54 protein-coding genes, 1 tRNA gene and 2 pseudogenes are annotated in these 56,495 nt (G+C 67.0%); 28 read left to right on the forward strand and 29 right to left on the reverse strand.

The window, feature by feature from the left end:
- Window positions 1–38 precede the first annotated feature (38 nt).
- Window positions 39–1,103 (reverse strand): PheS-related mystery ligase SrmL, encoded by a 1,065-nt coding sequence (srmL, locus tag Pflav_RS00005; protein ID WP_173032666.1) that lies wholly within the window; start codon window positions 1,101–1,103, stop codon window positions 39–41.
- Window positions 1,104–1,308: 205 nt separating this feature from the next.
- Here srmL and Pflav_RS00010 point away from each other — a divergent pair, with 205 nt between their 5' ends.
- Complete coding sequence (locus Pflav_RS00010; RefSeq protein WP_197937762.1) at window positions 1,309–2,160, forward strand: nucleoside hydrolase; 852 nt, start codon at window positions 1,309–1,311, stop codon at window positions 2,158–2,160.
- Between the two features lie 4 nt (window positions 2,161–2,164).
- Here Pflav_RS00010 and Pflav_RS00015 read toward each other — a convergent pair whose 3' ends face one another.
- Both Pflav_RS00015 and Pflav_RS00020 read right to left on the reverse strand, forming a co-directional pair.
- Window positions 2,165–2,908: a methyltransferase domain-containing protein gene (locus Pflav_RS00015; RefSeq protein ID WP_173032671.1), complete on the reverse strand. Its 744-nt coding sequence runs from the start codon at window positions 2,906–2,908 to the stop codon at window positions 2,165–2,167.
- Complete coding sequence (locus Pflav_RS00020) at window positions 2,905–3,915, reverse strand: ABC transporter substrate-binding protein (protein WP_173032673.1); 1,011 nt, start codon at window positions 3,913–3,915, stop codon at window positions 2,905–2,907. The genes Pflav_RS00015 and Pflav_RS00020 overlap by 4 nt, the downstream gene beginning before the upstream one ends.
- A 601-nt stretch (window positions 3,916–4,516) precedes the next feature.
- Between Pflav_RS00020 and Pflav_RS00025 the strand changes: the two genes are divergently transcribed.
- Window positions 4,517–5,365 (forward strand): helix-turn-helix domain-containing protein, encoded by an 849-nt coding sequence (locus tag Pflav_RS00025; RefSeq protein ID WP_232070863.1) that lies wholly within the window; start codon window positions 4,517–4,519, stop codon window positions 5,363–5,365.
- Window positions 5,362–5,580, forward strand: coding sequence for a DUF397 domain-containing protein (locus Pflav_RS00030; protein WP_173032675.1), 219 nt, complete (start codon window positions 5,362–5,364; stop codon window positions 5,578–5,580). Before Pflav_RS00025 ends, Pflav_RS00030 begins: the two co-directional genes overlap by 4 nt.
- Window positions 5,581–5,643: 63 nt before the next feature.
- Here Pflav_RS00030 and Pflav_RS00035 read toward each other — a convergent pair whose 3' ends face one another.
- The 3 genes from Pflav_RS00035 to Pflav_RS00045 are packed head-to-tail and all read right to left on the reverse strand — an operon-like array spanning window position 5,644 to window position 7,624.
- A complete protein-coding gene (locus Pflav_RS00035; RefSeq protein WP_173032677.1) occupies window positions 5,644–5,970 on the reverse strand; it encodes a phospholipase in 327 nt (108 codons plus the stop codon).
- Window positions 5,967–7,331, reverse strand: coding sequence for a DUF4331 domain-containing protein (locus Pflav_RS00040; protein ID WP_173032679.1), 1,365 nt, complete (start codon window positions 7,329–7,331; stop codon window positions 5,967–5,969). The genes Pflav_RS00035 and Pflav_RS00040 overlap by 4 nt, the downstream gene beginning before the upstream one ends.
- 47 nt (window positions 7,332–7,378) lie before the next feature.
- A complete protein-coding gene (locus tag Pflav_RS00045) occupies window positions 7,379–7,624 on the reverse strand; it encodes a hypothetical protein (protein WP_232070864.1) in 246 nt (81 codons plus the stop codon).
- Window positions 7,625–8,051: 427 nt separating this feature from the next.
- Between Pflav_RS00045 and Pflav_RS00050 the strand changes: the two genes are divergently transcribed.
- The gene (locus Pflav_RS00050) at window positions 8,052–8,315 is read left to right on the forward strand and encodes a hypothetical protein (RefSeq protein ID WP_173032681.1); all 264 of its coding nucleotides are present in this window, start codon (window positions 8,052–8,054) and stop codon (window positions 8,313–8,315) included.
- Between the two features lie 49 nt (window positions 8,316–8,364).
- Window positions 8,365–9,323, forward strand: a pseudogene (locus Pflav_RS00055) (TIGR03557 family F420-dependent LLM class oxidoreductase).
- A gap of 49 nt (window positions 9,324–9,372) precedes the next feature.
- Here the strand turns inward: Pflav_RS00055 and Pflav_RS00060 are convergent.
- The 5 genes from Pflav_RS00060 to Pflav_RS00080 form a co-directional block, all read right to left on the reverse strand.
- A complete protein-coding gene (locus Pflav_RS00060) occupies window positions 9,373–9,579 on the reverse strand; it encodes a hypothetical protein (protein ID WP_173032683.1) in 207 nt (68 codons plus the stop codon).
- Window positions 9,580–9,752: 173 nt separating this feature from the next.
- The gene (locus tag Pflav_RS00065; RefSeq protein WP_173032685.1) at window positions 9,753–10,664 is read right to left on the reverse strand and encodes a diacylglycerol/lipid kinase family protein; all 912 of its coding nucleotides are present in this window, start codon (window positions 10,662–10,664) and stop codon (window positions 9,753–9,755) included.
- Window positions 10,665–10,753: 89 nt separating this feature from the next.
- Complete coding sequence (locus Pflav_RS00070) at window positions 10,754–11,623, reverse strand: ABC transporter permease (protein WP_173032687.1); 870 nt, start codon at window positions 11,621–11,623, stop codon at window positions 10,754–10,756.
- Window positions 11,610–12,542: an ABC transporter ATP-binding protein gene (locus Pflav_RS00075; protein ID WP_173032689.1), complete on the reverse strand. Its 933-nt coding sequence runs from the start codon at window positions 12,540–12,542 to the stop codon at window positions 11,610–11,612. The genes Pflav_RS00070 and Pflav_RS00075 overlap by 14 nt, the downstream gene beginning before the upstream one ends.
- Window positions 12,539–13,660, reverse strand: a complete 1,122-nt coding sequence (locus tag Pflav_RS00080) for a LolA family protein (RefSeq protein WP_173032691.1) — start codon at window positions 13,658–13,660, stop codon at window positions 12,539–12,541. Before Pflav_RS00080 ends, Pflav_RS00075 begins: the two co-directional genes overlap by 4 nt.
- 98 nt (window positions 13,661–13,758) lie before the next feature.
- Between Pflav_RS00080 and Pflav_RS00085 the strand changes: the two genes are divergently transcribed.
- Complete coding sequence (locus Pflav_RS00085) at window positions 13,759–14,415, forward strand: response regulator transcription factor (protein WP_173032693.1); 657 nt, start codon at window positions 13,759–13,761, stop codon at window positions 14,413–14,415.
- A gap of 41 nt (window positions 14,416–14,456) precedes the next feature.
- Window positions 14,457–15,806, forward strand: a complete 1,350-nt coding sequence (locus tag Pflav_RS00090; RefSeq protein WP_173042143.1) for a sensor histidine kinase — start codon at window positions 14,457–14,459, stop codon at window positions 15,804–15,806.
- Between the two features lie 64 nt (window positions 15,807–15,870).
- Here Pflav_RS00090 and Pflav_RS44470 read toward each other — a convergent pair whose 3' ends face one another.
- From Pflav_RS44470 to Pflav_RS00100, 3 genes are read right to left on the reverse strand one after another with little or no spacing between them, the layout of a single operon-like run.
- Window positions 15,871–16,125, reverse strand: a complete 255-nt coding sequence (locus Pflav_RS44470) for a fibronectin type III domain-containing protein (RefSeq protein ID WP_232070866.1) — start codon at window positions 16,123–16,125, stop codon at window positions 15,871–15,873.
- Window positions 16,122–17,282 (reverse strand): tetratricopeptide repeat protein, encoded by a 1,161-nt coding sequence (locus Pflav_RS00095; RefSeq protein WP_232070867.1) that lies wholly within the window; start codon window positions 17,280–17,282, stop codon window positions 16,122–16,124. The genes Pflav_RS44470 and Pflav_RS00095 overlap by 4 nt, the downstream gene beginning before the upstream one ends.
- A gap of 28 nt (window positions 17,283–17,310) precedes the next feature.
- On the reverse strand, window positions 17,311–17,775 hold the full coding sequence (locus tag Pflav_RS00100; RefSeq protein ID WP_173032695.1) for a MarR family winged helix-turn-helix transcriptional regulator: 465 nt from the start codon (window positions 17,773–17,775) through the stop codon (window positions 17,311–17,313).
- A 41-nt stretch (window positions 17,776–17,816) separates the two neighbouring features.
- On the opposite strand from Pflav_RS00100, the gene Pflav_RS00105 reads away from it, so the two are divergent.
- Window positions 17,817–18,338: a VOC family protein gene (locus tag Pflav_RS00105; protein WP_173032698.1), complete on the forward strand. Its 522-nt coding sequence runs from the start codon at window positions 17,817–17,819 to the stop codon at window positions 18,336–18,338.
- 9 nt (window positions 18,339–18,347) lie between these two features.
- Window positions 18,348–19,226: a hypothetical protein gene (locus tag Pflav_RS00110; protein ID WP_173032700.1), complete on the forward strand. Its 879-nt coding sequence runs from the start codon at window positions 18,348–18,350 to the stop codon at window positions 19,224–19,226.
- 72 nt (window positions 19,227–19,298) lie between these two features.
- On the opposite strand, the gene Pflav_RS00115 is transcribed toward Pflav_RS00110, so the two are convergent.
- From Pflav_RS00115 to Pflav_RS00125, 3 genes are all read right to left on the reverse strand, one after another.
- Entirely contained in the window at window positions 19,299–19,754 is a 456-nt protein-coding gene (locus Pflav_RS00115) for an RrF2 family transcriptional regulator (RefSeq protein WP_173042144.1), read from the reverse strand.
- A 7-nt stretch (window positions 19,755–19,761) separates the two neighbouring features.
- Window positions 19,762–20,697, reverse strand: coding sequence for a helix-turn-helix domain-containing protein (locus Pflav_RS00120; RefSeq protein ID WP_232070868.1), 936 nt, complete (start codon window positions 20,695–20,697; stop codon window positions 19,762–19,764).
- A gap of 482 nt (window positions 20,698–21,179) precedes the next feature.
- Entirely contained in the window at window positions 21,180–21,611 is a 432-nt protein-coding gene (locus tag Pflav_RS00125; protein WP_173032702.1) for an SsgA family sporulation/cell division regulator, read from the reverse strand.
- Window positions 21,612–21,960: 349 nt separating this feature from the next.
- Here Pflav_RS00125 and Pflav_RS00130 point away from each other — a divergent pair, with 349 nt between their 5' ends.
- Both Pflav_RS00130 and Pflav_RS00135 read left to right on the forward strand, forming a co-directional pair.
- A complete protein-coding gene (locus Pflav_RS00130; protein ID WP_173032704.1) occupies window positions 21,961–22,464 on the forward strand; it encodes a TIGR02611 family protein in 504 nt (167 codons plus the stop codon).
- A 109-nt stretch (window positions 22,465–22,573) separates the two neighbouring features.
- Window positions 22,574–22,648, forward strand: a tRNA-Val gene (locus Pflav_RS00135).
- Here the strand turns inward: Pflav_RS00135 and Pflav_RS48285 are convergent.
- Window positions 22,605–24,230, reverse strand: coding sequence for a recombinase family protein (locus Pflav_RS48285; protein WP_377310909.1), 1,626 nt, complete (start codon window positions 24,228–24,230; stop codon window positions 22,605–22,607). The genes Pflav_RS00135 and Pflav_RS48285 overlap by 44 nt on opposite strands.
- Here Pflav_RS48285 and Pflav_RS00155 point away from each other — a divergent pair.
- Window positions 24,117–24,602 carry a hypothetical protein gene (locus tag Pflav_RS00155; RefSeq protein WP_173032707.1) on the forward strand — a complete coding sequence of 162 codons (486 nt, stop codon included), beginning with the start codon at window positions 24,117–24,119 and terminating at the stop codon, window positions 24,600–24,602. The two genes, Pflav_RS48285 and Pflav_RS00155, sit on opposite strands and share 114 nt — an antisense overlap.
- An 846-nt stretch (window positions 24,603–25,448) precedes the next feature.
- Here the strand turns inward: Pflav_RS00155 and Pflav_RS00160 are convergent.
- The 3 genes from Pflav_RS00160 to Pflav_RS00170 all read right to left on the reverse strand — a co-directional run bounded on the left by Pflav_RS00160 (window position 25,449) and on the right by Pflav_RS00170 (window position 27,561).
- Window positions 25,449–26,324: a DMT family transporter gene (locus tag Pflav_RS00160; RefSeq protein WP_173032709.1), complete on the reverse strand. Its 876-nt coding sequence runs from the start codon at window positions 26,322–26,324 to the stop codon at window positions 25,449–25,451.
- Window positions 26,325–26,357: 33 nt separating this feature from the next.
- Complete coding sequence (locus tag Pflav_RS00165) at window positions 26,358–27,083, reverse strand: hypothetical protein (protein ID WP_173032711.1); 726 nt, start codon at window positions 27,081–27,083, stop codon at window positions 26,358–26,360.
- A gap of 154 nt (window positions 27,084–27,237) precedes the next feature.
- Entirely contained in the window at window positions 27,238–27,561 is a 324-nt protein-coding gene (locus Pflav_RS00170; protein WP_173032713.1) for a helix-turn-helix transcriptional regulator, read from the reverse strand.
- A 221-nt stretch (window positions 27,562–27,782) separates the two neighbouring features.
- Here Pflav_RS00170 and Pflav_RS00175 point away from each other — a divergent pair, with 221 nt between their 5' ends.
- From Pflav_RS00175 to Pflav_RS00185, 3 genes are all read left to right on the forward strand, one after another.
- Window positions 27,783–28,673, forward strand: coding sequence for a helix-turn-helix domain-containing protein (locus tag Pflav_RS00175; protein ID WP_173032715.1), 891 nt, complete (start codon window positions 27,783–27,785; stop codon window positions 28,671–28,673).
- Window positions 28,674–28,756: 83 nt separating this feature from the next.
- Complete coding sequence (locus Pflav_RS00180; protein ID WP_173032718.1) at window positions 28,757–29,599, forward strand: helix-turn-helix domain-containing protein; 843 nt, start codon at window positions 28,757–28,759, stop codon at window positions 29,597–29,599.
- Window positions 29,600–29,625: 26 nt separating this feature from the next.
- Entirely contained in the window at window positions 29,626–29,943 is a 318-nt protein-coding gene (locus Pflav_RS00185) for a hypothetical protein (RefSeq protein WP_173032720.1), read from the forward strand.
- A 268-nt stretch (window positions 29,944–30,211) separates the two neighbouring features.
- On the opposite strand, the gene Pflav_RS00190 is transcribed toward Pflav_RS00185, so the two are convergent.
- Window positions 30,212–30,928: a hypothetical protein gene (locus Pflav_RS00190; protein WP_232070870.1), complete on the reverse strand. Its 717-nt coding sequence runs from the start codon at window positions 30,926–30,928 to the stop codon at window positions 30,212–30,214.
- A 717-nt stretch (window positions 30,929–31,645) separates the two neighbouring features.
- On the opposite strand from Pflav_RS00190, the gene Pflav_RS00195 reads away from it, so the two are divergent.
- The 8 genes from Pflav_RS00195 (at window position 31,646) to Pflav_RS47050 (ending at window position 40,985) form a co-directional block, all read left to right on the forward strand.
- Entirely contained in the window at window positions 31,646–32,434 is a 789-nt protein-coding gene (locus Pflav_RS00195; protein WP_173032724.1) for a hypothetical protein, read from the forward strand.
- A 532-nt stretch (window positions 32,435–32,966) separates the two neighbouring features.
- On the forward strand, window positions 32,967–33,338 hold the full coding sequence (locus Pflav_RS44480; RefSeq protein WP_232070871.1) for a type I restriction-modification system subunit M N-terminal domain-containing protein: 372 nt from the start codon (window positions 32,967–32,969) through the stop codon (window positions 33,336–33,338).
- Window positions 33,293–34,576 (forward strand): type I restriction-modification system subunit M, encoded by a 1,284-nt coding sequence (locus Pflav_RS00200; protein WP_232070872.1) that lies wholly within the window; start codon window positions 33,293–33,295, stop codon window positions 34,574–34,576. Before Pflav_RS44480 ends, Pflav_RS00200 begins: the two co-directional genes overlap by 46 nt.
- The gene (locus tag Pflav_RS00205; protein WP_173032726.1) at window positions 34,563–35,372 is read left to right on the forward strand and encodes a hypothetical protein; all 810 of its coding nucleotides are present in this window, start codon (window positions 34,563–34,565) and stop codon (window positions 35,370–35,372) included. Before Pflav_RS00200 ends, Pflav_RS00205 begins: the two co-directional genes overlap by 14 nt.
- Window positions 35,369–36,595: a restriction endonuclease subunit S gene (locus Pflav_RS00210; protein WP_173032728.1), complete on the forward strand. Its 1,227-nt coding sequence runs from the start codon at window positions 35,369–35,371 to the stop codon at window positions 36,593–36,595. Before Pflav_RS00205 ends, Pflav_RS00210 begins: the two co-directional genes overlap by 4 nt.
- The gene (locus tag Pflav_RS00215; protein WP_232070873.1) at window positions 36,592–39,651 is read left to right on the forward strand and encodes a type I restriction endonuclease subunit R; all 3,060 of its coding nucleotides are present in this window, start codon (window positions 36,592–36,594) and stop codon (window positions 39,649–39,651) included. Before Pflav_RS00210 ends, Pflav_RS00215 begins: the two co-directional genes overlap by 4 nt.
- Window positions 39,652–39,963: 312 nt before the next feature.
- Complete coding sequence (locus Pflav_RS47045; RefSeq protein WP_269474595.1) at window positions 39,964–40,467, forward strand: ISAs1 family transposase; 504 nt, start codon at window positions 39,964–39,966, stop codon at window positions 40,465–40,467.
- Window positions 40,464–40,985, forward strand: a complete 522-nt coding sequence (locus Pflav_RS47050) for an ISAs1 family transposase (protein ID WP_269474596.1) — start codon at window positions 40,464–40,466, stop codon at window positions 40,983–40,985. Before Pflav_RS47045 ends, Pflav_RS47050 begins: the two co-directional genes overlap by 4 nt.
- Window positions 40,986–41,016: 31 nt before the next feature.
- Here Pflav_RS47050 and Pflav_RS00225 read toward each other — a convergent pair whose 3' ends face one another.
- The 3 genes and pseudogenes from Pflav_RS00225 to Pflav_RS00235 form a co-directional block, all read right to left on the reverse strand.
- On the reverse strand, window positions 41,017–41,343 hold the full coding sequence (locus Pflav_RS00225) for a hypothetical protein (RefSeq protein ID WP_173032730.1): 327 nt from the start codon (window positions 41,341–41,343) through the stop codon (window positions 41,017–41,019).
- 179 nt (window positions 41,344–41,522) lie between these two features.
- Window positions 41,523–41,738: a hypothetical protein gene (locus tag Pflav_RS00230; RefSeq protein ID WP_173032732.1), complete on the reverse strand. Its 216-nt coding sequence runs from the start codon at window positions 41,736–41,738 to the stop codon at window positions 41,523–41,525.
- 610 nt (window positions 41,739–42,348) lie between these two features.
- Window positions 42,349–42,732: pseudogene (locus Pflav_RS00235) on the reverse strand (dsDNA nuclease domain-containing protein); the annotation flags it as partial.
- 781 nt (window positions 42,733–43,513) lie between these two features.
- On the opposite strand from Pflav_RS00235, the gene Pflav_RS00240 reads away from it, so the two are divergent.
- From Pflav_RS00240 to Pflav_RS00250, 3 genes are all read left to right on the forward strand, one after another.
- Window positions 43,514–44,500 carry a hypothetical protein gene (locus Pflav_RS00240; RefSeq protein WP_173032734.1) on the forward strand — a complete coding sequence of 329 codons (987 nt, stop codon included), beginning with the start codon at window positions 43,514–43,516 and terminating at the stop codon, window positions 44,498–44,500.
- Complete coding sequence (locus tag Pflav_RS00245; RefSeq protein ID WP_173032736.1) at window positions 44,493–44,942, forward strand: hypothetical protein; 450 nt, start codon at window positions 44,493–44,495, stop codon at window positions 44,940–44,942. Before Pflav_RS00240 ends, Pflav_RS00245 begins: the two co-directional genes overlap by 8 nt.
- A 504-nt stretch (window positions 44,943–45,446) precedes the next feature.
- Window positions 45,447–46,460, forward strand: coding sequence for a hypothetical protein (locus Pflav_RS00250; RefSeq protein ID WP_173032738.1), 1,014 nt, complete (start codon window positions 45,447–45,449; stop codon window positions 46,458–46,460).
- A 286-nt stretch (window positions 46,461–46,746) separates the two neighbouring features.
- Here Pflav_RS00250 and Pflav_RS00255 read toward each other — a convergent pair whose 3' ends face one another.
- Together Pflav_RS00255 and Pflav_RS00260 are read right to left on the reverse strand one after the other, a co-directional pair.
- Complete coding sequence (locus Pflav_RS00255; RefSeq protein WP_173032740.1) at window positions 46,747–47,244, reverse strand: hypothetical protein; 498 nt, start codon at window positions 47,242–47,244, stop codon at window positions 46,747–46,749.
- 131 nt (window positions 47,245–47,375) lie between these two features.
- Window positions 47,376–47,606 (reverse strand): hypothetical protein, encoded by a 231-nt coding sequence (locus tag Pflav_RS00260; RefSeq protein ID WP_173032742.1) that lies wholly within the window; start codon window positions 47,604–47,606, stop codon window positions 47,376–47,378.
- Window positions 47,607–49,491: 1,885 nt separating this feature from the next.
- Between Pflav_RS00260 and Pflav_RS00265 the strand changes: the two genes are divergently transcribed.
- Window positions 49,492–50,949 carry a tetratricopeptide repeat protein gene (locus Pflav_RS00265; protein WP_173032744.1) on the forward strand — a complete coding sequence of 486 codons (1,458 nt, stop codon included), beginning with the start codon at window positions 49,492–49,494 and terminating at the stop codon, window positions 50,947–50,949.
- A 279-nt stretch (window positions 50,950–51,228) separates the two neighbouring features.
- On the opposite strand, the gene Pflav_RS00270 is transcribed toward Pflav_RS00265, so the two are convergent.
- Together Pflav_RS00270 and Pflav_RS00275 are read right to left on the reverse strand one after the other, a co-directional pair.
- Complete coding sequence (locus tag Pflav_RS00270) at window positions 51,229–53,514, reverse strand: NACHT domain-containing protein (RefSeq protein ID WP_173032746.1); 2,286 nt, start codon at window positions 53,512–53,514, stop codon at window positions 51,229–51,231.
- Between the two features lie 942 nt (window positions 53,515–54,456).
- On the reverse strand, window positions 54,457–54,639 hold the full coding sequence (locus Pflav_RS00275) for a hypothetical protein (RefSeq protein ID WP_173032748.1): 183 nt from the start codon (window positions 54,637–54,639) through the stop codon (window positions 54,457–54,459).
- Window positions 54,640–54,792: 153 nt separating this feature from the next.
- Here Pflav_RS00275 and Pflav_RS00280 point away from each other — a divergent pair, with 153 nt between their 5' ends.
- On the forward strand, window positions 54,793–56,367 hold the full coding sequence (locus tag Pflav_RS00280) for an IS1182 family transposase (protein ID WP_173032750.1): 1,575 nt from the start codon (window positions 54,793–54,795) through the stop codon (window positions 56,365–56,367).
- The last annotated feature ends 128 nt before the right edge of the window (window positions 56,368–56,495 follow it).

Below are 56,495 nucleotides of genomic sequence, written 5' to 3' on the forward strand. Positions count from 1 at the left end.
CCGGGCACCGTCCAGGCCGAGGCGGTGCAGCTCGTCGCTCAGGTCGCCCATTCGTACACCTCTCCCTCGTGCAGGCCGGCGTAGATCCGGTCCCGCAGCGCGTTTGCCTCGGCCGCGGTGAGCGTGCGGGTCAGGTCGCGCAGGACCACGCGGAGCAGCACGTTCTTCTGTCCCGGCCGCAGTCCCATTCTGGCCCGCGCGGAGTCGGGCAGCTCGGCGTACCCGGTCTCGGACCGCACGACGATCTCCTCGACCGCGGCGGCGTCCGGCCCGAGCAGGTCGCGCACCCGGTCGCCGAGCAGCTCGGCGTCGAGGTCTCCGGCGACCGCGAGGGAGAGGTCGCGGTGCGTCGGAGGCATGGTGGAGACCGGCCGGTACGGCGAGAGGTCGCCCATCTGCGCCGCCACCCTCGGGTCGGCGGAGCGGAGCAGCCGGATGTCGTCGACACCCTTGGCGAGCATCACGAGCCGGTCGAGGCCGAGCCCCATGGCCAGCCCGCTCGCGCCGCCGGTCACCTCGGGGTGGGCCAGCCCGCACTCGCCGATCTCCACATCGCCGACGTAGATCTCGCGTCCGGCGAGCGTGTACGGGTGCGTGTTGGGCTGCGTGCGCCACGGAAGGCCGGGCAGCACCGCCGCCACCACCAGGCCGATCATGTGCACGAGGTCGGCCTCGGTCAGTGGGGGCCCGGACCGGCGGATCCGCCACAGGTCGAGCTGGTGCGGCTCACCCACGTGCCGGTGGTCGATCACGTCCCGCCGGTAGCAGACGCCGGGCACGCTGAGCAGTACGTCCGGCAGCGCGTTGGCGTCCAGCAGGGCGGGGATGCGGGCGGTGGTGTGCGAGCGGAACATGCGCTCGCCGTCCAGGTAGCGGCTGTAGCGGCTGTCCCGGGTGACAGCCTCGGGCGAGTACCGCAGCCGGTCGTAGTTGTCGGTAACGGAAACGATGCGCGGGCCGGGGTCGCGGCGCACGGGGATCACCCAGGCACGGGCCAGCGCGTACTCGATGGCGGACACCACGTGCTGCATCGCGTGTTCGCCGGCTTCGGGGTCGGTCAGGTCGCGCAGGCTCAGTGCCGCGCTCAGCTCATCGGGAGTCATCGGTGGTCCTCGAAAAGAGATGGTGGAGGAAAGAAACGAGCCCCCCGGCGTGGCCGGGGGCTCGTCTCGCACCGTCTCCGTCAGCGCAGCCGCGGTCGCCCACCGGTCACCCGGGGGCGCGGAAATCGCGTCGCGGCGTACGTCACCCGTCGAGTGTGCCGCGCCCAGCCCCGGCCAGGCAAGCCGGTTGCGGCAGGATGTCGGCGTGACCGAGAAGATCCTGCTGGACACCGACATCGGTTCGGACATCGACGACGCGGTCTGCCTCGCGTACCTGCTCGCCCAGCCGAGCTGCGACCTCCTCGGCATCACCACGGTCACCGGCGAGGCGACGAAGCGCGCGATGCTGGCCTCCGCCCTGTGCCGGGTGGCCGGAGCGGACGTGCCGATCCGGCCGGGCACGGAGACCACGCTGTCCGGTACGCCGTCGCCGCAGGCGCTCGCCCACCAGGCCGACCGCGTCGTCGGCTGGCCGCACGAGACGGAGTTCGTGCCGGACGACGCGGTCGACTTCCTGGCCCGGACGATCCGCGAACACCGGGGCGAGGTCACGCTGCTGACGGTCGGCCCGCTCACCAACGCCGCCCTGCTCTTCGACCGCCATCCCGACGTCGCCGCGCTGCTGAAGGCGCTCGTCCTGATGGGTGGCCGCTACACGACCGAGGGCAAGCCGGAGTGGAACATCGGGTGCGACCCGGCCGCCGCCGCCCAGGTGTTCGCCGCGCCGGTGCCCCGCGTCCGCGCGCTGGGCCTCGACGTGACCCGCCAGGTGTACATGGACGCGGACGCCTTCAGTGCCCGCTGCACCGCGCCACTGCTGCGGCCGGTGCGCGACTTCGCCGCCGTGTGGTTCGCCGAGCGGGATGGCATCTACTTCCACGACCCGCTCGCGGCGGTCGCCATCTTCGACGACGAGGTCTGCGCTTTCACCCGTGGCGAGGTGACGGTCGCCGCGGACGGGGCGACCGTGTGGCAGCCCCGCCCGGACGGCCGGCACGAGGTGGCGACGGCAGTCGACCCGGCCCGCTTCTTCACCGACTACTTTGGAGTGTTCTGATCCGCTACCACGGCGGTGCGGGGCCGGACGTGGAGTACAGCGGATGGCCGCGCAGCACCAGCCCCGAGCTCGGTTCGCTGAGGAGCTGGCACAGGCGGTCGAGCTCGGCCGGTCCCAGGCCGGCCGCCAGGAAGTGGTGCCGGTGGCGGACCAGGTCCACCGCCATCAGCAGGGCGCCCGGGTCGCCGGCGGCCCAGACCGGTACGTGGATCTGGGTGTCCACTGTGACCAGACCGGCGGTGCGGGCGGCGGCGTGAGCGCGGACGGCCCACGTCGGGTCGGCGCCGAGGCCGGGCAGGATCTTCCGCGTGAGCAGCCGCAGGAATCGCTCGACCAGGTCGGCGTCGCGCGGGCTGGGCGCGTGCAGCACCGCCTCCTCCGGCCACACGTGCCAGTCCTCGACCACCAGCGTCCCGCCGGGGCCGAGCGCGGCGACCAGCCGGCGCAGCAACGCCTCCGGGCGTGGTACCCGCATGAGCAGCAGGCGCGCGCGGATCAGCCGGTACCGGCCGGGCGCCAGGACGGCGGGCGGGAGCGGGTCGCCGGGGGCGCTGACCACCTCGCCGTCCGGACCCACCCGGTCGCGGAGCCACACGGGTACCGCGCTGCCGGCCGGTCCCAGGTCCAGGCAGCGCGTACCGGTCAGGTGCGGCAGCCCGGCCAGCCGCGCGATGCTGAACGTGTCGAGCGCGGCGGCCAGGTACACCTCCCGGCGCACGTCCAGCTCGGCGGTGCTGGCCGCTCTCATCGGACCTGACCGCTGACGAAGTCGAACGCGACGAGGTCGGCGGTGGGCAGCTCGCCCGCGATGATGCTGGTACCGCGCAGGATGGCGATGGCGCGGGCCACCCGGGCGCCGTCGAAGGCACCGACCACGCCGTTGGCGCGGATGTACGGCTCCATCAGCGCCACCTCGGCCGCCGCTGTGGCGGGGTCGGTCGTGGGCACGTACTTGCGCAGGATCTGGCCGGTCTCCTCGGGGTGCTCGATCGAGTACACGAGGCCCTCCATGAGCGCGCCGGCGAAGCGCCGTACCAGGTCGGGGTCCTCGCGGATCACCTTTGTGGAGGCGATGAGCGCGTTGCCGTACAGGTCGGTGAGCACGTCCGAGTACGGGAGCACGACCGCCGTCCGGCCGCCCGCCGCCTTCTCGACCGCGGGCCGCGCCACCACGAACTGGCCGACGCCGTCGACCTGGCCGGTGGCGAGCAGCTTCGGCATCTGGGACGCTTCGACGCCGATCCACTTCACGGTGCTCGCGTCCACGCCGGCGAGCTTGGCGTACGCGGGGAATAGCAGCCACGGCGCGCCGCCCTGCACCCCGCCGATCGTTCGTCCGGCCAGGTCTCGGGGAGTGTTGACGCCGGTCGCGGCGAGCGCGGTGACGGAGTTGAGCGTGCGCTGCTGGATCGCCGCGATGGCGCGTACGTCCTCGCGGTACTTGCCGTTGCCAAGCACGATCATCACGGCGGAGAGGTCGTTGGCGGAGAACTGGGCGCGTCCCGAGGCGAGCAGCCCGAGGTTCTCCGTCGTGCCGGAGCCGGGCCGGATCTCCACCTCGATGCCGGCGGCGGCGAAGAAGCCCTTCTCCTTCGCCACCCACGCGTAGGACTCGCGGCCGAACGCCCCGACCGCGGTCAGGTAGGTCACCTTGTCTGGCGGCGCGCTTGCCGGCGCGTCACCGCCGCTGTCGCAGGCGCCCGCCGCTAGGAGCACCACGAGTGCGGCGGCGGAGACGCGCTTGACGAGGTTCACGTTTTCCTCCGGATGGGAAAGGGGCGGGCGCACCCGCGCATGCGGCGCCTATGCGGGAGGCACGCGGGTACGCCCGCCGGTCTCGCCCAGCGGTGCCGAATCGGTGCCGGTACACCGCTGGGGAGTCGTTTTAACGGGGGTGGATCGGGCCGCGTCTCGCACACGCGCCCCGTGACCGGGATCAAGGAATGCCTCCCGGCCGGTCATTTGCAAGATTTCACAGAGGCCTTTCCTGGCTGTGCCTTTTCGTGGTCGTACTGCAAGCTCGATCAAGGTGTCGCGCTCGCTCGGAAGTACATTCTCAACGGCGAATTGTTGGAGCAAGTACAGCAGCAAAAATGCGTTATGCCACCAGCCAGTGGTATCCATGGCCCAAGGCGTTTCCCCTGGCTCAGCCGGGCCGGAAGCCATTGGGGAAATGTCAAAAGAACAGTTTCCATGCCACCCCTGGCACCCGCTGACCACGCCGTGGTAAAACACTGTCCGGATACGGGCGGCTCGCACCCGTTCGCTTCCTCTTTCGCACGAGCCTTTCCACACCAGGCCCCGCCTACAGGTCCCTTTCGAGAGGTGGAAATTGCCAACCAAACGAGAACAGTTCGTGCAGACCATTCGCGCCCAGTGGCTCGGCCAGCGAATGCGCGAGCTACGCGAGGAGCGCGGCCTGACGCTCAAGTACATCGCCGCGTATCTCGGCGTGGAGTTCTCCACGCTCGCGCGCTACGAGCGGGCCGAGTGGCCGTTCCGGCGCGACCACGTGACCGCCCTGCTCGACGTCTACGGGGTGTACGAGGAGCGCGAGCGCGCCCAGCTCGTGCAGCTCGCCCAGGACGCCTGGCGGGTCAACCGTTGGGACGACGACTTCGAAGGCACCGTCTACGACCAGACGTTCGTGGACTACCCGTGGCTCGAGTCGCGGTCCGAGGAGATCTGTACGTACTCCACGATGGTGTTCCCCGGGCTGCTCCAGACGCGCGACTACGCGGAATCGGTGATCCGGTACACCGAGGGCGTGCAGGCCAACCAGCAGAAGATCGACCGCTGGGTGCGGCTGCGCATGGAGCGGCAGCTCATCCTCGACGAAAAGCCGCCGAAGCGCCTCGCCGCGCTCGTGGAGGAGTCCGTGCTGCACCGGCCGATCGGGGGCCGCTTGGTGCTTCGGGCCCAGCTCGAGCACCTCGCTCGGGCGGTGGAGCGGCCCCACGTCGAGATCCGCGTGATCCCTACCCGGATCGGGCTCCAGGCCGGGCTGAGCGGCAGCTTCACGCTCTTCAAGATGCAGCGGCCGTACCCGGAGGTGGCCTATGTGGAGCATCTGGGCGGGCGGCTGTTCATGGAGGCTTCGCGCGCACACCGGTACTCCAAGGCGTACGATGCCTTGCGGGAGGTCGCACTCAGCGCGCCTGAGTCGATGGCGCTCATCGCAACACTCGCAGAGGAGTTGTCATGAGCGAGTCACTGCCAGGAGTCGCCTGGCACGTCAGCACCCGCAGCGATGGTCTCGGCGGCAATTGTGTCGAGGCTGGTCCGCTCGCCGATGGCAGTGGACGGGTCGCGGTGCGGCACAGCAAGTCACCGGACGGCGCCACGATCGTCTACACCCGCGACGAGTGGGAGGCGTTCGTCGGCGGCGTGAAGGACGGGGAGTTCGACTTCACCGCCTGACGGGTCCGCACTGATTGGGGGCAGGCGAGCCTGCCCCCAATCTGGGTCCACCCACGCGTCAGCTCAGGGTTGGTGCCACCACTCGATTTCGGTGACCGCGGCACCCGCCACCACCACCGTGCCGGCGGGCTCGGTCGCCGTGCGCCAGATGACGTACGGGCCGGCCGGCAGCGCGGGAAACACCGCGGTGTAACGGACCCCGCTCGAGACGTGTCGTGCGCGTACGGCGACGTGTGTGCGTACCGCCGGGTCCTGGTCCTTCGGGCTGATTTCGATCTCGTGGCCGTGCCACTCCGGACCCGTCACGATGACGAGCGCGCCTGTGTTTCCGCCGATGTCGAGCATCACACTGCCCACACTGGACGGTCCGAGTAGGTGTTGGGTGCTCATGACGGGTTGTTGAAGCCGTCGTAGGGGACGCCGAGGTAGGGGAAGCGGGCCAGGAAGGGCGCGGTCACGTCGTCCGCGCTCAGCCCCTGCTCCAGGATCGCGACCGCGTCGTCTGGCTTGAACTCCTTGTCCACCAAGGCGAACGTCGCACCCGCCACCGCCCGCAGCGAGATGGAGACCACGTCGTCCCGCACCCGCCGCCCGTTCGGAAAGCCGGCCAGGTCTCCGCCGAGCACACCGAGCCGGTTCTCCTTCTTGCTCGGCTTGATGTCCGTGTTGAGCCGCAGCATGTCGGCCTGGATCTCGCCGGTGCTGTTGGTGAAGCCGTCGATGAGCCCGGCTGGGATGCCGGTCAGCAGCACGGCCACCAGGTCCGCCCGTGCCGTCTTCGCCTTGTTGAGCGCGTCCAGGTTGTCGAAGACGCCGGGGTACAGCACGGGCAGGAGCCGGGCGAGCTCGGGCTGCTCCACGAACTGGACGAAGTTCTTGTCCTCGGTCGGCGGAAGGCTGTTCCACAGGTCCTTTTTGGACATCGGCACGACAACTTCGTTGAAGAGCGGGTTGCCGAGCCGCGACACCTGCACGTTCGGCCCGACGTACACGTCGTCGCTGTTGTTTCCGTGCAGCACGCGCACCTGGCGCCGGCTCGCGGTGGTCCACACGCCGATCACCGGGCTGGACTTGCCGCGCAGGTCCTTGATGGGCACCTGGAGCGCGATGCTGTGCACGTTGACCTTGTCCGTGGCGTTGACCGCCTCGCCCGCCTCCTGAAAGGCCTTCTGGCCGAGCAGGTGCAGGTTCTGGAACGGGCGGAGCGTGCCCAGGTCGAAGATCGAGCCGAGGTCCACGAAGAAGCCCTCGGCCCGCTGGCCCGCGAAGACCTTCTCGCCGGTCTTCAGCTTGAAGGTGGCGTCCGCCGCGAGCCCCTTGTAGTCCGGGATGGACAGTGGCCCGACGTTCACCGGTGGGCAGGGCACGTTGCGGGCCAGCACCTTCGCGCCGCCGTTGCCGTCTACTTTGGTCACGCTGTAGAACTGCCGCCGGTTCCAGTTTTCGCTGTCCAGCGCCTCGATCGGGCCGGTGTTGTAGAGGAACGTGTTCTCGTCGTTCAGCTTCGTCTCAAAGCGGAACTGGTATGTCACATCCGCGTGGCCGTCGCCGTTGTTGTCGACGTGGATCTCGTACAGCACGTCGTCGCCGAACTCGAAGAAGTTGGGGCCGGCGGCGGGGGTCTGTAGCGGCACGTAGTTGGCGATCAGCGTGACCGTGTCGGGATGGTCGGGGCTGACGAACGCGTACAGGTCGGTGCTGTCCGCCACCGGATCCTTGGAGATTTCCGGGGCCTCACGATGAGAAGACATGCGGGAACCACCTAACAGGGCTCGGGGAAAGGGGAGAGGAGGCGCTACTACTTGCGGCGTGCGGCCGCCTTGGCCATGCGTGCGGCCAGGTCGCGGTCGTGCACCTCGATGCGCCGCTCTCCGGCGAAGACGTCCAACCGACCTGTCCTCAGGTCCTTGACCTGCACCACGATGGTCTCGCCGGATGCCGCTCCGGCCTCCTCGAACGCCTCGCTGAGGCTGGCCACGCTGACGACGGCCCCGCCGACTCCGACGGTGGCGGCGCCGAGCAGCACGTTGCGGCGGCTCAACATCGGCGTTCCCTTTGCCCGGTGGGCGTTTCTCACGGTCGTCCCTTCCAGAACGATGAACAGAGGACTTCCACCGGACGCCCGTCCTGCCGGCATCGGTGGATACGGATGGTGACGGGGAAGGGTTCAACACGGCCGTGATCGCGCAGTGCGGCCTAAACCGGTTAGCGAGGGCACCCCGACGCCGCGGGTCGAGAAATGCGACGACCGCCGACGCGGTGGTGCTGCGACGGCGGTCGGAAGACTTATCGATGGGAGCGCTCCGGCAAGAATAGAACTAAATCACTGTCCTGGGAAGCTTTCCCACCCATCGGACACGAGGTGAACTCGCCGAGTCCGATAATCCGGATTTTCCCGAAGGGCGGCGTTACCTTCGGGTTTCCGGCCACTCGTGGCTGGGCATGCACGGTGAACGGGAGGGGGCAACACCATGCGCAACAGGCTGATATTGCGGCTGGTGGTCCTGGCTATCGCGGTCCTCGCGATGGTCGGTCCGCCAGCGGCCGCCGCCGCGGCCGTCCAGGGTACGACGGCGCCCGCCGCGGCCGGACACGGCGACATGCTGTTCATCGGCGGTGCCGGCATCCTCATGCTGGTGGCGATCGGCGCGCTCGCCGCGGCGCAGAGCCGGGGGCGGGACGCGGCCGCCGCGCCGAAGAGGGGTCCAGACCCGGGCGACGACCCCTGGGTGTAGCCGGGGCGGCCTTCGGTATATGCGGGCGGGCGCCGGGTAAGTCATCCCTATGGTGGACGTTGGCTACACGCTGTTGTGTGAGCAGGCCGGACCCAAGGAGCTCGTCGACCACGCTCAGCGGGCCGAGGCGGTCGGGTTCGACTTCGAGGTCATATCCGACCACTACTACCCGTGGCTCGACAGCCAGGGCCACTCGCCATACGCGTGGTCGGTGCTCGGCGCGGTCGCGCACACCACCTCGCGGGTCGACCTTATGTCGTACTCGACCTGCCCGATCCGGCGTTACCACCCGGCCGTGGTGGCGCAGAAAGCCGCCACGGTCGGGCTGATGTCGGAGGGGCGGTTCACGCTCGGCGTGGGCGCCGGCGAAAACCTCAACGAGCATGTGGTCGGCGCCTGGCCGCACGTGCAGCAGCGGCACGACATGCTCGAAGAGGCGCTTCAGATCATCCGGTCGCTGCTCGACGGGGAGACGGTCACGTACTCGGGGAGTACTACGACGTGCCGGAGGCGTACGTGTGGGACCGGCCCGCGGCCGGCGTACCCATCGCGCTCGCCGCTTCCGGCCCGTCGTCCAGCGCACTCGCCGCCGAGTACGCGGACGGCCTCATCTCCGCCGACCCGGACGCCCGCGTCGTGGAACTCTTCGACGAGGCGGGCGGCGACGGCAAGCCGCGCTTCGGGCAGGTGGCGGTCTGCTGGGGCCCCGATGAGGCGGAGTGCCGCAAGCGGCTGGTCGACCAGTGGCGCTGGGCCCCGCAGAACTGGAAGGTCAAGGCGGAGCTGCCCGGGCCGGAGTCGTTCGCGTCGGCGAGCCAGTTCACCCGCGAGGAAGACCTGGCGCGCACGATTCCTTGCGGGCCGGACGTGGACAAGCACATCGAGGCGTTCAACCGGTACGTCGACGCCGGCTTCACGCACGTCGCGTTCGTACAGGTGGGCGGCGACAGCCAGGCCGAGTTCCTGGACTGGGCCGAGCGCGAGCTGATGCCCCGCCTGCACGGCTGAGTCAGGCCGAGCGCCCAATGAGGACGCTCGACCCGTACGGGGCGGCGGTCTAACTGCGACGGAACGCGTACCGCCGGGGCTGCGCGGAGCTCTGGCCACCGCGTTCGGCCTTGCCACGGGACGCGGAGGGCGCGGCGCCCTTGCCGGACCGGCCGGCCTTGCCGCCGTGCTTGCCCTCGGTGGTCTGGAACGCCGCCGCGACGCTCTGCGCGGCCAGCTCGTCGGGGTCGACGTGTACGGAGAATTCGCCAGGCATAAGGGATGTCTCCTTCCGGAAGAGGAGTCCCGGGCGCGCGAAACCGGCAGCGGATCTGCGCGAAACCACAGGGGGACGACGCCCGAGACGTAGGCGGGTGAACGCGGTCTCAGAAGAGGCGTCAGGAGATCATGCGGCTACGGTAATCCGGCCAGCCGCGGCGCGCGACCGAATTACGCGAGGTCGGGTCCGTCGTCCGGGTGGGGCACGCAGAGCCACAGCGCGTCGGACCGCATCTCCACGCACAGCGTGCGCCCGGGCGCGATCACGTCGCCGTCGAGCTCGCGGGGCTGCGCGCGGTTGCTGGTGACCTCCACGCTCCGCCCACGGAAGACCTCCATCCGCGGCACCCGCCGGCGGCGCCGGGCCACCGCCCAGGCCAGCGTGGCCCAGTGCGCGAGCGTGCGCGGGGTGAGCACCGCCACGTCGAACGCGCCGTCGTCCGGCTCGGCGTCGAGCAGCAGCCGCAGCCCGCCCTTGAGCCGGCCCACGTTCGCGACAAGCACCGTGCGGGCGCGGCGGCGGATCGGCGGGTTGTCGTCGATCCGGATGGAGACCCGCATGGGGCGGTCGCGGAGGTGGCGGAGCCCGCCGAAGAGGTACGCCACCCAGCCGATGCGCGCCTTCGTCGACTCAGAGGTGGCGGCGAGCATCTCCGCGTCGAAGCCCATGCCGGCCATCACCGCGAAGAACTCACCGTCGACCGCGCCCACGTCGATCCGGCGCCGCCCGCCGGCCAGCGCGGCCTCGATGCCACCGATCAGGTCGTGGGTGAGGCCGAGGTTGGCGGCGAGCAGGTTGCCGGTGCCGGTGGGCAGCACGGCCAGCGCGACCTCGGTGCCCGCGAGCTCGCTGACACAGGAGCGCACGGTGCCGTCGCCGCCGCACGCGAAGAGCACCTGCGCGCCGCCTTCGACCGCCTGCCGCGCCTGGCCCCGCCCGGGGTCCTCGCGGGTCGTCTCGTACCACGCCGGCGCCGGCCACCCGGCCTCGGCGAGCAGCGCGGTGACGGTCTGGCGCAGCTCGTCCAGGTCGAGGACCTTGGACGGATTGACCACCACGGCCGACGCGACTGTCACGCACATGAGTGTGCATGACCTGTCCCGCGTTGACGCGCGTACCCCGGCGCTTGGGGGACCCTCGGGGCGGCGGCTCGGGGGTCCCCCTGTCTACGTCAGGACGTCACGTCCCGGGTGCCGAACCGGGCCCAGGCCGCGCTCAGGAAAATCACGATGTACGCGGCCGCGGAGAGCAGCCCGTTGCGCAGCGGGTCCCATGCCACAGGGTCGCGGAGCAGGTCGCCGAAGCTGTTCCACCAGTGCGTCAGCAGGTACGGGTGGAGCCACTCGATCTGCGGGATCAGGCCCAGGATCCAGCTGATCATGTTGAACATCACGATGGCGATCGTGGCGCCCATCGGCTGCTCGGTGAGCGTCGAGACGAAGAGCCCCACAGCGCCGAGCGCGGCCAGGCACGCGGTCAGGTAGAGACAGATCGCCAGCAGCCGCAGCAGGCCCTCGCCCATCCCGATGGTCGTACCGGACAGCAGCGTGACGTCGCCGCCGCCGAAGAGCAGCAGCCCGGCCAGCACGCCGGTACCGGCCACCGTCACGGTCGCGATGAAGGTGCCGACCACGATGCCCACGTACTTCACGGCGAGCAGGCGGGTGCGGTGCACCGGCACGGTCAGCAGGTAGCGGAGCGTACCCACGTTGGCCTCGCCGGCGATCGCGTCGCCGGCGACGGCCGCCACGGCGATCGGCAGGAAGAGCTGGAGCTCGAGGGCGAGCGCCGCGAGCGCCACGAAGATCCCGTTGCCCGTGATCGATGACAGGAACTCCGGCCCGCCATCGCCGCTGCCGGACGAGGTCGGGTTCGACACCCGTACCGCGATCGCGACGATGATCGGAACCGAGGCCAGTACGGCGAGCCCCGCCTGGTTGCGCCGGCGCCGGGCGATCAGGCTCAGCTCCGAGCCGAGGAAGCGCAGCGGTGCGGTGAAGCCTCTCGTGGCCGGAACCGCCGCCACCTCAACCGCTGACATCGAAGCCCTCCCCGGTGAGCGCCACGAACTGCTCCTCCAGATCGGCGGCGACGACGGCGAAACCGCGCACGGGTACACCGTCGTGCACGAGCGCCGCCACCACCTTCTCCGGGGCGACCGGGCCGAGCAGGCCGGTCGCGCCGGCGCCGTCGTGGGTCACCTCGGTGAGGCCGAGCTCGCGCAGCACGCGGGCCGCGTCAGCCGGCCGGTCGGTGTGCACCTGGGCGTGCGGTGCCGCCTCCGCCCGCAGCTCCTCCAGAGTGGACTGTGCCACCAGGTTTCCCTGGTGCATGACGCCGACGTGACTGCACACCTGCTCCACTTCGGACAGCAGGTGGGTGGAGAGCAGCACCGTCGCGCCCTCGGCGGCGAGCGCGCCGATCAGCGCCCGTACCTCCCGCGTGCCCTGCGGGTCGAGCCCGTTTGTCGGCTCGTCCAGGATCAGCAGGTCGCGCGGGGCGAGCATGGCCCCGGCCAGCGCGAGCCGCTGCCGCATGCCCAGCGAGTACGCCCGGAAGCGCTTGCCAGCCGCCGCGCCCAGCCCCACCCGGTCGAGTGCGGCCCGAATGCGGGCCTCCGCGGTGGCCGCCGACGCCGTGCGGTCGGCCGCGTCGAGCCGCCGCAGGTTGTCCATCCCGGACAGGTACGGGTGGAAGCCGGGGCCCTCGACGAGCGCGCCCACCCGAGGTAGCACCGCCGCGGCGCCGCCGGGCATCCGCTCGCCGAGCAGGGCGTGGCCGCCGGTGGTTGGCCGGATCAGGCCGAGGAGCATGCGGATCGTGGTGGTCTTGCCCGACCCGTTCGGGCCGAGGAAACCGTAGACCGCCCCGCGGGGGACCGCCAGGTCGACGGCGTTGACCGCGACCTGGCGTCCGAACCGCTTTGTGAGTCCGCTGCTCTCGACCGCGAACGCGGTCACTTGTTCTCCAGTGCTACCTCGTACAACCTTTCGGGCGACACGAGGCCGGCGTAGATGTTGCCGCTGTCGGTGATCAGGGCGCTGAAAAGGCGGCCGCTGAGCAGGTGACCGCTGCCCCACGCGCCACTGACCGGGGTGAGCGCCTTGAACACCTGGGCCGCCTGACTGGCCTCCGCGCCCTCGGCCTGCTTGCCGTCACCCTTGACCACCATGACCGTCGTCCAGCCCGAACCGACGGTGCTAAGGCCCGCCTCCTCGGGGGTCTTCGCCCCGTCGCGGTGCCCCGGCAGGCCGGCGTCCGGCTTGTCCGCCTCCGGCGTACCCGTTTCCTCTTCGACCGCCGCGCCGGGCGGCGGGTTGAAGCGGAACTGCTCGTCGTCCGGCCGGGCGAAGTCGACCTGGGTGAACGCGATCTGGAACGCGGTCTGGTCGCTGCCCTTCGGGTAGACCTCCAGCCGCAGCGGCACGTGCTCGGTGGCGTCGATCGCGATACGGACCTGGCCCACCAGCGAGGTCTTGTCGCGCGGCGCGAGCACCAGCTCGTACGCGTCGCGCCCGGCGATCGTCGCGGACCGGCCGACGGACACCTCGGTCGACGGGTCGACCGCGGCGAGCGCCTTGTCGGCCGCCTCCTGCGGGGTGATCGGAAGGTCGTTGGGGAGCTGGTGAGCTTGTGCGTCGGCGTCACTGATCGTGCGGTGAGTGGCCTTGTTCGCCTTGCTCGACCACAGCCACACGTCCTTGCCGTTGCGGATCACGTCGGTCTCGCCGAGCGTGCCCATCAGCGCGACCCGGGTCTTGTCCGGCCCGGAGTACCAGACGCGCAGGGTGTTGGTATCGGTGAGCAGCGACGTGATGTCGGCCGTGCCGCTGCCACCGCCGCTCAGGTTGGGCAGCTTGGGCAGGCCGAGGTCGGCCGACTGCACGACCGTGCCGGACAGCCCGTCGAGCCGCGCCGTCTGAAGGTCGACGAGCAGCTGCTGCGCGGTACGCGGGGGAAGGCTCGGCTCGGCGGTCGCCGCGAGTGTGCCGACGGCGGCCCCTCCGCCGACCACCACCGCCACGGCGGCTGCCGGTACCAGCCACCGGAGCGCGGGTCGGGAGCTCATTACTGACATTGTTTCGCACCTCCTGGCACTCATCGTGCGCAACGGGCCCTGTGAGAGCGCTGAGAGTGGCTGTGGCCTTACACAGCCAGGATGGCACGCTTGTTGGCGTGCGGCTGCTGGTAGTGGAGGACGAGGCGCGGCTGGCGACGGCCTTGCAGCGCGGGCTCCAGGGTGAGGGCTTCGCGGTCGACGTGGCCGCCGACGGTCCGACCGGGCTGGAGATGGCCCGTCACGGTGGATACGACGCGATGATCCTGGATGTGATGTTGCCCGGTTTGTCGGGGTACCGAGTGGTGCGCCAGCTCCGGGCCGAGGAGCACTGGCTGCCGGTCCTCATGCTCTCCGCCAAGGACGGCGAGTATGACCAGGCCGACGGGCTCGACTGCGGCGCCGACGACTACCTGACCAAACCCTTCTCGTACGTGGTGCTGCTGGCCCGCCTCCGCGCGCTGCTGCGCCGGGGTGCGCCGCAGCGCCCGACCGTGCTCACCGTGGGCACGCTCTGCCTCGATCCGGCCGAGCGGCGGGTGACGCTCGACAGTGCCGAGATCACGCTGACCGCCCGGGAGTTCGCGCTGCTGGAGTACCTGATGCGCCGCGCCGGTGAGGTCGTCTCCAAGACCGAGCTGCTCGACCACGTGTGGGACGCGAGCATCGAGACCGCGCCGAATGCCGTCGAGGTGTACGTCGGGTACCTGCGCCGCAAGCTTGGCCGCGACGTGCTGGAGACGGTGCGGGGCGCGGGATACCGTTTGTCGGCATGAGAATGCGCTGGTGGCACCGCATCAGCCTGCGCGCCCGGCTGATGTTGATCGGTGTCGCCGGGCTGGCCGCTGGGCTCGCCGTCGGCGGCGTGGTGATGGTGTACGCGCTCGCCCTGGCCCTCCAGTCGACGGCGGACAACGAGGCACGGCAGAGCGCCGAGGGCGTGGCCGCGATGGTCGAGGCGGGCAGGACGCCCCAGCCGCTGCCGGTGATCGGCGACGTGCGGGTGCAGGTGGTCGACGACCAGCACCGGGTGCTCGCCGCCTCGATCGACGCCGACCGGCTGGTAGCGGTGCTCTACCCGGAGGAGATGCAGCGCGCCCGCAAGGGGGAGAAGCTCTTCATCCCCGGCGACCGGCTGGGCATCCCCGGGCCGGTGCGGGTGGTCGCGGAGCCGGCCGGTCCGAACACGGTGCTCGTGGCCAAGTCGATGGCCGACCTGGCGCAGAGCGTGCGGCTGCTGCGCAACATCCTGCTGCTCGCGTTCCCGGTACTGCTCGTCGCGCTCGCGGCGGTGGCCTGGCGGGTGATCGGCCTCACGCTGCGGCCGGTCGAGGCGCTGCGCACCGGGGCCGAGGAGATCACCGGCGGTGCTCGCCCCGGCCAGCTGCCGCTGCCCGACTCGCACGACGAGATCCACCGGCTGGCCGTCACGCTCAACGGCATGCTCGACCGGCTGGAGGCGGCCCGGGCCCGGCAGCGGGCGTTCGTGGCCGACGCGGCGCACGAGCTGCGCAGCCCGCTGACCAACATGCGTACCCAGCTGGAGGTGGCCCAGCGGCTGGGGGAGCGCACGGACTGGCCGGCGGTCGCCGACGACCTGCTGCTCGACACCGAGCGGCTCAGCCGCCTCGTCGACGACCTGCTGCTGCTCGCCCGCGCGGACGACGCCGGGACGCGCGCGCTGCGTACCGTGCCGGTGGAGCTGGGTGAGCTTGTCATGGCGCTCGCCGAGCGGTACCCGTCGCCGCCGGTCACGGCCGCCGTCCCCGAGGCTTCACTGTGGATCACCGGGGAGCCTGAGGCGCTCGCCCGGGTGATCGCCAACCTCGTCGACAACGCCGTACGCCACACCCGGACCACCGTCCGCGTGGAGGTGAGCGCCGATGGCCCGTACCACCTGGTGACCGTGACCGACGACGGACCCGGCATCCCCCACGCGGACCGCCAGCGGGTCTTCGACCGCTTCACCCGCCTGGACAACGCGCGGGCGCGCGACGCCGGCGGCGCCGGCCTGGGCCTGGCGATCGTGCGCGAGCTGGTCCGCCGGCACGGCGGCACGGTGCGGCTCGCGGACGCGAGCCCGGGGCCGGGCCTGCGCGCGGAGGTCCGCCTCCCGGCGGCATCCGTCCCCGACGACGCCGGGGTGCTTGTGAACCGCGCAGGGTGAGGCCGCGGGAGCGACGGTCCGGACCACCGCGGACGTCGCGGTAGCCCAGATCTTTGAATGGATCTCAGCCCTGTCGGGCGGTGCAGACGGGCTTGGCGCGACCGAGCGTGTTGCCGGAGTAGACCACCGCGATCTCGAAGCAGAAGTCGGTGCCCTGGTCGAGCCCGTGCACGACGTAGCTGGTGCTGCCCACCGGCAGGTCCTCGAACGGGCGCTGCTGCTGCCCCTTGGGCGCGCCGGAGACCCGCACCTTGCCCTGCGCCCCGAGTGGGTAGGCCCAGCGCAGCGTGATGCTCTCCCGGTCGTCCTTGAGCGTCACGCGGCTGGGCGGGGTGCCGGGGCGGGCGCGGGCCGGACCGGTGGGGCTGGCCGGGGAGCGGTCGTGGGCGGCGCGCTCGCCTGGGGGGCGGTGGTGTTCGGAGGCGGCGGCCAGCTCGCGGCCGGCGGGGCGGTCTCGTCGGGGTCCTGGCCCTGGTCGACCGCGGCGAGCCCCACCACGACCGCGACCGCACCGATCACGGCGGCCACCAGCGCGCCGGTGACCAGCGGCGCGGGCTGGTTGCGGCCGCGGCGCCGGCGCTGGCGTGGGACGTGCACGGGCAGCCTGCTCGCGGTCTCGTCCGGGGGCCAGGTCTCGGCGACGTCCGGCGGCACCGGCGACTGTGGCCGGTCGGGTGGGGCCTCGCCGGGGGCCGGGGGCAGGTCGAGCGGCGAGCCGTCGAGGTCCTGGAGGCCGGGGTACGCCTCGTCGTCCGCGGGCGCGGTCGTCAGCGCCGGGCCGCCGCAGTTGTGGTGCGGGTTGGCCGGCGCACGGGAGAGCGAGGTGATCTGGGCCACCAGCGGGTGGTCCGGCTCAAGATAGACGCGCGTCAGCTCGCGGGCGTGGGAGAGGTGCTGGTGCGCCTCGGTGAAGTGGCCGCAGTCGCGCTCCATCGCGCCGAGCCGGGCCAGCATCCGGATGCCGGCGGGGTGGGCGTCCCCGTACGCCTCGCGGGTCATGTCCCACGCCTCGGCCAGGCGGGCCCGTGCGATGTCGCACTCGCCCCGCGCGTACTCCACAGTGGCCAGATCGGCGTGCGCGGCCAGGACCTGCGGCGACTCCGGCCCTTCCTGCGCGGTGAGCCCTTCGATCACCGCGCCGTAGAGGGCGGCCGAGTCGGCGTGGTTGCCGATGCGGTGCAGCACAGAGGCGAGCGTGGCGGCGGCCCGGATCGCGCGCTCGTGGGAGGGGCCGTTGAGCCGGCTCTCCGCCTCGTACGCGAACGTGGCCCAGATCCGCGCGGAATGCGGCTCGCCCAGCCCCACAAGCACGCGCGAATAGAGGGTGGCAGCCTCGGCGAGAGCGGACGACGCATTGCCCGGATCTGTGTCCGCCGCCGTGAGCGCGTTATTGAGCAGTAACTGCGCCGCGGACAGATCGCCCGCCTCGAAGAGGTCGTACGCCCGCGCGGTCACTTCTGCCAGCCCTGTAGACATCTGCCTCATCGTGCTGGACCGGCGACGATCAGTACAAGGCCCTGCCTGGATCGAGATGGTCCAACATGGCCTCACTGATCTGTCGCAGCTGCACCACCTGCTCTGGGGTGAGCTGGTCGAACAGGTGCGTACGCACGCCCTCGACGTGGCCGTGCGCCGCGTCCGCGAGCACCTGGAAGCCCTGGTCGGTGAGCACTGCCAGCTGCCCCCGGCGGTCGGTGGGGCAGTCTTCGCGGCTCACCCACCCGTGCTCCTCCAGCCGCGCCACCGCGTGCGACAGCCGGCTGCGCGAGGACGAGGTCGCCTCGGCGAGGTCGCTCATCCGCAGCTTGCGCTCGGGTGCCTCGGAGAGGCGGACGAGGATCTCGTAGTACGCGTGCGGCATCCCGGCGTCGCGCTGGAGCTCGCGGTCGAGCGTGTCCCACAGGGCTCGGGACGCGTGCAGGAACGCGCGCCACGTGCGCTGCTCGTCCTCGTTCAGCCACCGGGTCATACGCTTGTTGAGCTTTCAATCATCGGCGTACCGTGTGTGTCATGGGTGTACATCGGCTCAACCATGCCGTCCTCTTCGTCCGCGACGTCAACCGTAGCGTCGCTTTCTACCGTGACGTCCTGGGCTTCCGCCCGATCGCGATGACCCCGGACGGCTTCAAGGGTGCCGCCTTCCTCCAGGCTCCCGACTCCACCAACGACCACGACCTCGGCCTCTTCGAGATCGGTGAGGGCGCCGGGCCGTCGCCCGCCGGCCGGAGCACGGTCGGCCTCTACCACCTCGCCTGGGAGGTCGACACGCTCGACGAGCTCGAGCGGGTCGCGGGCAAGCTGGCCGAGGCCGGAGCGCTGGTCGGAAGCTCAGATCACGGGACCACGAAGAGCCTCTATGGCAAAGATCCGGACGGACTGGAGTTCGAAGTCGTCTGGCTGATCCCGGCCGATTTGCTGGACCCCGCCGCCCTCGAGGCCCGCAAGCGGATCCGCCCGCTCGACCTCGCCCGCGAGAAGGAGCGGTACGGCGCGACAACTCGCGGTGGAGTGGGAATCTCCGTTTCCGCGTAACTTAGCTTCATGAATCCGATCGCCGGCGCTCTCCGCGAGCTGCTGGTGCGCTACCTCGACGCCTGGACTCCAGGCGCGGTGCACGGCGCGCGGGGCGCCACGTTCGCGTACGGCTGGTCTGACACCCCGGACGAGGCGACGGCCGAGGCCGCGCTGCGAGTGTTCGCCGAGTTCGCCGACCGCCTCCGCGGCCGCCGCCTAGCGGTGGTGCTGGTGGGGCCGGCTGTTGGATCGCTCGGCGCCCGGATGGACGCGGTGCAGGCCGAGCTGGGCACGCCACCGGAGCTGAGCGTCCACTTCGTAGAGGGACCGCTGGACGAGCGGCTGCCGGTCGCGCTCAAGGCCATCGGCGCCGCCGGCGCCCCGCTACTGGCCTTTCTGGACGGCGCCGGGCCCGCGTCACTGGCCGCCGCCGGCGCCGGCAAGCCCGCCGAGGTCCTGCTCGTCTCTGGTACCGGCTTAGCGCTGCCCTCCCCGCCGATGCCGCTCACCGCCCACGTGGAACTGGTCGCGGACGCCGGTGGTGATGCACGGCTGGTTACTTTTGCGACGGTGGCTGGCAAGGGGTTGGAGGCGTTCAAGAACGCGCTGTGGGCCGTGGATGAGTACGCCGGTGTCCGCTACCGCGACCCGCGCGACCCCGAGGGCCACCTGCTGGACATCTCGCTCAGCCCACACCCGGGTCCGCTGCGCCGCGAGCTGCTTGCCCATCTGCGCGCGGCCGGCCCGCGCACGGTGACGGAGCTGCGCCACTTTACGCTGACCCAGACGGTGTATCGCGCCTCGGACACGGTGCGAGTGCTTCACGCGCTGCTCGCCGCCGGCACGGTGACCCGCAGCCCTGACCGCGGCCGCCTAGGCGGCGACGTGCTGATCGCCATCCCCTAGCTCGGGCTCCGCTCCACGCGTCAGCGGGGCTCCCAGGCGTCTGGGTGGGTGGCTCGGGCTCCGCTCCACGCTTCAGCGGGGTTCCCATGCATCTGGGTGGGTGGTGAGCTTGCGAACGTGCGCGGGCATCTTGCCGCTGACCAGGTCGGTCAGGCTTACCTCGTCGACCACCTCGCGCACGGCGGCCCGCACCGCCACCCAGAGGCGGGGAAGGTTTTCCGCCGCGCCGACGTACTTGGTCTCCTCCGGCCGCAGGCCGCGCACCCCGGCCAGCGGGCCGTCGACCGCGCGCAGGATCGAGCCAATCGTGATGTCCCGCGGATGGTGCGCCAGCGTGTAACCGCCCTCGGCGCCGCGCTGCGCCCGCACGATCCCGGCGCGGCGTAGGTCGGCCAGGACCGCCTCCAGGAACTTGCGCGGCATGTCCTGCTCGGACGCGATCGTCTGGGCGGACATCAGTGACGGGTAGGCGGTGGCGAGGCTGAGCGCGGCTCGCACCGCGTAATCACCGCGGGCGGAGATTTGCACGCCTCCATCATGCCTGCACGAAGCCTGAAACGGGGTCGAGGGGTGAGCGCGGCGTGGGCACACGTGCCCAGCCGGTCGCGGCCTCGTCGTCGGTGGCGGCCTCGGCTCCCGGGCTGGCCGGGCCGGCGCTGGGGCCGGCCTCGGCGGTCGCGCCAGCGCGGAAGGCACCTGGGCTCTGGCCGACCTCGCGCTGGAAGAAGCGGCCGAAGTTGGTCGGCTCCGGGAAGCCGAGCCGCCGCCCGATCTCGGCGACCGGCAGGTCGGTGCCGGCGAGCAGCCGCTTCGCCTCGAGCGTGACCCGGTCGTCGATGACCTGCTTGGCGCTGCGGCCCGTCGCGGCGAGGCTGGCCCGGGTCAGCGTACGCACGCAGCAGCCGAGCCCGTCGGCGTAGTCCTCGACGCGGCGGGTGCGCGCGTATCCCCGTTCCAGGTCGTCGCGGAAGCGCGTGTACGTCTCCGTCTCGCTCTCGCCGCCGCGCCACGGGCCTTCGGGGCCATCGGCGGGGTTCGCGCCGTCGGCGTGCCATGCGCCTTCGGTGGGCTGCGGGCCGAGCAGCCGGATGCGGAGCAGGAGCGTGGCGAGCTGCTGCCGGAGCAGCTCCGGCGACAGCTCCCGCTCGCAGTCGACGACGAGCTGGCTGACCTCGTTGATGACCGCGTCCTCGTCTTCGCCGGCCAGCTGGCGGTGGGTGGGTCCGTCTTGGGGCAGGTCCGGGACCGCGACGGCGGGCGCGGCGACCAAGCTGCCGGCGCCGTCCGGGCTCGTCGGATCGGGCGTCGCCGGCCACGGGCCGGGCGTCCAGCACAGCAGCGTGGCGTCGAGCCCGGGCTGGCCACCCGGGCGGACCAGCTGGCCGGGACGCGCCCAGACGAGCGTGCCCGGTCGGCATGGGTACACCTCGAAGTCGACCTCGTGAGTGCCGTGCCCTTTGGACACCAGCATGAGCCGGTGATGGTCCAAGATGGACGCTCCGTATATGGCTATGTCACGCAGCGTGGCGGTGGCTATGCCGGCGGGACCCGGTCCAGCAGCGGACTGACCGAAACCGACCATCCTACCGACCGTAGCGGCAGCCGCCTGACCTCGCACGTCCTGGCGGCAAAGCTGCCGGTTGCTCGGCGGAGCGGGGTCCTTTGTGCCCCGGGACCCGCCCCGCCCCCATGAGGTGATGTCGCCTACTCGAACTCGGCCACGATCGCGGGGACGCGTTCGCCTTGAGGAGGTCCTTGTTGTGCACGTGCAAGGTCGGGTCTTTGCTGTTCACGTGGCGGGTCGGGTCTTTGCTGTTCACGTGGCGGGTCATGTCTTTGTCGTCCCCGTGCAAGGTCAGGTCTTTGTCGCTCCCTTGCCAGGTCAGCAAAGAGCGCCGCGCGGAGACGGCAGCTCCGCGCGGCGCTCGGGTTCTTCGGGCTTGTGTGGGCGCGTCAGCGCCCCGCTAGCAGGCGGTTTACCGCCGCGTCGACGTCGAGGTGATCGGTCTCGCGGCCGCGCGGCACCACGACGTAGGTCCGCCGCAGGAACCGCACCAGCACGCTGCGCGGCACCTCGAAGAGCGCGTTGCCGTCGGGCGACGAGAGCGCCAGCGCGACGAAGTCCCCGCGCGGCGTGGCCCAGGGCCACACCCGCACGTCGCCGATCCCGGCCGGCTCGTCCAGCCCCGTGACGAGCAGTTCGCGGGCGAAGGACCAGCTGACCGCTTCACCGCCCGCCGACTCGGCGTGGAACAGCACGTGGACCGCGTACGGATCGGCCGGGTCGTAGCGCAAGCTGGCCCGTACCGGCAGCGCCGTCGCATCCGGTGCGACGAGCCGCAGTGACGTCTCGACCTCTACGGTCGTCGGTCGGATGGCACTCATGGACGTTCTCCCCCCGGCACCGCTGCGGAACGCATTTGCTCCGCGTCTCCCATACTCAGTGGATACTCCTGATTACGCTCCGCCATACGCTGATCTCACCCAGTAGTGGGAAGACGGCCCCGATTTGCCACAAGATTGAACCGCTTTCGGATAGGATGTCCGGTTCTTTTTTCGTGGTGGTTGCCGCCCGGCGCCGGGTGTGGCTCAGACGTCGACTCACTCCGGTAACGTCCAGTGGTCCGGATGAGTGACGGGCGGGATGACACTGCGGAGGGGAAATGGCCTCAAAAGAGGCCATACTGGGTTCCGGTACGGGCGCCCAGCCGCGGTTTGCGGGGGGTGAACGGTGATGACGGGGACGGACGTGGTGGACGCCACAGGATCTGGCCGCCCTTCGGGCGACGACACGACAGAGGACGCCACCGCCAATGGCGAGGCCGGCGTCGACACGAGCGTTCTTAACAAGCCGAGCTGGCGCGAGCGCATGAGCACGACACTCGAGGTCATCCGCGCCAACCCCACCGGCCGCGTGGTACTGAAGGCCGCGGTGGCCCTGGCCGGCCTGCTGGTGGTCGCGATCGGCGCGCTGCTGATCCCGCTGCCCGGCCCCGGCTGGCTGGTCGTCCTAGGTGGAATCGGCATCTGGGCGATCGAGTTCTCCTGGGCACGACGCCTGCTCGCGTTCACCCGCCGCTACCTTCTTATGTGGACCAGATGGGTGATGCGCCGGTCCTGGACCTTCCGCATCGCGCTCGGCCTCGCCGGCATGGTCTTCGTCAGCGCGGTGGTGTGGACATCGGTCTACCTGAGCTTCGACATCAACCTGGTGACCGAGGTGCTCGACCGCCTCTGACGGCTGGCCCAGGCCTCCCGCGGGCCGGTGTGGGAGCGCCGCGCCGCGCCACGCGGGGGGCCCTGATGTGCGCGGCGGCGACTGGATCGGGTACAGTCGTGCGCGCTGAGGGCGATTAGCTCAGCGGGAGAGCGCTTCGTTCACACCGAAGAGGTCACTGGTTCGATCCCAGTATCGCCCACCACAGTTGGGAGCGTGCGAACCGCGTCTTGGCTGGTTGGGGCTGGTCCGTTGAGGGCCAGCCCTTCTTCGTTGCCGGCGAGTGGCAGTTTGAAGATCGGTTTGACCGTGTCGTCGGCGGTGATGGTGACCTCGTGGATGAGGGCCTCGAACATAGCCTTGCGGGTCGCGGGTGTGCCGTCTGTGAGGATCTGTCGGATTCGGGTACTGATCTTGGTGAGGTCGCCGGGTGTGATCGACTGGGGCGGCTGGTCCAGCTCGTACTCCAGTTGGGCCTTGCGGGCGCGTAGTTGCTTGGACTGCTCTTTCAGCTTGCTGAGCCGGGTTCGCACGTCGGGGTCATCGTCGTCGAGGGTGCCCTTCTCGAACGCGGTCAGGTACCGGTCGACCGCCGCAGCCGCCTCCCGCAGTTCCCGGGTGACCGCCGCGAGCTGGGCGCTCAGCTCGTGGGTGGAGGCGGCGTGTTGCGCCTGGAATTCGGCGACTGCTTTGGCGATGACATCGCTGTTGCTGGTCGTGTAGAAGTCCAGCAGCGCGGCGCTGATCGCTGCTTCGATCTCGTCGGCGTGGAAGCGGTGGATGTCGCAGCCTGCTTTGGTGCCGTAGCGGGCGCGGCTCCAGCAGGTGTAGTACCGGTAGACCCGGTACCGGCCGTGCGCGGCGGTACCCACATATCCGCGTCCGCATTGGGGGCAGCGGATGAGCCCGGTGAGCATGTATGCGGACGGGTTTGCGGCCCGGTGGCCGATCTCGGCCGACCGCTTGCCCAAGATACGTTCCGCGAGGTTGAACTGCTCGGCGGTGACGATCGCCTGGTGGGCGTCCTTGACGACGATGTCGCGGAAGCGTTTCTCACCGAGGTAGACCCGGTTGGTCAGGATCAGCTCGACGGTGTGTTGTGACCATGGCTTGTTCTTGCGGGTGCGTAGGCCCTCGTTGTTGAGCAGGCTGGCGATGGTCTGGGTGCCGAGCCGGTCTTTGGTGTAGAGGTCGAAGATGCGCTGGACGGTCGCCTGTTCGGCTGGGTCGGGGACGAGTTTGTCGAGGGCGCGGTCGATCATGTAGCCGATGGGGCGGGCGCCGCCGGTCCAGAGTCCTTTGGCGGCTTTGCGTTCCATGCCGCTGGTGACTCGGTCGATGATCGTTTCGCGTTCGAACTCGGCGAACACGCCGAGCATTTGGACCAGCATCCGGCCGACGGCGGTGGAGGTGTCGAATGGCTCGGTGGCGGAGCGGAACACGATGCCGGCGTCGTCGAGGTCGTCGAGCAGGGTGGTGAGGTCACGCAGCCGGCGGGAGAACCTGTCGACCCGGTAGACCAGCAGGATGTCGAACAGGCCACCGCGGGCGGCCCTCAGCGCCTTCTGTAGCTGCGGCCGGTCGGTGGTGGCGCCGGAGGCGTCTTCGGGGTAGACGGCGACGATTTGCCAGTCGCCGGGTTGTGAGGCGACGAAGGCCCGCAGCTTGGTTTCTTGGGCTTCGAGGCTGAACGGTTGGTGATCCTCGTCGGTGGAGCGGCGGACGTAGATCGCGACGCGGCGGGGACCGTCGTCGGCGTTCTGTTGGACCCGCCGGTTGGCACGCATTTTCTTGGCCATGGCTATCACCCCCATGATCATCTGTTTGTCGCCATCGACCGTCGCTCCATCTGCGACGGTGGTCAAGGTTCGGTGAAGCGCTTCACGAATATGCCAATGCCGGCCCACCTGCTGGCGGGCCGGCATTCGTGCACTCTTCTATTGGTCTGGGTCGTGTTGATGGTTGCGCCACCAATCGGCGATCATTGCGGCGATGGCGGCAACTGCCTGCTGTTCGTCCTCCTGAGTCATGGGGACCACGTCGGGCGGCAGTACCTGGATTTGTGTCGACCGTTTTCTCCTGCGTTTCGGCGGCTGACCGCCCTCGGCGGTCTTGGAGCCTTCAGCTACAGGCGCCTCCCGGCGGCGGAACGCTGCTGACAGCGTGGAGCCAGCGGTTGAGCGTTGATGGCGTCGTGCTTTGCATGGTTGACCTCCTCGGGTTGGAACGGAAAGTGCTGGCCGAGCAGGCCCGGCCAGGCTCTTCGTGCCTGTTCGGCTCAAGGGGTAGTTCGCGCAGCGCCCGGCAGTGCAGATGGTGGATCCGGCTTGGCCAGCGGCAGCGGATGCGTACGATGCGTATGTGTCGACATGTGTCGCACCCCCTTGGGTAGAGAAGGATTCCCGGTATGGGAGTCGCGACAGATCGATCTTGCGGACTGGATGCTAAATCTGCTGGTGGGGGCCCTGACAGCCACATCCTCGGGGACTCGTGCCGGGCCTCGTTTCCGTGACGCTCGAGACGAGCAACAAGTCGAGACCCTGCCTGAGCACACGAACGAGGATCTCCAAGTTGGCTGGCCTGTGTCTGAATGGTCAGATCAGGGGCTTGCGCGGGACGCCAGCGGCCAAGGCGTTGCCGGTCTGAGCAGCGAGTTCGCCGGGGCCTCGACAGGCATGGCGGGCATCGCGAGCTCCGACCAGGCGGACACGACATCAGCGGTACGCACCTACCCAGACCGCCGCTGTCAGCTCGTACGAACTCCTGCCCGACCTGTCACGACCTGACACTCCTGACCACGCTGGTAAGAGGGCAGCAGCCAACGACAGCCGTCGCGACGGGGAGCCGCATTGTGGCACGAGCACCTGTCACCACAGGGCCCTGTCAGGTTCGGTTAGGTCGGGTCAGGTCCGGCCCTTGACAGGGCACCACCGTGACAGGCCCTGACAGGACTCTGGGCGGTTCGTTCCGGCTGACAGATGACGTCTGAGCGGTGTAGAGGGAACTCAGGTCGGTGCCGGTTCGGCACGTCGTGCGGCGAGGATAGACCCGCCGATGATGGCGGCCAGACCGGCGATGGCCGTGACGGTGATGGGCTCGCCGAGGAATACGGCGCTGAAAGCGACCGCGAACGCTGGGGAGAGGTAAAACGCGAGTGCGGCTCGTGCGGGGCCTGTTTCGGCGATGAGCGTGTAGAACATCACGAGCGTGACGCCGGTGCAGATGACGCCGAGCACGGCGAGGGCGGCGACCGTGGACAGTTCGGGTGGCCGGGCCGGGAGGTTGAACAAGGCGGGGATCGTGAGCGCGGTCGTGGTGACGAGCATCGCGGAGGTGGCAACGCCGAGCGGCGGCGCGTCGGCATGCCGCTTGTGGATCATGATCGAGCCAGCGGCGTAGCCGATGGCAGCGATCGATACAAGCGTGCCGCCCAGGACTGCCTTGGGCCCGCCGTTGAGGTCGACTCCGAACAGCAGGAGCAGGCCGACAAGTCCGAGGGCGACGCCGATGACGCCGGCAGCGCCCTGTGGCCGTTCGTCGGGGGCGTATCGGACGGCGAGGAGTGCCACGAAGAGGGGCTGGGCGCCGATCAGGATGCCGGCGATGCCTGCCGGAACATAAGTCTGCCCGAACGTGAGCAGCAGTAGCGGGATCGTGGACTGCACGAGGGCTGTTTCGATGATCGCGCGGGGATGCTTCCACAGTTGGCGGAGTGCGTTTCGGTGGATCGCGAGTGGGGTGAGTAGGGCTGCGGCGAGCATGACCCGGCCCAGGACGACGACCACTGGCGACAGGTCTCGTAGGGCGACCTCGATGAGTGGGTAGACGGCGCCCCACAGCGCGGCGAGGACGAGCAGTTGAGCCCAGGCGCGGCGGGTCATTGACCGCAGGCTGGGTTGGGGTGGGGCACCCCATTAGTTAAGCAGCACCTGCCGGTGCAGATCACGGACGCTTTCGAGGTGTGCCCATGGCATCAGGTCGACGAGCAGTTCGCGCAGGCGCCTGCGGTTGCGTTCGGACTGGGTACGGCGTGCGAGGACGTCGGCCTGCGATGCGACGTGGCATGCCTCCTCGATCTGCCGGAGCTGGACGTGAACTTGGGCAAGGTCGATGAGGGTTCCGGACCGTTCCCTGACGAATGTGGACGGCAGGAGGTCGAGTGCTTCGTGTAGGGCGGTGACGGCTCCGGCGGGTTGCCGGAGCCGCATCAGGCAGCGCCCCTTGAGCCTCGCGGCGTGGCATTCGGCGTTGAAGAAGGCGAGCCAGCTCGGCGTGTTGTCGGCGGTGACGCCGTCGAAACGCCGCTCGGCCACCGCGAGCGCGGCGCTTCCTGGCCGCCGCTCCCCGCGTAGCCCATGTGCCTCGCCGACCGCCTCGTAGATCCACGAGGTCACCGCGGGTGGCACGTCCCGTGCGACCATTTCCTTCGCTGAATCGAGGACGCGCAAGGCGGCGCTGCCGTCGCCCGCGTGCAGGTGGACGTAGCTGATAACGCCGAGGGCGTACGCGTGCAATGCTCGGTCGTTGGTCTTCTCGGCCACGGACAAGGCAAGCCGGCAGTGGCCGAGCGCCTGCTCGTAGTTTTGTCCATCGATAGCGAGCCATCCCGCGAGCTGGGCGGCGTCGCCGACCGCCTGCATGAGGCGCCGCTGGGTGTGTTTGCTTGTGGTGCGGTCGCTGACTTGCAGCATCCGGCGCAGGTGTCCGGCCAGGTCGGTGGTGACGCGCCGGGAGCCGGACCGATAGTCCTTCTGACGGTAGATATCGGTCAGGGTCTCGAAGCCGTCAACCGTCTCAGAGGTGCAGTTCGCCGGCGCTGCACCGATAGAGGTAGGCGAGTTTGTTGAGCGTGTCAGGTGATGGAGTTCTGCCTCCCGGGCCCGGCCAGATCTCCCAATATGAGATCGTCTTGGCGGTCTTGGGTGTAGCGGGGTCCGGCCATTGGGCATTCCAGCGTTCCGCGACGTCGGCTTGGGTCAGGCCGTGCGCGAGTCGATACGCGACGCGGGAATTGACGCCGTCGCGCTCGCGCCAAAGGACCGCGATTTGGCGGTAGCTGCGACCGGCCGCGCGGAGCCGTTCGGCCTCGTGGCGGTAACTACGCAGGCTTCTGGCCACCACAACCCCTCACGATGCCGGCCGTCCATTACCCGTTGACCGTACCGGCCAATTGGCCGACGACGGAACCGTGTACCTGTTTGGTCCCCGCTTGGCGGGGAGCAACCAGCCATTGATTCCCCTTGGGATGGGGTCGATCAATGGTTGGTATTGGGTCGAAGCTGGTTTCGCGGAAATCGTGATCGCACATCCGCCTATCTGTAACCCAGTGGAGGTTAACGGTGCCGAGCCGGAAGGAGCAGAGCGTACCGTCGTTGCGGGCTCGGTTACTCGGCCAGCGGTTGCGGGCGCTGCGCGAGGATCGGGGTCTGACGTTGCGGTACGTGTCCGGGTATCTGGGCGTGGATTTCAATGCGGCCAGGTTGCTCGAATATGGGCAGTGGATGGCGCACTACACCCAGATTCTCTCGCTGCTGGATCTGTATGGCGTGTACGAGCACGGTGAGCGTGAGTTCCTGGTGCAGTTGGCGCGGGATGCGTTCCGGCTGCCGGCGTGGGAGGGCGACTTCAACGCGCCCGAGCTGGACGTGTCGACGTTGGACAGTCTGTGGCTGGAGTCGAGGGCGGAGCGGATCCGCTGCTACGACGCGGTGTTGGTGCCTGACCTGCTGCGTACACCTGAGTACGCGGAAGCGGTAGTCCAGCGCGTGTACGCACCGCGGGCGTCGGAGCCGGTGCTGGCCTGGCGTTCAGGGATGTGCGGCCGGCGGCAGCGCGAGGTGTTCGACCGTCAGCCGCCGGTTGAGATGCGGGCGATGGTTGCCGAGGCGGCGTTGCTGCGCTCGGTCGGTGCCCCGGACGCGGTGTGGCAGGCCCAGTTGGAGCACCTGGGCAACTGCGGTGACGGCGGGTCGGTGCAGCTGCGGGTGCTGCCCACGGCGGCGGGCTACGTGCCGGGGATGGATGGCTCGTTCACGGTATTCGACCTGCCTCAGGCGTTTGTTCCGGCGGTCGCTTGCAGCCCGCATCTGGACAGCGTCGCCGTGCACGAGGGTGACGCCGGCCAGTGGTATGCGGAGGCGTTCGACCGGTTGTGGGAAGCGGCGTTGCCAGGTGGGACGTCGGCTCGGCTGATCACCGGCCTGGTTGCCGATATGACAGCAGTTCGATGAATGGAAAGGGGAGGGTGCATCAAATGCCGAGCGCGCGAACACAGTTCGTTCCGTCGGTTCGGTCGCAGTTCCTGGGGAATCGGATGCGGCAGTTACGGGAGGACCGCGGACTGACCTTGAAGTACATCGCCTCCTACCTGGGCGTGGAATTCTCCACCCTGGCCCGCTATGAGCGGGCCGAGTGGCCGTTCCGCCGTGATCACGTGATCGCCCTGCTGGACGTGTACGGCGTCTACGACGACCCGGCCCGCAGCCTGCTGGTGGACCTGGCCCAGAACGCGTGGCGGATCAACCAGTGGACGCCAGCTACCGGCCCCGCAGAGGAGTCAGGCAACGGTGACGCGATGGTCGTCGATGCCTGGTGGGTGCAGCAGCGGGCCGAGGAGCTGTGGATTTACGCCAACCTGCTGGTGCCGGAGGTGGTGCAGGCCCGCGACTACGCCCAAGCGGTCATCGCCCACCGAGCGCAGAAGCAGCCGCTGGTCGACAAGCTCATTCGCCAGCTGACCGAGCGGCAACAGGCCCTCGAAGAAGACAAGAAGCCACCGACCCGTCTGGAGATTCTGATCGAGGAGCCGGCGCTGCACCGCCCGGTCGGCGGCCGGCTGGTGCTGCAGCAACAGTTGCAGCACCTGGCCCGGCTGGTCGAACAGCGGCCGCACATCAACGTCCGGGTGCTACCCACCCGGATCGGCTGGCACCCCGGCTTGGACGGCACCTTCACCGTCTGCCAGATGCAACGGCCGTACCCGCCGGTCGCCCTGGTACACCACCTCGACGGCCAACTGATCATCGAAGCCGACGCCGCCCAACGGTACAAGGACGCGTTCGACAAGCTCCGCGAGGTCTCGCTGAGCCCGTCCGAGTCGACCGCCCTGATCGCCACCCTCGCCGACCCCGAAGACACCAGCAGCCCAGCAGCCTGAACAACACCAGAGATTGGAGCTTCTTGATGCAGATGATCCCGTTCGACGCTGAGGCGTCCCGGACCGCGGTCACGGTTGGCGCGCAGCGGATCGCCGCCTACGCCGACAAGCACGCCATCGTGATCGACCCGTCCCAGTGCGAGGACCTGGCCGAGCTGCTGTTCGGCGACTACCGCGCCTTCCTGGCCGGCCTCACCCACGCCACCGGCACCCGCGACGCGGCATCCGCCAGCCCCGCCCCCAGGGGCATAGCGGATGACGCCCAGCCTGCCGCCCACCCGATCACGGTCCGGGTGGGCGGCAGGCAACCAGCGGGCGTACACCCGCCCCTCGTTGGTCCCTGACAGGAACCAAGGTCCCGACAACCGAACGAATCGACCACCAGCCCTCAACCCATAGGCGCTCGGGCCGGGTGCCGAGATCCGGAGGCGTAGGCGCCCGCCGACACCAGTCGGCGGGAGAATGAGTCGATCACCGTGGCCTAGGCGCAGCTTGCCCTCGTCGGTGACGATCTCGGTCATGTCGCCGCACCACAACACGTCCGGTGCCTGGCGGCGGCATTGCCCGTCGTGCGCGGATGCCGTGGCAGATAGCCTTCACGGTGGTCATCCGTCAAGCGATGTCCCAAGTGGCCCACGAGATCACCCAATCCCGTTTCAGCCGAGGCGGTGGCTCACCGCTGAGGATCGCGCCCATCACCTCTGCGGCCTCACGCATGCCCTGCTCGGCGTGCTGGTCGTGGATAGCTGGGCATTCGACGTAGATAACTTCCTTGATCAGGTGCGTTCGGACCGGGTGACTCGTTCGCTGACGGATCAAGGCGCGGATAGTCCGCCGAAGTTCGTCCTGTTGATCGCCTGGCACGTGGTGGATCTCGGCGAAGCCGCGCTGCTCCACAACAGTATCGGCCGCGATCTGCGCGACGAGGGCTAGACGGGAGTCCGGTGTCGGCTTGGGGAAGTGCCGGTCGATGAGGGTCAGACAGCGTCGGCAGGTGGGGGCGAAGGCGACTTCGCCGGACCTGCCGATGGCACCGCCATCGCCGCCGACCATGATCGCCCACACGCGTCCGCAGAGGGTGGTCGGTGACCATCGTGGTTCGGTTAGGGCCGCTCGGTCGTAGCCGGCGAGGGCGTCCGCGCGGTCGTACCGGTCGCTCGCGAAGTAGAAGTCCAGCACGGCTTCACGGCCGCTGCTTGGCTCGGGTGCGGGGGCTGTGAGGTGGATCGCCACGCCGCCGCTGGTGGTCGTGAGCAGCATCGCCATCCCGTTGATTTCGATAACGTTTGGGCCGTGCTGGTTGGAGGACATGGCATCATTCTCGCTCACCGCTGAATTGGCAGGGGCTCGCCGACTTGGTCGCTTACCCGGGCTTCGTTCATCGATGGGTGGAACGGGCTGTTGGCGTCTCAATGGCAGACCGGACCGCTAGGTCGAACCAGCCGGCGATGTGGCGCAGTGTTCGGGTCAGCTCCGGCAGCCGCCTTCTCGTGGGCGGCATTTCCGCTTCGGCCGTCAGGCCCGCTGACTTCCGGCGGCGGCCGCGGGTGCGCTTGATTGGCTTCTTCGCCGCCGATGCAGGCTCGCTTCGCCGACACCACCACGCCCGCGCTCTCCTCGACGTCAGACGCCTCGGGGTGCCGTGCGGGCTGCCATCGGCGAGAAGGGCCGCGCTTGGGCCGGGGACCGTCGTCTCGCGGACCCGCTCTAGCGGCGTGCGCTGTCCGTCGGGTGTGGTGACCAACCAGCTGTCGGGGTGCTCGGTGATATCGACAATCTCGCGGGCCTTCATCCCATGGCCATATGGCCTGTGCATGGCTCAGCATTGTGGCTGCTCGCGCGGTGGTGGCTACGCGAAACGCCCCGGTGAAACCGAGAGGCGTTACTAGGAAGGGAAGGGCGGCGCGTGCTAGGGGTAGTTGATGACTAGCCCGGAGGAAGGGACGAGTACTATCAGGCACCCGCCCCTTCGCCGCTGCCGGTATCGCTCCACAGGGTGTGTGTAGGTCGCAGTGAAATCCCAGCGTCCAGAGAGACGGTGAGCGTATGTCAGCAGCGTGGATTGACTTCAGCGACAAGAGTCGGCTGCAAGTGGACGCCGACCGTCACCCGTTGCAGCTATCGCCTGGCATCGGCGGCGCGCAGATTGAGCTGAGCCTGACGACCTTCCGCCTGTCGCCCGTGTTGGTTGACGAAGCCGCTGCTATGGCGGACCAGAGGGTGGCGCCGGCCGAGGAGCGGCTTCGCGTATCGGCGGCGTTGTACGTCAGCGTGCGCAACCCGCAGCAGGATCGGCGGTTCCTGTGCACGATGGAAAGTGATCACCTGGCGACCGCTGTGTCCCAGCCGGGCTCGATCCGGATGCGTGGCTTTGTCAGCGACCACCAGTTGCGCGTGGTCGAGGAACTGTGCGCGGGCAAGCGGCTCTGGCTGATACTCCTGCTTCGGGTGCTCCAAGTCGAAGGCAAGCCGGCACGGTTCGCGCAGCCGTATACGGAACTGGCCTTCGACATCGGTGCTGGCGAGTGGGCTGATCACTTGGAGCAGGTCGACGCGGGGACGTACATCGAGCTTCTGGTGCCGCTGACCGGCGGCGCCGACTACGCCGGGACCGCGCCTTGCGTAACTCGCGCTCGTACCGCACCGGGCCCTCCGTGCGGTACCGCTCGACGCCGGCGCGCGGGAAGGACGCCCTCGCTGACTCCGACGATCGCCAGCCGCTGGTACTCAAGTCCTTTGAACCGGTGCATGGTGCCGACGTGGATGTCACCGTCGCCCACCGGGCCTTCCTCGGTCAGCTCGGCGCAGGTCATGCCCGCCTTGGTGGTCAAGTAGTCCATCGCCCGCGGCAGCTTGACGCCAACGAAGCCGGTGCTGGCGCGTTCTGGGCGATCGACGACGTCGACGCCACCTACAGATTGCGCTCGATCCGGAGCCAGTCGCGTACGGCACCGAGCTACGGAGATCTCCGTCTGTCAGACAAACGGTCGAGTTCGGGCCCAACCACCCCAGCTATCGTCCCATAGACCTGCTTTCGGTTGACGCGATAGATACCGTAGGCAAGACAGCGCTCCAAGCCCGTTGATAGGTCAGGGCATTTTTCGCGCACGCCGGTGGTGTGTAGTGGCTCGATGGGTGCTCGGGAGTCGTTGGACCGGATCGGCGTCGGTGGGACGCGGTGCGATGCCAGCGACAGACCAGTAGATCAGGACCAGCTTTCAGCTGGCTGACCCAGTTCGACGGCAAACCACGCGCTCGCCAACGGTGACTAGTGGGTTACTGTGCGCTGCATCGCAGGTGGCATCGTGAAGGTTTCGGCGAGGCCACTCCCTTGTTGCGCCCGCGAGTTCTGGTAAGACTTCACCCTGTGACGACAGAACCGGCCTGGACCACTGCTGCTGAGGACCGCAAGAAGGAGCGGGAGCGAGCTGAACTTCACCGGGTGATCTGGAAGATCGCCAACGACCTGCGTGGAAGCGTGGATGGCTGGGACTTCAAGGCGTATGTGCTGGGGATGTTATTTTACCGATTCGTCTCCGAGAACCTAACAGCGTACCTCAACGAGGCCGAGCGCAGCGCAGGCAACGAGGACTTCGATTACCGCTATCTGTCCAACGCCGACGCCGAGCTCGGGCGCGAGGAGACGGTCAAGGAGAAGGGCTTCTTCATCCTGCCCAGGACCTCTTCGCGAACGTGCGTGAGCGGGCCAGCAAGGATGAGAACCTCAACGAGACTCTGACGCGCGTGTTCATGAACATCGAAGCCAGCGCGGTCGGCACTGCTTCCGAGGGCGACATCAAGGGCCTTTTCGCCGACCTCGACGTCAACAGCGGCAAGCTGGGCCCCACCGTAGCGAAGCGCAACGAGAGGTTGGTCAAGCTCCTCGACGCGATCGGATCGCTGAACTTCGGCAACGGCGAGTTCAACGAGAACACCATCGACCTGTTCGGTGATGCGTACGAGTACCTGATGCAGATGTACGCATCCTCGGCCGGCAAGTCTGGCGGGGAATACTACACACCGCAGGAGGTCTCCGAACTGCTCGCCAGGATCACGGTGGTCGGCAAGACCGAGGTGAACAAGGTCTACGACCCCGCCTGCGGCTCGGGTTCGCTGCTGCTGAAGTTCAAGAAGGTGCTGCCCAATGGGGTCCGGCAGGGCTACTTTGGTCAGGAGATCAACCTGACCACGTACAATCTGTGCCGGATCAACATGTTCCTGCACGACATCCCGTACGAGAAGTTCGACATCGCCCACGGCGACACGCTGATCGACCCGTACCACTGGGACGACGAGCCGTTCGAGGCGATCGTCTCCAACCCGCCCTACTCCACGCGCTGGGAAGGTGACTCGAACCCGCTACTGATCAACGACGAGCGGTACGCCCCCGCCGGTGTGCTGGCGCCGAAATCGAAAGCTGACCTGGCGTTCACGATGCACATGCTGTCGTGGTTGGCGGTCAACGGCACGGCCGCGATCGTCGAGTTTCCCGGTGTGCTCTACCGCGGCGGCGCGGAGCAGAAAATCCGCAAATACCTCATCGACAACAACTACGTCGACACGGTCATCCAGCTCCCACCGGACCTTTTCTTCGGGGTGACGGTCGCGACCTGCATCATCGTGCTGAAAAAGTCGAAGATCGACAATCGGGTGCTCTTCATCGACGCCTCGGCAGAGTTCACGCGTCAGGGCAATAAGAACAAGCTCGCCGCCGGCCACCAAGCCAAGATCCTGGAGGCCTTCACCCGCCGGGAGGCCGTCGACCACTTCGCGGCCCTGGTCGACTACGAAACCGTCCGCGAAAACAACTACAACATCGCGGTCAGCTCCTACGTTGCGGCTGAGGACGTCCGCGAAGCGGTCGATATCAAGGCGCTGAACGCCGAAATTGCCCGGATAGTCGCCCGCCAAGCTGAGCTGCGCACCCAAATCGACGCCATTGTCGGCGACCTGGAATCCGACGATGCGACTATCTGAACTGTTGTCCAAAGCCCCTGCCAACGAAGAGGCGCAGGTCGAACGCTTCCTCAATGCCCGGCTGGCCTGGGGCAAACACAAGACGATAGAGGTCGGCAAGGTCGCTATCAACTTCAAGTGCAAGACTTGCGACGACGTTCGGACGTTCATGTCGGGCGACAAGCTGTCTTGCCTCGGCGTTGGTGATCGTGTGGTGAGCATCGACGCGTGCCTCAAATGCCCAGTCTGCGAAGCGGCCATAGAAGCCTGGTTCCTCGTAGTGTCCAGGGATGAACTGGACGGACCGGCACCGACCGTGCGGTTGGAGCGCTATGTAGACAACCGGCGCGGCATGGCGAGTCGGGTCGGAGTCGGCGCCGGTGACTTCGATGATCTGCTGGAGCGTGCGCAGCTCGCCTACGAGGTACAGCTCGGCGCGGGATCCATGGTCTACCTCCGTAAGATCTTCGAGGCGATCACCAATCAGGTCGCCGATATCGCAGGCATACCCACCACCGGCAACAACGGCGGTCGTAAGCCGTTCCGCAACCTCCTGCAAGAGGTCGATGAGCAGCACCACATCATTCCGTTAGCATTCTCCAGCGACGGATATAAATTGTTCAGAGAGCTGAGCGAAATCGTCCACGGAGATTCAAGTGACGAAGTGGCCCTGCAGAAGTATCACCCCTGCCGAAGATTGGTCATCGGAATCATCCAGAATGTCGCCAGCGATCAGGAGATGAAGCGGGCGATCGACGCACTCGGATGGAATATTGACAGGGTGAACGTGTCTCCGAGTGGGGTGATGGCGCCATGAGCGAGATCGATCGGCTGCTCGCCGAGCACTGCCCGGATGGTGTTGAGGTCATGATGCTCGGCGATATCGGAACCTTTGTCCGCGGACGTCGCTTTACCAAAGCTGACATGGTCGATGAAGGAATCCCCTGTATCCACTACGGGGAGATCTACACACAATATGGCGTGTTCGCGCGCACCACCATCTCGTATGTGAGGGAGGGTCTGCGCAATCAGCTGCGCTACGCCCAGCCGGGGGACGTGATCGTCGCTGGCGTCGGGGAGACGGTTGAGGATGTCGGCAAGGCCGTGGCTTGGCTCGGCGAAGGAGAGATCGCGATCCACGATGACTCGTTTCTGTTCCGGAGCGAGCTCAATCCGACCTACGTCGCCTACTACTTCCAGACCAGCGCCTTCCACGCCGAGAAGGAGCAGCATGTCGCCCGTGCCAAGGTGAAGAGGCTCTCTAGTAGCGGTCTGAGTAGGGTCACCATCCCGGTTCCTCCACCTGAGGTTCAGAGCGAAATCGTACGGATCCTCGACAAGATGACTGATCTGCAAGCTGATCTGCAAGCTGAGCTGCAAGCCCGCTTCCGCCAGTACGAGCACTACCGCCACCAACTCCTCACATTTACTGGAACAGAGGGAGTCAGGTGGGCGACGTTGAACGAGGTGTGCACGTCGGCGTTCAGTGGTGGGACCCCTCTTGCCACGAACCGAGACTTCTACGACGGCGACATCCCCTGGCTTCGAACCCAGGAGGTCAACTACGCCGATATCTACGACACTGCGGTGAAGATTACGCGTGAAGGTTTGGAGAACTCGTCGGCCAAGTGGGTTCGTCCGAACAGCGTGATTGTCGCGATCTCTGGTGCCGGGGTTACGAGAGGACGCGCCGCCGTGAACAGAATCCCGCTTACAACCAACCAGCACTGCTGCAACCTGGAGATCGACGAGAGTCTAGCAAACCATCGGTACGTCTACTACTGGTTACTGGAGCACTATGAGGACCTTCGGTCTCGCGGCAACGGCAACCGGTCGGACTTGAACGTCGGAATCATCAAGGGCTATCCGATCGCACTCCCATCCCTTGAAGAGCAGGAACGGATTGTCCGGCTCTTGGACAAGTTCGACGCTTTAGTTGGCAACCTATCAGTTGGCCTGCCAGCGGAGATCGGCGCTCGACGGAAGCAGTATGAGTACTACCGGGACAAATTGCTGACGTTCGAGGAGCGGGTGGCGTGAGCCAGGGCGGCGGTGTGGAGGCACCGAATTCGGCCCTGCGGTACGAGCCGATCGCGGTGAGCGACGAAGCGACGGTGGTCGCGACGTACGAACCGGACGGCGGCAGCGATCAGGGTTACCAGTCCGAGGCTCAGCTTGAGGCTGAGTTCATTGAGCTGTTGGGACAACAGGCGTACGAGCGACTTCACATCACGTCGGCGGCTGACCTGGAGGTAAACCTCCGTCGTCAGCTGGAGCTGTTGAACAATGTGGTCTTCAGTGACGACGAGTGGAAATGGTTCTTCGCCAAAAAGATTGCCTCGAAGAATGAGGGCATCGTCGAGAAGACGGCGCGCATTCAGGAGGATCCGATCCAGGTCCTCGCGCGTGACGACGGCACGAGCAAGAACATCAAGCTGATCGACAAGTCGAACATCCATGCCAATCGACTCCAGGTGATCAACCAGTACGAGACGGTCGGTGAGGGTGCCGGGACGGCTCGCAAGCACCGCTATGACGTGACGATCCTGGTCAACGGGCTGCCGCTGGTGCATATGGAGCTGAAGCGGCGCGGGGTGCCCTTGAAGGAGGCGTTCAACCAGATCACCCGCTACCAGCGGGAGTCGTTCTGGGCCGATGCCGGGCTGTTCGAGTACATCCAGCTCTTCGTGATCTCCAACGGCACGCACACCAAGTACTACGCGAACACGACTCGTGCCCGGAAGGTGGCTGAGTCCGAGGGTGGCAAGCGTAAGCGGAAGCAGACATCGAATTCGTTCGAGTTCACCTCGTGGTGGACCGACGCAGAAAATCGGCGCATCGGCGACCTCACTGCGTTCACGCGGACATTCTTCTCCAAGCACACGCTGCTTAACGTGTTGACGAAGTACTCTGTCTTCGACGTCTCTCGTACCTTGCTGGTGATGCGGCCTTACCAGATCGTGGCGGCTGAGCGGATCCTGCGGCGAGTGGTGTCCTCGGCGAAGGCGACCGGGCCGAAGGCGGGCGGCTACATCTGGCATACCACCGGGTCGGGAAAGACGCTGACATCCTTTAAGACCGCGCAGCTCGCGTCTAAGATCGACGGTGTCGACAAGGTTCTCTTCGTAGTGGACCGCAAGGACCTCGACTACCAGACGATGCTGGAGTACAACCGCTTCGAGAAAGACTCGGTCAACGGGTCACGCTCGACCGCCGAGCTCAAGCGGCAACTCCAAGACCAGAACGCCTCAATCATCGTCACCACGATCCAGAAGCTGTCGCGGTTCATCGAGCAGAACAAAGGCCACGAGATCACCAACGGTCACGTGGTGTTGATCTTCGACGAGTGCCACCGGAGCCAGTTCGGGGACATGGGGACTGCGGTGCGCAAGGCGTTCCGCCGCTCCCACCTCTTCGGGTTCACCGGCACCCCAATCTTCCCGCTGAACGCCGGCGGGGCGACAAAGGACACTACCGAGAAGATCTTCGGCGGCCGACTACACAGCTACACGATCCTGGACGCGATCAACGACGGAAATGTGTTGCCCTTCCGCGTCTCCTTCCAAAATACCGTGCGGGCAGCGGACGACGTCGAAGACAAGAAGGTTGCCGGGATCGACACCGAAGAAGTGCTGCGCAATCCCGAGCGAATTCGAAAGATCGTGGCGTATGTCCTCGACCACTTCGATACCAAGACCATGCGCACCCAAGGGTACAGCCTGGGTGAGAAGCGGGTACGTGGCTTTAACTCAATGCTTGCGACCGCGTCAATCCCTGCGTTGAAGATCTATTATGACGAGTTCGCCCTTCAGCAGACCGAGCGTGCGGCTGCGGACCCGTCCTACCAGCCGCTGAAGATCGCCACGATCTTCAGCTACGCGGTCAACGAAGACGAGCAGATCGGCGGCATTATCGAAGACGAGGCGATGGACGCGGACCAGCTCGAGGCCTCCTCCCGCGACTTCCTCGAACGCGCGATTAGCGACTACAACGCCGCCTTTGGGACGACGTACGACACCTCAGCGGCGAAGTTTGAGAACTACTACAAGGACCTCGCGCGTCGAGTGAAGGATCGTGAGGTCGACCTGGTCATCGTGGTCAATATGTTCCTGACCGGGTTCGACGCAACCACCCTGAATACGCTGTGGGTGGACAAGAACCTCAAGTCCCACGGTCTCATCCAAGCATTCTCCCGCACCAACCGGATCCTCAACTCGGTCAAGGCCTACGGCAACATCGTATGCTTCCGCAATCTGGAGAAGGCCGTCGACGATGCCCTTGTGCTCTTCGGCAACTCCGAGGCCAACGGAGTGGTGCTGCTCAAGCCGTACACCCACTACCACGCCGCGTACGTCAGCCTGGTCGAGCAACTCCTAGAGCAATGCCCACCCGGGACCGAGCCATTCGGGGAGGCTCAGGAGAAGGCGTTCGTCGTGCTCTTCGGCCGGATCCTCAGACTGCGCAACATCCTGACCTCCTTCGACGAGTTCGCTCACGACGAATCGCTGCCACCGAGGCAACTGCAGAACTACACGAGCGTCTACAATGCACTGTGGGAATGGCACCGCAAGCGGGACACCGGCGAGAAGGAGTCGATCCTCGACGATGTCGTCTTCGAGATCGAGCTCATCAAGCAGGTCGAGGTCAACTTCGACTACATCCTGATGCTGATACAGAGGTGGCGCGACGAGGGCCAGGCCAATATGGGCGAGGACGGCAGGATGCCGCTGCGTGCCATCGAGGACGCCATTGATGCCAGTCCATCGCTGCGAAACAAGAAGGACCTGATCATGGACTTTGTCGACTCCATGTCGGTCACCGGCGAGGTCAACGACGACTGGCGCGTCTTCGTCACCCAACGACGAGAAGCTGAACTCGCCGAGATCGTCGACGCCGAGCGCCTTCGGCCCGAGCAGACGAAGTCGTTTATTGAAGCGGCCTTCCGCGACGGCGCGATCGCAACCAACGGAACAGCGATCACCCAGGTCCTGCCGCCGGTCTCGCGCTTCGCGAAGGACAACAACCTCGGCGCTAAAAAGGAGCGCGTCATCGCGAAGCTGACCGAATACTTCGAGCGCTTCTCCAAGTTGGCCTGAAAAGCACCGCCTACCTGGCCCACCAGGGTCTCGGCATAGTCGCGGGATGTCCGGCTTGACGGGGTTGGTGTAGACGCGCCTTTGCTGGTGTAGCAGGGCGGGTATGACCGGTTCGGAAGATCATCGCGGTTCTCGAAGCCTTGTTGATCTGTCCGAAGTGGAGTAATGCCCGCGCTGCCATCATCGCTGATCTCGTCCTTGTCGTTGGCCCCGGCTGGCCCGGTGCCTGAAACCGCCGCTGGGCTTCCCGCGGCACTGGCGGACCTGCCGGATCCTCGCGCCCGCCGCGGTATCCGGCATCGGTTGACGGTCGTGGTGACCGCGGCGGTCTGCGCAGTGTTGGCCGGCTACCGCTCATACGCGGCGATCGCCGAGTGGGTCAACGATGCGCCAGCACCGACCGCAGTTGCGCTGGGCATCGACCCTGACCGGCGGCCGTCCGAAGCGATGATCCGCAGGCTACTGCAGGCCCTGGACCCAGACCTGCTCACCGCGGCGATCGGCGGCTGGCTCGCCACTCGGGCCGCCGCAGCGCAACCTACGGCGAAGCGCGCGATCGCGGTCGACGGCAAGACCCTGCGCGGCTCACGCACCACCGACACAGCGGCCCGGCATGTGATGGCGGCCTGTGACCAAGGAACCGGCATCGTGCTGGCAAGCACCGACGTCAACGGCAAGACCAACGAAATCACCCGCTTCCAGCCGCTACTCGACCAGCTCGACGATCTACGCGACACCGTCGTCACCGTCACGCGCTGCACTGCCAGCGCGAGCACGTCGCCTACCTCACCGAACGCGGCGCGCACTGGATCCTGACCGTCAAGGGCAACCAGCCCAGCCTGCACGCCCAGCTTGCTGCCCTGCCCTGGCGCGCCGTCCCGGACGCCGTCCGCGACACCGACCGCGGCCACGGCCGCCGTGAGATCCGCACCCTCAAAACCCTGACCATCTCCACCGGCATCGGCTTCCCGCACGCCGCCCAAGCACTACAGATCCGCCGCCGGCGGCGCCGCCTCGACCAGCCGCGACGCTTCGCCACCGAAACGGTCTACGCCATCACCAGCCTGTACGTGCACCAGGCCAAACCCGCCCAACTCGCCGCCTGGATCCGCGGCCACTGGAGCATCGAGAACAAAATCCACTGGGTGCGGGACGTCACCTACGACGAAGACCGATCCCAAATCCGCATCGGCACCGGACCGCAAGTCATGGCAGCCCTACGCAACGCCGCCATCGGCGCGCTCCGCGCCGCCGGCATCACCAACATCGCCGCAGCAACCCGCCACCACGCCCGCGACAGCAACCGCCCACTACAGCTGCTCGGCATCATCTGACGCCTCTTGCCGCAGCCTGGGGGCTTCCCGGTCAAGTGTCGGCGTGCTCAGTGTGGGGGACCGGGGAAGACGGACGGCGCCGCCGCGGGCGCAGCCGGCTACTGACCCAGTGCACGGCGCCAATGGTCATGAGGAGGACGGCCGGCCAGGTCAGATGCACCCAGCCGCCGCCGAGCAGCAACGCGGCACCGAGCAGGGCCTGGCCGCCACCCTCCACTAGCACCAGCCGGCCGTCCATGCCAGTGAAATCACGGGCCGCTGTACCGCGGCGAAGCAGCAGCGTCGCGCCGCGCCACAGGCCGAGCCCTCCGAACACCAGGAACATCCAGCCCGCCACTATCGTCAACCAGCTGGGCATCCCCGACTCCCACATCGTCTTTGTCGCTGTATTGATCGACTGTAGGTCAGAGAAGTCGAAGCGAGAACCCGAAGGCGGCGGCCGCCGTGACGGAGCCCAGCCGGGCACACTCCCGCCGGCTCAGCCGCGTCGCAGCACCGGAGCCCACATCTGCGCAAACCAAACCAACCTGACCGGCGTCACGACTTTGCCGGGGCCCTGCCTGGCCCACCAGCGAGCGTGGCGTCGGCCGGGGCGAAGAGGTTTGCGGCGATCGCGCGGTGGATGGCGGGTAGCAGGAGGTCTTCGCGGAGGTAGATGGCGCCGGGGTGGTCGGGCGTAGTGGGTTGGCCGCGGGTGTTGCGCGGTCCGTGGCAGCCGTAGTAGATGCGGTCCTCGCGTCGGGTGCCGCTCATGCGGCGTCCGCATTGCTGGTGGCGCGCCCTCCCCAACGACCGCAACGTCGCAGCGGAGACGCGGTGCACATTGTCGAGCACGACGGTGACGCTCAGCCCTTCGTCGCAGAACAGGGCAGAGAGCAGCGTGAGTAATTCCAGACCGCTTGCCGCCGGCAGCGTCGCGCGCCGGACGTCAACCCGACTAGGAATCGAGCGACCAGCTCGCGGGCCAGGGACGACGTCAACGCCGGGCCGGTTAGTTCCCCGACGTCGAAGTACGCGGCGCGGTTGGGGAAGGGTGAAGCATCGCCGCGTAAGAGGCCCAGGCGGTCTTACTCGCCCCCGACACCCCCACCACCAGCCGCACTTTGTCCGGCGCTTGCAGGTCTAGCTCGATGTTCTGCCGTCGATAGTCCACGGGGGTTGCGGAAAGTCCTGGAGCTGCACGACGACTTGCTCAAGAAACTCACGCACCTGGGCCTGCGTTACCGCGTGGCCGCCGTCCCAGAGGGCTAGGTACTGGGCGAGCTCGGCGAGCTTGAGCGCTAGGGTCTCCGGTCTCAGGCTCGGGAAGGGAATCGACCCCCGCCTGCGCGACACACGCCCGTATCGCAGCGGCAAGGTTGGGTCATGGCGCTGGCAGTTGTAACCCGGCGTGCGTGTCGGGACCGCCGGGCCACAGGACGGCGACATCCGCCGGCCACATCGGCTGCGCCAGCCGGGCCTGCAATTCGGGCCCAGGTTGGATGTTGCTGACGACAACGAACCAGGCTGCACCCGGTCGCCGACCCTCGGCGTGCTCCTGGCGTAGGGCAGCAAAGCGCGGTAGCACCCCGTTCAGGTCGCTGAACCAAAGTGGACGCTCGCGCGTCTTTACCTGCACATACACCCGGGACGCGGCACGGATAAGCTCAACATCCTCATCGTGCTCCACTACGAGTGTGTCGGTGCCGGTCAACTCCATCGCTAACATGCACGCCACTGCGTACAGGTGCTGGTAGCTGAAGCCACGGTGGGTCGCCCTCGATCCGCGTCAACTGTGCGGAGTGCCGGACCAATTCCTGTGGCCTTTGGCGGGTGCTCCATGGCAACCAGCCTGGCTAGTCAGTTGCCGAGGGAGTAGGAGCCTCTGCCGATCGGGGGCGCGCGGGCGCGATCTTCACCGCTGGCAGGCATCGCCACTTCGGACCTGCACCGGCCCAGGGGTGATCGGTTTCCGTAGGGTAGGCGGTCGTCGAGTCGCCGGCGGGCGAGGTGGGGGCTTTCGGCCACGAGACCACCTCCGATGATCTGTCGAACCAGGTTTGTGTCGGCAAGGCTGAGTTGGGCGACGTGGACGTCGATCTTGGTGGATGGCGGCGTGGTACGGGCCGTACGTCATCACTTCGAAATTTCGGCGGCTGGGTTGGCCTGCGGCGGCGGTCGGTTGCCGCTGGTGCTGCCAGAAGGGCTTACCTTGTAGTGACACGGATGGCGCGTCGAGCGCGGACCATCTGGATGATCTCGCCGTTGGTCTGGCAGTGGCAGGCGCGCCGTGCCCGGCGGCCGTCCGTCATGGCGGAGCCAGGTCCGAAGAGGGTGTCGTACTCCAGCTGCCGGATCGCGAAACGGCGATTACGACACCGCGTGATCGTCGGCGTATTTCGTATCCGCGAGTTTGACACCACCTTGCCGAGCAGTCGTGAGCGTGACCGGCGATCAGCTCCTCTTCGGTTCGTTGACGACGTCGATACCATCGGTGTCGAACGCGGGACGTATGCACCTCCTGCCCGTCACCTCCGGAGGTGCCCACGGTGGCCGTACCCATCGTCCCGGTTGTGACCGTCATCGCGACCAGCGCTGCCGGAACCGCTGGCCTGCTTGCAGGAGCTGCCGGCGGCATAGATTTTCGACGAGCTCACGCCCGGAAACGTGAACATGAGGCACTTCACGCAGGTCGCTACGCCGAGCATCTCGCCGAAGTCGAACGTGCGAACGCGGCGCTGCATACACTCGGCCATACGCTGCGACGGGCCAAGCATGACGTCCGTGACAGGATCGGCGACTTCCTCGCTCGGGTCAACGTCCCCGCCCGCTCGGACGGCTATCCGATCGTTGACGGCGTCACCTTCACCAACGAGCATGCTCTCGCGGCAGCGAACCGTGACGTCGATGTGAGCCCCTGGGTCTGCGGTGCCGCCAGCGCCGCCGCAGCCGGTACCGCAACACCGATGGTCCTGCGCGCCGCCGCGCAGCAGTGGGGAACGGCCAGCACGGGCGCACCGATCATCGGCCTGCACGGTGCCGCACGTCAGGCGGCAACCGATGCACTCTTCGGAGGCGGTAGCCGGGCCTCCGGCGGCTACGGCCGTGCCGTCGGCGCCAAGATGCTGAAAGCCTCCGCGATCGGCCCGGGACTCTTCGTGGTCGGCATTACGCTGATGACCCAAGGGATCAGGCAGCTCGAGGCTGCCGATGATCTCCGGCAAGTCGTCGAGCTCAAGATCAAGAAACTGAACCGGCGCGACGAAGTCCTACGCGGCGTACAAGGCTGGGCGCAGGAAAAACACGACACCATCACCCGTGCGATCGACGACGCCACAGACGCCCTCGACATCCTGGAATCCGAACCGTACGACGAAAGCGTGCACTTCCCGCGTTTCCAGGAAGCGCTGATGTTGACCACAACGGTGCGGCTCCTCGTCGAGATAGCCATTGCCGAGTCGGACACCATCGTCGGCGATGACACCGATGAGCTCGCCTTCACTTACCGTGACGACAAGGAGACACCGGATGCCTGAACAGAACCGTCTTGGCGCGGCCCGCCGCCCAGCAAAGACCGTCACCGTCACCGCTGCCCCGGCCGAGAAACTCAGCGCAGCCGAAGCAGTCACCGCGCTCACCCAGCTCGTAAACGCGGTCGCCGACGTCATCAAAGTCCGCCAAATCGAACGAACGAACCGGGAAAGAATCCAAGCCGACCGCGACGAAGAAGGCGCGCGCGTCGAAGCAACGACCACGATCATGCGTGACTTCTTCGACCGGTTCTACAGCGAACGCCGCGACGTGTACTCCCACCTGTTCGACAACCTCGACCACGCACGTGCCGCCGGCGACATCCAAGCGATGCAAACCGCGGTCACCGGCATCGTCGAGTTCTCCCGCACCTCCCCGTTCGCGATGATCGGCGACGGCAGCACGCTGCGAACCATGATGAGCGACGGCACCGTATTCGAGGTATGAGCTCTTGGACCATCGGGCCGAGCGCGCACCGCACTCGACCCCGCACAGGCGGGCTTCGCCGTGGCCTGGCCCTCGACGTCACTCGGTCGTGAAATGGAACCGGCCACGAAGAAACCGCCACTGGCGTGAAACCCGGGCCGCCATCACGCTGACAATCCCTGACCGAAATCCATCTCTCGCCATCTTCTAACCGCCAGAGATAGCGAGAACCTACAACCGCGCGGCGGCGGCAGTGGAGCAGTGGTGCGACCCACCCTGGCGCAACCGTCTCCCGCCGCTCTTGTTATGTTCTCCAGACCAGAATTCCGCGCAACCAACCCCATTCACGCCTGCGCATCTCACTGCGAACTGGCCTCCGGCACGCAATCGCCTCCTCATGACTTTGACGAGAAACGCTAGGCCGATCCTCCCAGGCAATCGTTGTGTATTGACAGAAATAGCGAGAGGGTCTAGCTTACATCTACCGCGTGATCTTTCCTTGCTGGTGTGCGATAACATATGCAGATGCTCCCCATCAAGGTACTTCCCACAGTCTTGCGCTTTATCGATGACATCGACGCCACGGTCGCCGGAAGATTGATGCGAAAGAAGCCGTGGGATGAGGTCTCTCTTACAAGCCTGCTTTGCGATCTCCTAGATGACGAAACTTCTGACGACTATAAGCGGTCATATTCTTTGAAGGAATTTCAGGCAGACCTGGAACTCGCCATGCCGCTCGCTAAGTTTGATTGCAGTCTTAGGACTCACGAATATCCCACAAGCCTTGAGCGTTGGGTAACCCAGTCGGACGTCGGAATGATATTAACCTACATCGATCACTTCCTGCCTTACCGATCTTGGACGATTCCTTGGCTTCTCCAGGCAAAGCGCGTTTACCCAAACAAACGTACGGGCCTCTTTGACGAATCTTCCGCGTTTAAAGCCAAGAATCCAGATCAGCACAATCGGATGGCTGCCTTGAACAAGAGGCTGGGGTACGGGGCGGTCAAGTATCTCCTTTACTGCCCCCGTCCGCAGGTTCTTGATCAACTCACGGCGGTGAAGTTGGCTCATTTGAGGGACGTTGCCTTGAGCGATCAGATCTTCGATTACGCTCCCGGCCTCGCGCTTCATCAGGATATGGCGAGCGGTGGCGATACGCTCGCGGCCGGAGTCTTCGTTGCGAATCTCGAGTCTGTACCCGCGACACTCCGAGCGACCCACGAGAGCATATTCCACAGCACAATACCGCTATCATGGTTCTTGACGTTCCAATTCGCCAACGGAAATCAGTACCGTGAAGGTTGGCGTCCACTGGAACTACTTGGTGTAGACACCCATGCCATTGACGACGACTCTGCTATCGAATTCGCTGGGCGGCTCGCCTCGGGTGATGTTGAGGCTGTAAGGGAGATTGCGGTAATGACTGGACGCCAGGGGGAGGTTGACCCAATCCCGATACTTCCAGCGCACACGCTTCGCATCAGCATGGCGGTTGGAGACCAAGCCGACCCTGAGCGCCGTGTTATTGGTGGGTAGCTAATCTACTCGTGCTTTGTCCCCGCCAACATCGCCAAGAGTGTGTGCATGTATCGGTCGCTGTCATTAGCGCCCTTGGGCATCATCAACGCGGCTTGTCGTTACCTGTGCTGATCTTGAATCTCCTTCTTGAAGGACCAGCGCCTGATAGACGTAGGAACAGTGGCGGCACCTGCCGAACGGAGGTCAACTTTGGCGATCTCAATGTCCTGGTGTGGGGTTATTCCGATGATGGAGATGTGCTCGATTTGAACATTGTATATTCCCTCGCCTCCATCTCTGTCGTTCATTTCCGCCGAAACGGTTCCAGACACGAGACCAATCGGATCGGAGTACTCCCCCACCCCGGTTCGACCAGCTTGAATTCAAACGACGCGGACAGCGACGAGGCATGAGGATTATCGGTCAAGAAACGAAAAACCTTGAAGTCCTCGCAGCCGCCAACTTGGAAGCTTCCGTACTCACCGACAACGTCCCACAGGGCCTGCTTGGTGTAGTCCTGGAAGACGTCGATAGAGTATGTTTCTAGTGCTTCAGGCTTACCAGCCTCGAAGTGGTTAAGGAGATCTTCGACTTTGTGAAAAGCGGTGATGGCGCACTCCGCATCCTCGGCCTCTCGTAACAGATTCGGGGCGAGAGCCTTGGACTTATCGTAGAAGGCTGCATCTTCGGTGACAAAGTAGACTTCGTTGAATGCTGCTGCCCTGACGACCAATCGCCAGAGGAGCGAATCCTTGTATTGTTGGCTGACGCGAGAGTTGGGAGACTCCATCGCGAGGACCATCTTTCCTGCTCTAACGTGGTCCTCGTCGCTTGCTTTGATTTCGACGGCTAGGTCGTCGAGTTCATCGAGTCGGCCCTGAAACGCCTTACGGACGTCATCCGCGCTGACACGTGAAACGTCGATGGCCTCGCCTAGGATTTGGCGAATTTCGCCGAGCCCTTGACTGACCTTCTTGTGCGCAACTTCGTATTTTCGACCAGATGAAGTTGGACTTCGTGTCGAACAATATCTGGCAACAGGAGAGTTAAATTGTTGCGGCGAAGCGCAAACAGCAGGGACGCAGCAAGACCGTGCCGCAGCATCGGCATGCGATCCCATTGATTTGTGTCCAGTATGACGACAGCGTCGGCGTAGATCTCCACGGGAACCATCTAAGCGAAACCTCCGCCTTTCCGCCAGGTAGCTGAGCAACCCGCGTCTGCAAAGGCCGTGGGCCACAAGCGGTACCCGCGCTCGCGACAACCTGCGCCATTGCGGGGTCCTACGGTCGCTGCCAAGATCATGCACTCGCGTGCGATCCCGCGCTCCGGGCGCCCGACTGGTCACGAGTGAGCGGATGTCGGGCGACAGCGCTGGCGGCCACGACGACCTTGCGAGGAGTATCGGGCGCATCGCTGCCCACGCTGCGGCCTCCGTTGAGGCTCAGGCTGTCATCGACGTGTTCGTGGTGTCGACCGTTGCTGGCGTAAGCCGGATCAGTGGTTCCACTCCCGCATTCTCGACGGGGTCGGTGAGTCGATCAAGGCACACCCACCTAGCCACGATCCGCGCGGCAGCCAGCGGGCTGGGGATCGCCGGCACGTTGCCGTCCGTGGGCAGGCGTGCCGGTACGGACCGTGGGTGATCCGTGGGTGATCGATGGTTCTGGCACTGGGCGTCAGGACGCGGCATGACATAGCATTCTGGCATGGCGCTGCGCCGTACAGGGCAGCAAAAGCAGCACCGACCGGTGCTGCTTGGTATCAGGCGAAAGTGCCCAGTTTATTCTCTTAATCCGCTGGTTCATCGCGCTGCCGCCGCCTGCGAACCGCGGTGATGGCCACATCGGGCCCCTGAACAGGGAAAACGCGGTTCTTATCCTGCCATGTATGGTCCAATGGTTGTCACAATAAGAACCACCCTCGGCGTTTGAGCGTGGCCGTGCCCGTCGGAGGCAAAGGCGGCCGCAGCTTTGCCTCCGGCCAACGGGCTACCTTGCGGTTCGTCGCGGCGCGTGGTTCTCGCCGTTGGCAGGAAAGGTTGGTCAGGCAGCAGCGCACTCTACTGCAGGCTGGCGCTGGAGACGGCCCGAGCAGCAGCCCCGCCGACTTGGGTCAAGCCCGTCGCTGATGGGCCCGCAGACGAACGTTGACACGGTCAGCGTCACTCCATACGGGAGCAAGCTCATCGGGGGGCAGTTGACGTAAGACGGTTATCGGGCAAGATGCCATAGTGAGCGACTGTCCACTTGTACCGAGACCGTCGTGCCAGGGTCCGCGCGGGCGGTCTTCCGCTCTACCGGTTGGCTTGGCTCGTCCCCAGGTAATTGTTGGCTGCACACTCGGACGGCATGGCCGTCACGGCCCGATGCGCGCACGCCAGCCAGAGCCGAGACTGGCCGACTCGCCAGGACGGCTGGGAGTCGGCCAAGCGTCGTCGCGAGCTCCTAACGCACCGTAAGAGTCCCTATGTGCTGGCGTACGCCTACCGCTTGTGCTTCAGGAGGTCGGTCGGGCTCGCAGCGTTACGGCGAGCAGCGCACACCTTTCCGCCGGCCGGACTTGAACCTGTACGAACTGCCGGCAAGATCGGCCGTCCCCAGCAGCGCAGGACGAGCTTGCCGACAAGCACCGCAGCGACCTCGCGAGCGTGGCCATCTACATGGCCGCTCGGCTCGGCGTCTTATCACCGAAACCTGTACCGCCGTCCGCCCCGGCCCCGTGGGTGGCGCATCAACCAGAACTGAGCCAGCACCGGCAGGGCGAAGCTCAGCTCTCGCAGAGCCGCGTATGCGCACTCGGGTCCCAGCCACCATCCGGCGGCGGCCAACGCCAGCAGCACCGCGCCAGCGGTCCAAACGAACGCATCTACCGGATGGGGGAGCCTTCGCATGGTCATCCTCCAACTTGGAGCGACCCGCTCGCGCGCAGCCGAACATGGCGGGCGATGTCGATTCACCACTTCAAAGTGTTGGCATCTTGACAGACAGCAGGCTGGCTGGTGGGCCGGTCTTAGGTTGGTCCCGGTGTGGCTGAAAGGGGGCCGCGGATGTCTGGGGCCGAGCAGTTGATAGCCGCGCTGACCCGTCGTATCCGTGCGTTTGAGCTGGGTGAGCGGGGCGCGGTTCTCGATCGGATGGCATTAGTCGAGGTCGACGCCTTGTTCGAGCACGTTACGGATGCTGAAGACGGTGTTCCGTTCGACGCGGTGCGCGTGGTGGCGTGGCTCTACTGGTATCGCTATCAGGCGCAGCCTGACGAGAACAGCGACTTGGAGGCGGCTCTCAGGCTATTTTCTCCTATGGCTGATGTGGACCCTCGGACGGTGCCCGTGGTGGTGCGGCAGTACCTGGCCAGTGTTGCTGATCGTAGCTCGGACCTGGAGCAACGGGCTCGGACGGCCGTTGACCAGCTGCAGCGGGCCATGAACAGTGACGACATCGAGGCATTGAATCAGTCCATCGCGCTGTTGGCTGACACCGTAACCGTCTCACCGGCCGATTCGGACGGCCGCGCCGCGTTGCTGTCGATGCTGGGTGTCGCGTTGCGAGTTCGGTTCGAACGCACTGGGGCCGAGGCGGACATTGACAGGGCGGTGCGGGTCGGCCGGGAGGCGGCTGCAGCCACAAGCAGCGGTCACACTGACCGACGGGGCTACCCGTCGAACCTTGGCGGCACACTGCAGACTCGGTTCGGACACAGTGCGGACCTTGCGGACCTCGACGAGGCGACACGGGTCAGCCAGGAGGCAACTGCCACCATCCCTGACGAGCACCCCGACCGCGCTGCCATGTTGACCAACCTCGGCCTCGCATTGAGGACCCGGTTTGCGCGAATCGGGGACGTCGTGGATCTCGACGAGGCGATACGGGTCGGGCAGCGGGCGATGGCTGCGATGCCCGATGACCAGCCCGACCGCCCGGCGATGCTGTTGAACCTAGGCGGCTCCCTGGATATGCGGTTCGAATGCACCGGTGCCATCGTCGACCTTGATGAGGCGATCAGGCTTTGCCGCGAGGCTGTGGCCGCCATGCCGGGCATCCACCCGGACCGCGGTACGCACCTGTCAAGCTTGGGCACCGCGCTGCAGAGGCGATTCGCTCGTACCGGAGCCGACGCGGACCTCGACGAGGCGATACGGGTCGGCCGGCAGGCAGTCGCTGCGACCTCTGCCGGCCGTCCGCGTCGCGCCGCGCATCTGTCCAACCTCGCAATCGCGCTGCGGAGCCGGTTCACGCGGACCGGCGCCGACGCCGATCTCGATGAGGCGATACGGGTCGGCCGCGAGGCGTTAGCCGTCACGCCCGACGACCACCCGCCCGGCGAACCACCTGCTCCGCTGCGTCCGCCGCCCGAGCCCGCTCCGATGGACCTCGACGTCCGCCTCCCGGCTTACGTACTGCGATGTCGTGCTCGCACAACCAGCGCAGGACAGTGCCGACTGCCACGCTGTACTCAACGGCGATCGTCTTCGCTGATAGCTTCTCAAGCTCGTACAAGCGCTTGAGAGTCGGCTTATTGGGAATAGGGTGCACCGTGTAGGCACTCTACGCGATACCTCTGACGATGCCAGGATCGTTCAGAGCGGATCATGATCTACATGCTTCGCCCGTTATACGGGTGCGCCGGGGAGCCGGACGCCCCTACCTCGACGCGGTTCGACCGGGATCGCGTCCTACGTGGCCATCCGGCCCGATCGACTTTGCCGTACGACGCCAGCCGGCGCATTCCCCTGAGGACGAAGGCGGCCCCTTTGGGTATTGGGCAGAGGGTTACGTCGAAATAGTTAGCCCGAGGAGAGGACGCCTCGGTGTAGCACAGTTGGGTGGTCCCAGTGCAGGGTGGCCGTGCACGGTGCGGTGTCGGTGCGGTGCACCGACACCACGATGGTTTTCGCCTGGCGTGGGGCCGCGCCAGGCGGGTCGAGTCGGCTTGCGGCGGCGCGGACCTCTCCCGATCGCATCAGCCGGCCATCAATGGTCATTTGCCACTCGAAGACGGCGTCGGCGCAGCCATCCGGCCGGACGAGGCTGAACTCGCCATCCACGTCGCGAAACTGCAGTACCCGCTGCCTGCTCGGGGAGGTGAAGGTGGTGCTGGCTCGGCCGCCAGGGCCGACCTGCCACCGGTAGCCGGCGATGTAGATGATGCAGTCTCCAGCGCCTTGGCCAATTAGACCGCCGCCGGTGGGGCCACAGGCCTGGATGACTTTGGGGCGGTCTCCCGAGTGGTAGACGGGAGTATTCCGTGCCGCGAACGCCATGAACAGCACGAACAACGCCGCTACCGTCACCACGCAGAGGCGCACCCGGTGCCGGTGCCACTCTGATTGGTGCGCATCCGCCTTCTTCTGGCGTTCTGTCCCTAGGGCGCGCGCGACGGACAGCTGACTTGCCCCGCCGGCCAGAGACTCCTGCAGGAGTAGGTGCCGGAACTGGTAGCGCGCACCCGACTGGCGCAGCACTCCCCTGCGGTGAGCGTCGTCGAGGAAGCTAGCCATGTGGAACGGCAACCGGCCGGTAACGCGCAGCCAGACCCGGGCAACAAGGAACGAGCCCCAGGCGTGGTCGAGTGTGGTGGCCAGGGCGTAGGCCACCCCGAATACACCGACGACGAGTCCTGCGTACACGAATCCTAGGCCCAGCAAAGCCGCCAGCAGCAGGCCGAGCGCGACGCCGAAGGCGCTGCCGTCCCGTAGGCCTCGGCGTATTGCGCGTTTTCGCTCTGCAGACAGGGCCGACTGGGGGGTCGTCTCCTCCGTCGCGTGGATGCCCTGCGGCGGCCCGCCCGTCATAGCCATCATCACAGCAGCGACGAGACCCGAGCCGGCGGCTATGCTCAGCCCGGCAGCGGGTCCGGCAACGGACACGAACAGCAGCGCCGTCACCAGGACCACCAGGAAAACCGGCGAAGCAATCAAAACGTTACGGATGGGTCGGGCCAGCTCCCACCAACCCACGTCCTGCACGCCGTGCTCCTGCATGTGCCGGGCGAGGAACGTCAACCACCGCTGGGACTGCTCTGGGCGGTAGTCAACGCCAGTGGCCCGCAGCCGGTCAGGCGTGACGCGTTGCGCCCGGGCCGCGTAGACCGCAGGGACGAAGGACGCCACCAGCCGAGCCTCCACAGCGCGGCGTTCGGCGGTCTGCGCATCGTCAAGCAGGTCGTCATCCAGGTGCCCGGGGTCGTCCGGGATGTGCTGCACCCCGTCCGCTGTGGCGTCATCAGAGGTGAGCGACTGGGTGCGTACGTCCGTAGTGTCTGTGGTGGCCACCTGCCTTTCCAGCGGCATAAGCAGATCGGTGGGATCTGCCGTAGACGGGACCTGGTAGGTGCTGCGGGCCAGTGCCACCATCAGCGGGGTGGACAGCGCCTGCGCCAGTGGCCCATCCGGATGTGCCCGCAGGTGGGCGAACACCGGCTCCCACCGAGGGTCCGGCGTAGGCTGGGATAGGTAGGTGATGGCGTCCTCGACATCTACCGGCTCCAACTCAACCACTGCCGCTAGGGACAGCACGCGGCTGCGGCGTACGGCTTGCTCGTACTCGCCGGTGCGGCAGGTAACAACCAGCGGCCGTTCAGCCGAAGCGAACTGGTCGAGGTAGTCCATTGCCCGAGCGATGGCATCAGCTGGCAGCTCGTCGAGGCCATCGAGAATCGGCAGGATCCTGCGGTGTTCCACCAGACGTTGTGCTAGGGCCGGCGGGTCGCCGTAGGGGGCCAGCACGTCACTGTAGACCTCGGCCAGCTGGCGGGATACGAAGTCGTCCACCCGCTCAGTGGTGTTCCATGCGTTGATTGGCAGAAGCACCGGCAACGGCTCATCGGCGGCGGGACGGCGGATCAGGCTGAGGGTAAGCAACACCGCGAACACGGTCTTGCCTGCACCGGGCGCGCCGAGGACCATCAGCTGTCGGTGTGGCAGTCTTCGGAAAGCCTCCACGATCTCCTGATTCAGCGCATCGGTCTTCCCGCGCAGCGGCAACTGACGCCATGTACCCCCAAGCGGGTCATTGAGCACCACCTGGCGGCTGGCGGCCTGCTGCCCTGTCGACGACCAGCGAATTCGCACCGGCGTGGGCCGGGTAACCCCCGCCGCGCCGCCTCCTCGGCCCAATCTCCCTCAATCCGGACCGCGAGATCCGCGACCGCCTGCTCGACCTGGTCATCGCTGGCAACGGCCCACTGCGAACTCCGAGTGGCCTTTTCTAGGGTCACCCCGACGGCAACGACAGCGACGGGCAGCGCTAAGACATTCGACCAGCTCGCCCAGCGCTGAAACTCCTCGGAGTTACCGAAGATATCGGCGGCGAGCGCATTCACCAGTACCCAGCCGCAGACCCCGTACGCGATCAGGACCCGCCCGTTCCGCCGTACCCAGCCTCGCCACCGTTTCCTCACGACATTCATCATGGCTGACACGACCACAGCGCTACAAACGCCACCTACCATTGAAATCCCTGCGTCAGCCGGGGTGCCGCCGACCCGCGGAAACTCGGTGCCGCCAAGGTCAGAACCGTCACGTTCTGCTGGAGCGCAACCGGTCGAGCCGGGTTCCCACTCGCGGCGTACGGGTCGGTCGTTGATCGTGGCTTCAAACGTGGGTGCGTCGTCAAACAGTTAGAGTCGCCGGCCTTGGACCAACGCCAGGAACGCTAGGCGGCCCGAGCGGCGATGTTGTCTGGCCAGATCAGCAAGATCCGCTGCGCTCCAGCCTGCGGGAAAGCAGCGCGTCGTGCAGCCGGCGGGCATTTCCCCGACGGCGACACGCCGGCACACCATCATCTCAGTGAGCGCGAATGTCATCCCAAACCGCGGGATCGACGAGAACAGCTGGTGAACGCGACATCTTCACCGACTACGTCGTCAAGATCGCTAGTCTGGCGACGACAGCAGCATGACCACCGGCAGCCACCCCAATGCCCGGCATGGCCAGATACGCCGACAACCGTCGATCTACCTGTTCAGGTCCAAGTAGGTGATCACACCCTACTGGCTACGTCCCCATTCGACGTCACACGATCACCACAGGATTTCCCGACCACGCCGCTCCCGGACGCCGCGAAACGCCGCAGTCTGCGGGTGGCGGGTTGTTGACCGCAAGCGCGGTCAACTGCGGAACGCCGTAGGCTTCGAGTTGCCCACGCAGGGCCAGAACGATGACCACGAACGAGGCGACCGTCAGGTAGCTGCCCAAGGGAATCGGCGTGGCGACCCGCGGCTGCCGCAGCCGGTTGGGCGGTGAGGGCGAGGGTGTGTCCGAGCAGGACGACGCCGGCGGCTAGGAGACTCCTGAATAATGCGCGTGGCGGTTCACGAGGCTTGATCGGGTTTGGTCGATAGTTGGTGGGTGCAGGGTAGATCCGATCCGGGCCGTGAGTTGTTGGACACGGCGGCGCTGGTCGGGCATCTGGTGCCGGCGGGCAGTGTGTACGCGTTCCTGGCTGAGCACCGCGGTGTGGTGTTCCCGGACGGGTTGTTCGCGGATCTGTTCCCGTCCGGCAAGGGTCGCCCGTCGGTGCCGGGTGAGGTGATCGCCTCGGTGTTGGTGTTGCAGACGCTGGAGGATCGCTCCGATGGCGAGGCGATGACCGCGTTGCGTTGTGATCTGCGGTGGAAGGTGGCGTGTGGGTTGCCGATCGACCACGCGGGGTTCCACCCGACCACATTGACGGTGTGGCGTAACCGGCTGCGAGCCTCGGACCGCCCGGACCGGATCTTCGAGGCGGTCCGCCACGTGGTCGCCGAAACCGGGGTGCTGTCGGGCAAGACCCGCCGGGCGTTGGACTCGGTGGTGCTCGATGACGCGGTGGCGACGCAGGACACGGTGACTCAGCTGATCGCCGCGGTGCGCCGGGTCCGTCGGCTGGTGCCGGCCGCGGCAGGGGTGATCGCGGATCGCTGTCATGCGCACGACTGGGACGATCCGGGCAAGCCACGAATCGCCTGGGACGACAAGCCCGCCCGAGACGCGCTGGTGTCCGCGTTGGTCAACGACGCGAACCTGATCGTGGCCGAGCTGGCCGGGGCGAAGCTCGACGAGCCGGCCGCCCAAGCGGTGGCCTTGTTGGCGTTGGTGGCCGGCCAGGACGTCGAACCCGCCGACGGCTCCGATGGCACCGACGGCCGGTGGCGGATCGCCCGCCGGGTCGCCGAGGACCGGGTCATCTCCACCGTCGACACGGCCGCCCGGCACGCGCACAAGACCGTGCACCACCGCCAAGACGGCTTCAAAGCCCACCTCGCGATCGAGCCGGACACCGGACTGTTCACCGCCGGCGAGCTCACCATGGCCAGTGGCCAGGACAACCACGAAGCCGTCGTCGGGCTGCACCTGCTGGACAACGACCCCGTCGATCCGGCACCCGACGGGTTCGAAGTGCTAGGCGATTCGGCCTACGGCACCGGCGATGCCCGCGCCGCGCTCGCTGACGCCGGGCACACCGCTGTCATCAAACCCGGCCCGCTCACCCCAGCCGTCGCCGGCGGGTTCACCCTGGACGACTTCACCATCGACGAGCAAGCTGGCACCGCCACCTGCCCCAACGGCGTCACCCGACGCATCACGCCCAGCCGCACCGTCACCTTCGGCGCCGCCTGCCGCGACTGCCCACTACGGCAACGCTGCACCACCTCAAAGACCGGCCGAGGCCTGGCCATACACGAACACGACGCGCTGCTGCGCGCAGCCCGCCAAGATTGGGTCGACCATCCACACCGACGTGACACCTACCGCCGGCACCGGCCCATGGTCGAACGCTCCATCGCCTGGCTGATCGGGCCGAAAGGCCGCTGCCGCAAGCTGCGCTACCGCGGCGTGAACGCCAACGACTGGTGGCTCCACACCCGAATGGCCGCCCTCAACCTCCGCCGCCTCCTCAACCTCGGCCTGCAACGCGACCCAGCAGGCTGGGTCATCACCTGACCACCACCCCCGGGTGCCCTCACCCCACCAACCGGGGAAGGCGAACTCGTTGTCCAGCCACACACCGTGACCCAACCCGCCACATGACGGCCCCTTGAGAAGCCTTCCCCATCCCAATCACAACCAGC

Origin of the sequence: Phytohabitans flavus (genome assembly GCF_011764545.1) — a bacterium.
GTDB classification, from domain to species: Bacteria; Actinomycetota; Actinomycetes; order Mycobacteriales; family Micromonosporaceae; genus Phytohabitans; species Phytohabitans flavus.

Excerpts from the sequence above, each read along its gene's own strand:
- Pflav_RS00255 (WP_173032740.1), bottom strand. The coding sequence starts at position 47,244 with ATGGTCCTCGCGATGGAGTCTCCCAACTCTCGCGTCAGCCAACAATAC.
- Pflav_RS00250 (WP_173032738.1), top strand. The coding sequence starts at position 45,447 with ATGCTCCCCATCAAGGTACTTCCCACAGTCTTGCGCTTTATCGATGAC.
- Pflav_RS00095 (WP_232070867.1), bottom strand. The coding sequence starts at position 17,282 with ATGTCTACAGGGCTGGCAGAAGTGACCGCGCGGGCGTACGACCTCTTC.
- Pflav_RS00100 (WP_173032695.1), bottom strand. The coding sequence starts at position 17,775 with ATGACCCGGTGGCTGAACGAGGACGAGCAGCGCACGTGGCGCGCGTTC.
- Pflav_RS48285 (WP_377310909.1), bottom strand. The coding sequence starts at position 24,230 with ATGCGTGCCAACCGGCGGGTCCAACAGAACGCCGACGACGGTCCCCGC.
- Pflav_RS00195 (WP_173032724.1), top strand. The coding sequence starts at position 31,646 with ATGTCAGCAGCGTGGATTGACTTCAGCGACAAGAGTCGGCTGCAAGTG.
- Pflav_RS00065 (WP_173032685.1), bottom strand. The coding sequence starts at position 10,664 with ATGTGCGTGACAGTCGCGTCGGCCGTGGTGGTCAATCCGTCCAAGGTC.
- Pflav_RS00205 (WP_173032726.1), top strand. The coding sequence starts at position 34,563 with ATGCGACTATCTGAACTGTTGTCCAAAGCCCCTGCCAACGAAGAGGCG.
- Pflav_RS00015 (WP_173032671.1), bottom strand. The coding sequence starts at position 2,908 with ATGAGAGCGGCCAGCACCGCCGAGCTGGACGTGCGCCGGGAGGTGTAC.
- Pflav_RS00265 (WP_173032744.1), top strand. The coding sequence starts at position 49,492 with ATGTCTGGGGCCGAGCAGTTGATAGCCGCGCTGACCCGTCGTATCCGT.
- Pflav_RS00120 (WP_232070868.1), bottom strand. The coding sequence starts at position 20,697 with ATGCTGGTGTCCAAAGGGCACGGCACTCACGAGGTCGACTTCGAGGTG.
- Pflav_RS00210 (WP_173032728.1), top strand. The coding sequence starts at position 35,369 with ATGAGCGAGATCGATCGGCTGCTCGCCGAGCACTGCCCGGATGGTGTT.
- srmL (WP_173032666.1), bottom strand. The coding sequence starts at position 1,103 with ATGACTCCCGATGAGCTGAGCGCGGCACTGAGCCTGCGCGACCTGACC.
- Pflav_RS00125 (WP_173032702.1), bottom strand. The coding sequence starts at position 21,611 with ATGAGTGCCATCCGACCGACGACCGTAGAGGTCGAGACGTCACTGCGG.
- Pflav_RS00035 (WP_173032677.1), bottom strand. The coding sequence starts at position 5,970 with ATGAGCACCCAACACCTACTCGGACCGTCCAGTGTGGGCAGTGTGATG.
- Pflav_RS00050 (WP_173032681.1), top strand. The coding sequence starts at position 8,052 with ATGCGCAACAGGCTGATATTGCGGCTGGTGGTCCTGGCTATCGCGGTC.
- Pflav_RS00045 (WP_232070864.1), bottom strand. The coding sequence starts at position 7,624 with ATGTTGAGCCGCCGCAACGTGCTGCTCGGCGCCGCCACCGTCGGAGTC.
- Pflav_RS00230 (WP_173032732.1), bottom strand. The coding sequence starts at position 41,738 with ATGAGCGGCACCCGACGCGAGGACCGCATCTACTACGGCTGCCACGGA.
- Pflav_RS00130 (WP_173032704.1), top strand. The coding sequence starts at position 21,961 with ATGACGGGGACGGACGTGGTGGACGCCACAGGATCTGGCCGCCCTTCG.
- Pflav_RS00245 (WP_173032736.1), top strand. The coding sequence starts at position 44,493 with ATGCCTGAACAGAACCGTCTTGGCGCGGCCCGCCGCCCAGCAAAGACC.
- Pflav_RS00090 (WP_173042143.1), top strand. The coding sequence starts at position 14,457 with ATGTTGATCGGTGTCGCCGGGCTGGCCGCTGGGCTCGCCGTCGGCGGC.
- Pflav_RS00225 (WP_173032730.1), bottom strand. The coding sequence starts at position 41,343 with ATGCCCAGCTGGTTGACGATAGTGGCGGGCTGGATGTTCCTGGTGTTC.
- Pflav_RS00030 (WP_173032675.1), top strand. The coding sequence starts at position 5,362 with ATGAGCGAGTCACTGCCAGGAGTCGCCTGGCACGTCAGCACCCGCAGC.
- Pflav_RS00165 (WP_173032711.1), bottom strand. The coding sequence starts at position 27,083 with ATGCAGGCGGTCGGCGACGCCGCCCAGCTCGCGGGATGGCTCGCTATC.
- Pflav_RS00080 (WP_173032691.1), bottom strand. The coding sequence starts at position 13,660 with ATGTCAGTAATGAGCTCCCGACCCGCGCTCCGGTGGCTGGTACCGGCA.
- Pflav_RS00180 (WP_173032718.1), top strand. The coding sequence starts at position 28,757 with ATGCGGCAGTTACGGGAGGACCGCGGACTGACCTTGAAGTACATCGCC.
- Pflav_RS00110 (WP_173032700.1), top strand. The coding sequence starts at position 18,348 with ATGAATCCGATCGCCGGCGCTCTCCGCGAGCTGCTGGTGCGCTACCTC.
- Pflav_RS00040 (WP_173032679.1), bottom strand. The coding sequence starts at position 7,331 with ATGTCTTCTCATCGTGAGGCCCCGGAAATCTCCAAGGATCCGGTGGCG.
- Pflav_RS00060 (WP_173032683.1), bottom strand. The coding sequence starts at position 9,579 with ATGCCTGGCGAATTCTCCGTACACGTCGACCCCGACGAGCTGGCCGCG.
- Pflav_RS00185 (WP_173032720.1), top strand. The coding sequence starts at position 29,626 with ATGCAGATGATCCCGTTCGACGCTGAGGCGTCCCGGACCGCGGTCACG.
- Pflav_RS00160 (WP_173032709.1), bottom strand. The coding sequence starts at position 26,324 with ATGACCCGCCGCGCCTGGGCTCAACTGCTCGTCCTCGCCGCGCTGTGG.
- Pflav_RS00070 (WP_173032687.1), bottom strand. The coding sequence starts at position 11,623 with ATGTCAGCGGTTGAGGTGGCGGCGGTTCCGGCCACGAGAGGCTTCACC.
- Pflav_RS00105 (WP_173032698.1), top strand. The coding sequence starts at position 17,817 with ATGGGTGTACATCGGCTCAACCATGCCGTCCTCTTCGTCCGCGACGTC.